This is a genomic window from Pseudoalteromonas sp. 5Ae-yellow (genome assembly GCF_014077565.1).
In the GTDB taxonomy this organism is placed as follows: Bacteria; Pseudomonadota; Gammaproteobacteria; order Enterobacterales; family Alteromonadaceae; genus Pseudoalteromonas.
Genome location: NZ_JACGWD010000024.1, coordinates 1 through 49,182, shown reverse-complemented (window position 1 = coordinate 49,182; position 49,182 = coordinate 1). Strand labels below are relative to the sequence as shown.

Sequence of the window (49,182 nt, the reverse complement as noted above, 5' to 3'; positions counted from 1 at the left end):
ACACTCAAAACACTCAAAACACTCAAAACACTCAAAACACTCAAAACACTCAAAACACTCAAAACACTCAAAACACTCAAAACACTCAAAACACTCAAAACACTCAAAACACTCAAAACACTCAAAAAATCAACTTTCTCCACGCTCACTGATTTTGATATTGATTTGTATTACCATTTGCTTTAATTTGTTTTAATACTATAAAAATTATGGCTTTCTATGTCTGCACCACAGGCCTATCAACGTAACAAATCTGATTTTGATATTTTAGTTGTTGAAGACGATACATTACTTAATGATCAAATTACTGAATTACTAGCCAACCAAGGATACTCTGTTACACAGTGTTTTGATGGTAATCAAGCGCTTGATTTAGCGGTTGCTCAACGTTTTAGTCTTATTTTATTAGATGTTATGTTGCCGGGCAAAGATGGCTTAGCAGTGCTTAATATTTTACGTAGTTGTAATAACACCCCTGTAATAATTGTATCGGCAAAACATGCTGAAGAAGAGCGCATTTTAGGTTTATCAGCTGGTGCAGATGATTACTTAGCAAAACCGTTTAATAGCCAAGAATTATTACTACGAGTAGATTCAGTACTAAGGCGCGTTTTTAAACAAGACACAAATACCCCTTACATTGCTAATATTGATGGACTTGAAATAGATAGCCTACACCAGCAGGTTTTTCTGCATTGTGAGCTATTAGCTTTTACGCCTATTGAGTTTGCCTTGCTGCAAATTTTAATGAAAAACCAAGAACAAATACTGTTAAAACCTTTTTTATATCAAGTGGCGCTTAACAAGCGTTTCAGTCAGTACGATCGTAGTTTAGATATGCATATGAGTCGTATACGAAAAAAATTAAATAACGCCGGCTGGGATGGCAGCCGTTTACACACTGTGCATGGGCAAGGGTACTGTATTAAATGACACGACGTTTATTTTGGAAGCTGTGCTTAATTATTGGTACTGGTGTTGTTGCGATGTTTTATTTAATTAATGTCGCGGTTAATCATTTTGAAAATGATATGAGCATGCTAAGTGACTCAAGTCGAGAAGAGTTAATTAATTGGCAAAAAAAGGCTGAGGTTATATTTGATCAAGGCGATATGAGCGAACTTGAGCGTTGGGTTGATGATTTACAACAACAAGAGAGTATTTGGGCTGTAATTGCTAAAGCCAATGTGGTTGAGTTAGCTGGTAATCGCTCTCATCGTTATGAGTATACAGGGTATAACTTGGGGCGAAGTATTGATTGGAAAATCCATCTGTATTTTGAGCATGCACCCGTTATGCAATTACCCTTTAAAGATGGTGCAACTAGCCTTGTTGTGCAGTTGCCGAAAAGAATGCGCCCAGGATCACTTTGGAATTTAACACGTTTGTCGTTACAAGTTTTATTGCCAATGCTGATATTGGTGTGTTTATCGATTGTGTTATATCGCCATATTATGCATCCTATTAAAGAACTCGACTTAGCAAGTAGAGCATTTAGCCAAGGAGACTTTAGTGTCAGAGTTCGAGAGCAGCTGGGCTCACGCAATGATGAACTATCCCAGTTAGCTGAAACATTTGATTTAATGGCAGAGCGGATCAGTGATCAGATTATGCATCAACGTGTATTACTAACTGATCTGTCTCACGAGTTGAGAACACCTTTAACACGCTTAGATATAGCAACTGACAATTTACTCTCTCACAGAGAAAAGGGTGTAGAAGACACGCAAATCAAATTAGAGCGTATTCACAAAGAGTCACAGCACATCCGTAAGTTAGTGGATGACACGCTTACTTTATCCTGGTTAGATAACGAGTCACCTCAGTTGCGCATCGAATCTTTGGATTTAGTCGATTTACTCGAAATTCTCATTGAAGATGGGCGTTTTGAGTACCCAGATAAACTTATTTTTGCTGACTTACCTAATCAAGCCCATATTGAAAACAGTAATCACAGAGCATTAGGTCAAGCACTGGAGAATATACTTAGAAATGCACTACGTTACACACCCATTAATAAAAAAGTATGGATTAGCCTCATTGATTATAAACATGAATATCAAATTATTATTGCAGATCAAGGTCCAGGAGTACCTAAAGAGCATTTAAATACTATTTTTAGACCTTTTTTCCGGATTGATTCAGCTCGCTCATGCAACAGTGATAGCTTTGGTTTAGGGCTTGCTTTAGCACAAAGGCAATTACATGCGATTGCTGCGACAGTATTTGCTAAAAATGATACTGCAGGTGGTTTAGTAATGACTGTAACGGTTCCTAAAGGTGTATAAATTACATTTCATATTGTGCTTGTAAAAACTGAGCAACGCTTTCTCGTTACATATTTTTAGGCAACTAAAGTAGATTGCACCTAACGCGTCTTTGTATATGTCCTAAATGTAACAAATGTAAAGTTGCTATACTCTCAATCAAAAGAAAATGATAATTCTTCTTATTTGCAATTAAGAAGGAACGTCCCCCTTGAAAAAATTAGCCCTAATGAGTGCCATTTGTGCATCATTTAGTTCACCTATATACGCGCAAGAACTTGCTAAAAATACAGCGTCTGTTGAAAAAATATCTGTAGTTGGTTCTGCAACTAATTTGAGTATTACAGCTGAAGAAATAGAACAATATCAAGCAAGTGATCTGGCTGACATTTTTCGACATTCACCTTCTGTTAGTGTGGGTGGCTCGGTAGGCGTTGCACAAAAGATCTATATTCGTGGTGTTGAAGATTCTTTATTAAATATAACGGTTGATGGTGCACAGCAAACATCAACGTTATTTCATCATATTGGTCGTGTAACAATAGATCCTGACCTATTACAGCAAATAGATGTGCAAGCAGGTGCCGGAGAAGCAACAAGTGGTCCTGGTGCGATTGGCGGCTCTATCCGCTTTAAAACTAAAGACGCGCAAGACATACTTAATCAAGGTGAACAATTTGGTGGACGTGTTAAAGCAAGTTACTTTTCAAATGACGGTACGCGTTTAAGCACCAGTGTATACGGTAAATTAAGTGATACATGGGGCGTACTAGGGTATTTCAGTACTGTGGATCGCGAGAACATGGAAAATGGTGATGGCGATACTATTTATGGTACGGCCGCCGATCAAGATATGATGTTTATTAAAGCCAGTGGTGAGTTAGCAGATAATCATCATTTGTCGGTAAGTATTGAAAAACGCGACGAAGAAGGGGATTTTTCAGCACGCCCTAACTGGGCGGTACAAGAAGGTGATGCTTTGTATCCAAGTGAAGCAGAGCGAGAGACTTACGTTGCTAATTATATATTTTCTCACAATAACTTATTGTATTTAGAGGCGACAGCATACAAAACCGAATCATCTTTTAATGGCGGCCGATTTGCTTGGCTTGCTGACATTGACACATATGGCTTAGATATTCGTAATACAAGTATTATTGATGAACATAAATTTGTTTATGGCGTTGATTATAGAAATGATGAAGTATCGAGTGGGTCTGCAGCAGGTGCAAAAGAAAATTCAGAACAAGGCAGTGTACTGGGTGTTTATGCACAAGGTTATAGTGATATTACTCCACAACTTTTACTGAGTTATGGGGTGCGTTTTGATAGTTATAAGTTTAAACAAGACATCTTATTAGATGAATATTACGGCACTGCAATTACAGAAAGCGCATCGAGTTTAGATGGCAATGAACTGAGTTTTAATATCGGTTTAGCATACGACATTAATGATGCTTGGACAGTAGGGCTTGGGTATGCTGAAGCCGCGCGTGGTAAGCAAATAGGTGATGGCTTTACCATTGATGGATATTTATATGACGGTTCAGATATTCCAGTAGCGGATGAAAGTTTAGTACCTGAGACCGTAGCTAATATTGAAGCATCCATAACGTACACTAATGAAAATTTATCCGCTAAGGCAAGTATTTATAATTCGTCTTTAGATGATGTGATATTTGAAGGGTATGAAGGAAACTCGGTTTATAACAATATAGGCACGTTAGAGACTAAAGGATTTGAGTTTGACCTAGCATATCGTTTAAATTCATTTGATTTCTTCATTGGATTTTCAGCTACTGATACAGAGCTTGACCCACGTGATGGGTTGTACAGTGTAAGTTATGATGCAATTGATATTAATGGCTATGAGTTTGTCGGTTTAGGGAATAGCAGAGGCAATACATGGGTTGCTGGCGTTGATTACGACATTAACACTGATGCAAAGGTTGGTTTTAGTGTAACTAAAGTCGATTCACTCGATATTAATACTCTTCATCAAGCTGTTGACCTTGGTTGGAGCGATTCTTTATATACCCTAAATAAACCAAGCTATACCACTGTTGATTTATATGGGCAGTGGAATGTGACGAATGCATTATTATTTAATGTTGCTGTTACTAATTTATTTGATGAGTTATATATCGATCATTCAAGTGTGGGTGATTACAGTGAAGTATTTGGCACTGTTGTTGGTCCATACGAATCTGGGCGCGATATTCGCTTATCGATTTCTTATCAGTTTTAAGAATAAGTAACTTATTTTATGTTCTTAAAATTGTTTTAAAAGTGGGTCTTTTGGGCCCACTTAATTATAGGTCTAATCGCCGGTTTATTTATTTTTAGCATGTCGTTCACGGGTTTTCTATTAACCTATGAACGACAGATTGTTGAGCTAGATGAAATGCGATTTACTGTAAATAACACCTATGTTCAACAGCGACTATCGACTGATGATGTTGTGGATATTTTGCGAAAATCGCATCCGAGTCAATCACATATTTATATTCGTTGGGTTAATCGAGAAGGGGCTGCCATTCCTGCCTGGGCTGGAAAGCATAGCTACTTATTACACCCTTATACAGGAGACGTGCTTCGTGAAGGAGAGGGGTTAGCGGCTGACTTTTTTCACGTTGTAACTGATATACATCGTTATTTATTACTGCATGGCGCTTCGCAGGTGATTGGTAAAAATATAAATGGCTACGCTAATCTATTTTTTATCTTTTTATTACTATCGGGTGCTTATCTGTGGTTACCAAAGCGATTTAACCGCTCTGCATTAAAAGGATATTTATTACTAGCAAAGAGTTACAAATCATCACATCATCGAAATAGGCAGTGGCATTTAGTTTTTGGAATTTGGTGTTTACCGGTTTTACTCGTTTTGTCATTAACGGCTACTTTGTTTCATTTTGATTGGGCAAATAAGGCACTGTACGGCGCATTTGGACAAAGTGTACCGGAGCGTGAAAAGCATCTACCAGTATTAGATTTATCGGCTGATGAAGTACTGTACGATACTTTATTTCAACAAGCTAAAGTACATGCAATTAATAATGGTGCTGCTGATTGGTATTCAATGTGGTTAGAATTAGGTGACAAAAAACACGAAGCACGTTTTTATATTGATACCAGTATCGGGAATCGCCAAGAATATGCGTATTCATTATTTTTAGATACTCGCACTGGTGATGCAATTAAAACGTTAAAAAAATCGGATTGGACGCGAGGCGATCAAGCATGGGGAACATCTCGATTTTTACATACCGGTGAATACTTTGGTTTTTTAGGGCAAACATTAGCTGGTTTGGCATCATTGATCGCATGTTTTTTAGTGTATACAGGCATAGTTTTAGCATGGAAGCGATTGATAACTAAGCGCTAATTTACACTTATCGTCGAGTATTTGATTGATATGTGCGATTTGATATATAAAAATTTATTTTACACAAAAAAGCCAGCGCATTAGGCGCTGGCTTTTAGTATTCAAATGCTTACTTAGTTAATTAAGCGGCATTAGCTTCTTTTTTAACGCTATTACGCGCGGCTTTGCCTGCAAGTAAATCAGCCGGGTCAAAGTCATCAACGTTAATAACATCTAAACGAGATTGCTCAACAGCAGCTAGTTTATCAGCCTCTGCTTGGCTTAATATGCCTGCTTCAAGCCCCATTTGCGCTACTTTATCAAGCTGGAAGAATGGCAGTTTAAGACCTTTTTCTTTGCATACACGGTCAAATAATGGCTCAACAGCAAGTACGTCTTTAAGCGTTTGCTCTTGACGACCTACAAGGTTAAGCGGCTCATTTGTTAAGTATACATAGCTTGCTAAACGGTTACGCGTTTCGCTAGGTACTTGTAGTAGTTGCGCAAGTTTATGCTCAAGTTGGTCAGTTGGTTTACGAACCGGGCGACCAAACGGGAATAACAATACTTTTAACACGGCACGTAGTGGAGCCGAAGGCATGTTATTAATTAAATCAGCAAGTGCACGTTGGCAATGGTAAAGGTGATCTTGGCAACTCCATTTTACTAGAGCAAAATCTTCTTTTTTACGGCCTTCGTCGTTGTAACGCTTAAGCGTTGCAGACACTAAGTATAAGTAACTAAGTAAGTCACCTAAACGTGCTGAAATACGTTCTTTACGTTTTAGTGAGCCACCAAATACTGCCATGCTAATGTCTGACATAAGAGCAAGTGATGCACTAAAGCGTGACGCTATACGGTAAAATTCAGCAGTTTCATCGTTGTACGGCACACTTGTAAAACGTGCGCCGGTAAGTGCAAGCCACTTAGTACGTACAAGGTTCGACATAGTAAAACCAATATGACCCATTAGCGCTTTATCAAATACGTTAAGCGCTTCTTCGCGGTCTTCAATTTCGCACGCACCTAGTTCGGTAAGTACAAATGGATGACAGCGAATTGCACCTTGACCATAAATAATCATATTACGGGTCAAGATGTTTGCACCTTCAACGGTAATGGCAATAGGTGCACCTTGGTAGCCACGACCTAAATAGTTATTTGGCCCAAGCATGATGCCCTTACCGCCAAGTACATCCATTGCATGAATAGTTGCATCACGCATTTGCTCTGTCAGGTGGTATTTAATAATGGCAGAAACTACCGATGGCTTTTCGCCTAAATCAACCGCACCCGTAGACATACTAACCGCAGCATCAGAGCTGTAAGCGTAACCAGCAAGTTTTGCTAGTGACTCTTCAACACCTTCCATTTTACCAATAGGTAAACGGAACTGACGACGAATGCGGCTATACGCACCCGTTGCAACGGCAATCATTTTAATGCCACCGGCAGAATTTGACGGCAATGTAATTGCACGACCAACCGATAAACACTCAACCAGCATGCGCCAGCCTTGACCAGCCATATCTGGACCACCAATAATATAATCAAGTGGTACGAAAATATCTTTACCGCGAGTAGGACCATTTTGAAATGGTACGTTAAGCGGGAAATGTCGACGACCAATTTCAACTCCAGGAGTGTCCGTTGGAATAAGTGCACAGGTAATGCCTGGCTCTTTATTGTCGCCAATTAGCCCATCTGGATCTTGTAACTTAAACGCAAGACCAAGTACGGTAGCCACTGGGGCAAGTGTAATGTAACGCTTATTCCACGTTAAACTAACACCCACAACTTCCTCACCATTCCATTGCCCTTTACATACCACACCGTAGTCTGGAATTGAGCTTGCATCAGAACCCGCTTCTGGCGAAGTTAATGCAAAACATGGAATTTCTTGACCGCTCGCTAGGCGCGGTAAGTAATGATCTTTTTGCTCTTTTGTACCATAGTGTTGTAATAATTCACCTGGGCCTAAAGAGTTCGGTACACCAACAATTGACGAAAGTAATGTTGATTTACTTGTTAGTTTTTGAAGTACACAAGACTGTGCAAATGCAGAAAACTCTAAACCGCCGTATTCTTTTTTGATGATCATGGCAAAAAATTTATTATCTTTTAGATACTGCCACACATCTTGAGGAAGGTCGGTTAGTTCGTGCGTTGCTTCCCAATCGTCCAACATGCTACAAACTACTTCAACAGGGCCATCAACAAAAGCTTGCTCTTCAATAGTAAGTTTAGGAACGGGGTATTGGTGAAGTTTTTTCCAATCTGGGTTACCGCAAAATAAGTCAGCTTCCCACCACGTCGTACCGGCATCAATAGCTGATTTTTCAGTATCAGACATGCTTGGCGTTACTTTTTTAAACGTAGCAAAAATAGGCTTGATGATATATTGCTGACGAAGGCCAGTAACAGAAAGAGGAACCGCGATGATCAAAAAGATCAACCAGCTAATTAAACCAAAAGCACCCGCAAAGGTACCAATTAATAAAGTTATAGCCGAAACACCAAGTGCTGTGTTCCAACTTGCTCTGTGGTAAACCGCAGTGCAAAGCAACGCGATTAGAACCAGTGTAAATATGAGTGTCATTTTTATTCCTTAATAGAGGTCAGACCACCTCACTTAGAGTAGCGCTAGTAACAGTAATTTTCAAGTACATAACGATGTTAAATTGTAGTAGAAAGTAACTTAAATACGATATTTAATTATCCGGCAAAGGAACACTCAATAACTATCGTATAGTCAAAGCATTAGCCGTAAGTAGTGTTAACGTAAAAATAAATAAATCTAATAGCAAAATGACACTTTTTAAGTAAGTATAGCCGTTATAGCGGACTGCAATTTAGTGTACGCTTAATACACAAATATTCGCTATTTATTTTAATGTATGGTTTTTAAGGGTTATTTTATTAATGTGTGAATTACTTGGCATGTCAGCCAATGTGCCTACCGATATTTGTTTTAGTTTTTCAGGCCTTTTAGAGCGTGGTGGTAATACAGGTCCTCATAAAGATGGTTGGGGTATTACATTTTACGAAGGTAAAGGCTGTAGAACCTTTAAAGATCCTGAGCCGAGTTATCAATCTGAAATTGCAAAGCTCGTTAAAGCATACCCCATTAAAAGTGTCTCGGTTATTAGCCATATTCGCCAAGGTAATCGCGGGCGAGTATGCCTTGAAAATACTCATCCTTTTACGCGAGAGTTATGGGGGCGTGAAATCACTTACGCTCATAACGGGCAGCTATCTAATTATCATGATTTAAAACCGCAGTACTATCGGCCAGTGGGTAACACTGATAGCGAACTCGCTTTTTGTTGGTTGCTTGATAAAATTCGCGAAAAATACCCAAAGCGTCCAAGTAGTATGGCGTCGGTTTTTAGATACGCGGCTAAGCTTTCGCATACGCTGCGTGAAAAAGGGGTGTTTAATATGTTATTGACCGATGGGGTGTTTGTTTTAGCGTATTGCACTAATAACTTACATTACATAACGCGCCGTGCGCCATTTGGTAAAGCAACGTTGATTGATGCCGACATGGTGGTTGATTTTCAACAAGAGACCACACCAAACGATGTAGTAACAGTTATAGCTACAAGGCCTTTGACGAATGATGAGCGCTGGCAAAAAATGGAGCCTGGGGAATTTGCATTGTTTAAAATGGGTGAGCTAATTTAGCCCACCTATTTTAAATACTAACTTTGGTTTAATTAAATTTAGTTAGCTTCTTGAGGTTGTTGTGCTGTTACAGGCGCAACAGCTGTAGGCGCAGTAACAGTAAATGAATTCATTTGAACTTCAAACTGCTCCATACCTTTTTCGCCTTTCCACATACGTACCAGCATGTAATCCATTTCTGGCGCAAACCATGCAATTGCTTGGCGTTTATCGTTATCGTATAAACGCTTTACTTTAATGGCTTCTACATTACCTATAGGTAAGGAGATCATCTCTTTTTCAACAACTTCAAAGTTGTAGTCGCGGCGGTTACCTTTTTTATCTATAAGGGGGAATGAAAAGCTTGTTTCGCCTTTTTTCAATCCTTCGCGCACTTGCACTTGGTACGAAATAGCATCCTGAAATTCATCAGTCCATTCGCATTTAAGTGGGTATTCACTAGCGCTGCTAGTCACTACTTTGTTTGTTGAATCAAAATCAATTTTGTAATCTTTATCTGGGCCTGTCCCTGTACGAATCATGTTGTAATGATGCGGGGTAACCTTGCCATCTTTAAAGGTAAACTTTGATGTTTCTTCACGAGAGTCAGAGAAAATCATCCACTCAATATTGCTGTGGTATGTAAGTTCATAAGTATCGTCGCCCGTTTTTTTGAGCTCACGAACAGCCTCACCATGATTTTTACCTTTGCGTAAAATATCGTAATTAGCTTGATACTGGGTCAATTCGCCTGCAATTAGGCTAGTTGGAAGTAAAGCGCCCACACATAACAACAGGGCACTTATTTTTTTATTGTGGGTAGTGCGCGCCGTGTGCAGGAAGTTGTTTTTTGTCAAGAACTGCATAATCTGCTTCCATAGTAAGTCTGTGTTCACTGAACCACTTGACCACCAAAGGATAAATTATATGCTCTTGCTCATGCACGCGTTTTGCTAATGTTTCTGCTGTATCATCCTTGAGTACAGGTATTTGCGCCTGAAGAATAACGGGACCGCCGTCTAATTCTTCAGTAACAAAGTGAACACTTACGCCATGAACATCGTCTTTTGCATCAATTGCTCTTTGGTGGGTATTCAGCCCCTGATACTTAGGCAACAAAGATGGATGAATGTTCAACATTTTTCCAACATATTTTTGCACTAAGCCAGGAGTAAGAATACGCATAAACCCAGCTAATACAACTAGATTTGGCATAAAAGAGTCGATAACGTTCATTAATTGCGCATCGTACGCTTCGCGCGAGTCAAAATCTTTATGACTGAGCACTTTTGTAGCAATACCTGCTTGTTTTGCACGCTCTAGGCCATAAGCGTCTGCTTTATTACTAATAACAGCCGCTATATGCCCGTTTATCTCGCCACGTTCGCAGGCATCTATGATGGCTTGTAAATTAGAGCCACTACCTGAGATTAAAACTACCAGACGAGTCGGTGCCATTACTTAGCACCACCTACAATTTCAACTTGCTCTTCGCCAGCTGCTGCATCTTGAATTTCACCAAGGTGCCATGCATTTTCGCCCAAGTCTTTTAGCATTGTTAAGCTTTGCTCAAGTTTGTCTGCAGGGACTACTAAAACCATGCCTACACCACAGTTAAATGTACGGTACATTTCGTGTGTAGTAATATTACCGTTTTCTTGTAACCAATTAAAAATTGGTGGCCACTGCCAGCTATCACCTTTAACTACAGCTTTTGCTGAAGCGGGTAATACGCGTGGAATGTTTTCCCAAAAACCGCCGCCAGTAATATGCGAAAGCGCATGTACGTCAACGTTTTTGAATAACTCAAGTAAAGGTTTTACGTAAATACGCGTAGGCTCAAGTAGAGTTTCGCCTAATGTTTTACCTTCAAAGTCAGCGCTGGTATCAGCTTTTGACACTTCAAGTACTTTACGAATTAAAGAGAAGCCATTTGAATGAGGACCGCTTGAAGCAAGTGCAATAAGCTGATCGCCTGCTGCTACTTTAGTGCCATCAATAATTTTTGATTTTTCTACAACGCCTGTACAAAAGCCTGCCATGTCGTAGTCTTCACCATCATACATACCTGGCATTTCAGCTGTTTCGCCACCAATTAGGGCACAACCTGAAATTTCACAACCTTTGCCAATACCTGTAACTACGTCAGCTGCTGTGTCTACATCTAGTTTACCAGTTGCATAGTAATCTAGGAAAAACAGGGGTTCAGCACCTTGAACAATTAAGTCGTTTACACACATTGCAACTAAATCAATACCAACCGTATCGTGTTTTTTTAAGTCGATTGCTAAACGTAGTTTAGTACCAACGCCATCTGTGCCTGCAACTAATACTGGTTGCTTGTAGCCTTCAGGAATTTCGCAAAGTGCGCCAAAACCACCAATTCCGCCCATTACTTCAGGACGACGAGTTTTTTTAACTACGCCTTTAATACGCTCAACAAGTGCATTACCAGCGTCGATATCTACGCCCGCGTCTTTATAGCTTAGAGACTGTTTTTGTTCGCTCACAGGTTTTCCTCAAAATAGTTGTTTTGGGTTGCTTAGAAACGCGCGTATTTTACAACAATTGCAAGGTCGCGGCTAGCGTAAATGTAATTTTGAAATAATTAACAAGGACACTTGTCCGCTGTTTGTTGTTTAAATAAACAAAAAAACGCCCGTAGGCGTTTTTTTAGTATTAAAGGCGTTAAATTAACAGCTATGCTTTTGCGGTTAATATGGCTCGAAGTGGAGCGGGGTAGCCTTCAATTGTTTTACTTGTATCGTTTGGATCTAAAAAGTCGATTAACGATTCGTTTTCCATCCAGTCGGTTTTGCGTTGCTCTTCAAGCGTGGTAATAGCGCAATCTTTTATTTGCACATCTTTAAAGCCAACGCGTTCCATCCACAGCTTTAATGCCGCAGTACTTGGAATAAACCACACGTTGCGCATTTTAGCGTAGCGGTCGGTAGGTACGAGTACTGTGTTTTCATCGCCTTCAATTACTAGGGTTTCAAGTACGAGTTCGCCGCCTGGGCGAAGCTGCGCTTTTAACTGCGCTAAAAAGTCGATAGGTGAGCGACGATGATAAAGTACGCCCATCGAAAAAACCGTATCAAACGCTTTAAGCTCGGGTAATGCTTCAACGCCTAGTGGTAGTAAATGTACGTTTTCGTCTGGGTTGTAGTGTTTAATTGCCTGAAACTGACATAAAAATAAATCAGACGGATCAATACCCACTACAAACTCTGCGCCTTCACCGCGCATACGCCATAAATGATACCCTGAGCCACAACCAATATCTAAAACAGTGCGGCCTTTTAGTGGCTCAATATGAGGAAGCAGGCGGTCCCACTTCCAATCACTGCGCCACTCTGTATCTATTTCAATACCGTGCACACTAAATGGGCCTTTGCGCCATGGCATCATGCGTTTTAATAAATGCATGGCTTGCTTTTGCTCGCCATCACTCATCTCTCCTGGGGCGCCAATTTCTACCTTATTAGAGATATCAACATGTGTTGTAGCCACCTCTGGTAAGTTTTTAAGTACTTTTTGCCATTTAGGTAAATCACCATGGCTTGCCTCTAACTGCCAATGTTTTAATTGTGCAGGGAGGGTTTCTAGCCAGTGACTAAGTGGGCTTTGTGCGATAGATGCGTAAAATTGGTTAAACCATTGAGACATGGATGACTCTCTTTATTTAATTGCTACCATTGAGCAAAAATTAAAACATTGATACCACACTTGAGTTTGGCTAAAACCAATATCTTGTAAGCGAGTAAAGTGAGCGCTTAGTGTATCTGGGCGCATAACGTTTTCGATGGCGGTACGTTTTTGGCTTATTTCAAGCTCAGAGTAGCCATTGTGACGTTTAAAGTCGTGGTGCAAATCAATTAATAGGTTATCGCATTGCTCGTTTTCGGCTTTAATTTTTTCGCTTAGCAGCAATACACCACCAGGCTTTAAATTAGCGTATATTTTTTCAAGCACGGCTTGGCGCTGCGCATGTGGAATAAATTGCAGTGTAAAGTTCATTGCCACAACCGATGCGTTTTGAATCTCAAGCTCGTTAATATCGCCCAAAGTAACAGTAACCGGCACATCCGATTTAAAACCTTGTAAGTGCACCTTACAACGCTCAACCATAGCTTGAGAGTTATCTACCGCTATTATATGGCAGTTATCGGTGCGAATATTTCGTCGCATGCTAAGTGTTACTGCGCCCAGTGAGCAGCCTAAATCATAAAGATTTGAGTTACTTTGCGCGTATTCACCCGCAAGTTTACCCATTGTACTGACAATAGTTGCGTAGCCAGGCACAGAGCGATGGATCATATCTGGAAAAACTTCGACTACATTTTGGTCAAAGCTAAAATCTTTTACTTGTTGCTCAGAGGCATAAATACTGTCTTTTATGGTCACGAAGGCAGTCTCTTTGTAAATAATGGCGCTATTTTAACATTTTATACTGGATAGTCAGTGATAAATTCAGTAGCTTGACTAGAATTATGAATAATAAGTATAAAAGAGAAGATTAAATGAGCAAAAGTAAGGTCATCAGCACAGACGATATATTAGCAACCCTTTGTCATTCAGTGACAGGCGTACTCACATCAGCCAGCGGTAATGGTATTAGCTACTCAGCCATGGTGCAAAAAATAACGCGTACATGCATGCGACCGGATATTGGCTGCTTTGTTTTATTTGACGGCGGTTTTACCGGGCTTGTAATTACCAACTTTACTTCGCAAGCGGCGATGGAAATTTATGGCGATTACATGCGCAACATGGGGATGCCAGAAGATGAAATAGCGCATAGCCATTTATCAGACGACGTATCAAACGTATTAGGCGAGTTGATGAATCAAATTGTTGGCGACTTTACGTCTAAAGTACGCGAGCAATTACATACCTCGATTACGCAAAACCAGCCAAAAATGATGGCAATAAACAAGCAAGTGCAAATATCGGTAGATACCACGATGGATCGCCCGCAAGCCCGCCGCGTAACATTCACCACAAGTAAACAAAATATCTTTTACTTGGAATTAGCGATGGATAAAACAGAGTTTATTAAATTACACGACTTTGATATTGCAGAAGCACTCGACCCAGATGACATAATTGAAAACGAAGCGAAAAAGAAAGCTGAAAAAGAAAGCGCAAAGGCTAAAGAAGTTGTGCAAGACGACGCAGATGACGACTTTATGGCAGGCTTAGGGCTTTAAGATTAAACTTTTTAAGTTGAATGAAATGATGGAATAGAAAAGCGCGATTTTATATTACGCTTTTCTATATAATAAATTACATGGTCATCTTCGAGTTAAATCATTCATTAATGTGGATACGGGGATGTAATAAAGGATGGAAAATCCGTACCAAGCGAGTTGAGCCTAATATACGGTGTCACTAATAGCTTCTAAAAAGTTAAGTCCAATATAGAGAGTTAATGATAAAAACGAAAAAATGAAAATTTGCACTTGTTTGGTACTGAACTTATCTCTGTTTTTATTTTTATCTGGTACATCAAATGTTTTTGCTAGCAACTGTCCCCACAGTATTGATGTTGCTAAAGAAAAATCTGAAAGTTTAATAAAACCAATAAAATCGCCTTGTAGTACTTTGAGTAATAAAAGGACAAGAAATGGTAAAGCTATAAATAAAGCTTCCTTTTTTGCACTCTCATAATTTATTTTACTCATCACTTAAATCCAATTCAGTTTGTTTCACCTTTTCTTGCGGTATCACTCGTACAACTTTAATAATTTCACATTCTATAGAGGTTGTATGTCGGTGTTTATTGACTTTCTTAGTGGTTTTAATATCAGCTAAAAGACCATCGCCTGGCCACAGTTGTGCATCTTTGTCATGATTTTTCCAGCTTTCAAACCAAACCTCATCAGACATTTTAGCCGAAAATTTTCTAAATTTTCTGCTATTACTTTCTAAATCCCAATTTAGACCAAATACATAAGACGGACGTCGAATAATTACAACCTCTCGACATGGGAAAGTCATTTCTACGTTTTCGAACATCTGGGATGCCGGCCGAGGACAAGAGAACTCATCACTAATATCAACAAACTTCTTTTTCTTCCCAAATTGTGCTTTATCTTCTTCGGAGAGTAGGTTCAATGCGTTATTTATTTTGTGCAGGGCTTCAGCAATTTCGTATAAGTTGATATTTGATTCACAAGTAAATTCATCTAGATCAACTTTATCAGCGGTTATTTGAGAATAAATTTTCTCTGCGAATAATCTAACATCAGATTCAGAGTCAATCTTTTTAGTTATTGCAATTTCTTCTTCAAGGCCTCGATAAATTGCATCGCAGATAGATTTGAAGTTGACACCCCTAACTTTATCAATAACTTTATGTTTGATATCGGCAATTATAGACCCTTTCCTTGTTTCTGAAAGTGCAGAACTAAACTCTATTTTTGTACCAAAGCCAAGCAATATAGACGAGTGTAGTTTATCAAAACCTTCAACGAGTAAACCCATAGAGTTGAATACTCTTTCGGGATTACTTACGTTGCGAGCAAAATCTATTCTAAGAGAGTAACTAGGAGACATTAGGTAATTCCTTTTTTAATGTGTGACTTATACTACTCAATCGATAGATATTTGTCACAGCCAAAATCAGTTAATTATATGGATTCTCTCCCATTGCGACGACCACACAAAAAATTCTTAAATCTAATTCTAGCTGGTGGTAACTCGGCTCCATATGGCAGCAAAGTTGATAAAAGCCTTTGTTGTGATCTTTTTCTTTAAAGTGGGCGAGTTCGTGTACTACTAATGCTTTTAATAATGGCTCCGGAGCGCGCAGTAAGTCGCTGTTTATCGCTAAATCGTGCTTACGGGTTTTACCTTGCATGCGGTAAGTATGTGTACCGAGTGCGTTGGTGACCATATCGCCTTGCTTTTTAAATGCTGCGCGCCCAAACGGCGGTGCGTTTTTTAAATACTGTTTTTTAAGCTCGGTTGCGTAGCTATAAAGTAGTTTATCGCTAGTAATGGTATGTGCTTGCGGATACTTTTTAAGTAAGTAGTCACATACCTTGTTGTTATCTATAAGGCTTAATACTTGCTCAACAATGTTAGCTGGGTAGCCGGTAAAGTAACGTGCGTATTCACTCATTATTGTTTCTCTGTCGTTTTACTTTTAAAAAAGTGCTTGCTGGTGGGCTTCTTTTTCGCCAGTAAATGGGTTTAATGCTTTGTGATTATAACCAAGGTCTTTACAAAAGTGCCTTGCTAATAATGGCGCTTCTCGGTTATCTGCCGTATGAAAAAACACATACGGTGTTTTACCCTCATCAAGCCATTGTTTTACTTTACCAAGCCACGGTTTATAAAAGGATTTATAGTCGTTTTGTAAATCGGCTATGACAAAGCGCGCCATAGGCTCTGAGCCAGTAGCTATTGCATGTACCGGTAAGTGGGGCTTTTTTTGCTGTGCATCTATTAGCGCTTCGGTTGTTGGTTTTACCGCAAATAGGGCGCGAGTATCCATCGATATGCGATTTATGTTGTTTGCTATTAATAATTGGTTAAGCGCTATTTCGGCTTCACCCTTTTGAAAAAATGCAGTATGACGTACTTCTACGCCGTAATTAACCTCTTTTGGTAATAGGCTAATAAATTGGGCGAGTTTGGGTAAGTCACCAGGACCAAATGCTTTAGGTAATTGCAGCATGATCTGCCCAGTTTTTTCTAAAATAGGGGAGAACAAGTTAAGCCAATCAGTAAGCTCGGTTTGAACATTAGTTAGGTGCAGCTCGTGGCTAAAGCGACGATTAAACTTAAAAGTAAATTTAAAATCGTCGGGAACGCTATTTGCCCAGCGCAACACGGTGCTTGGCGATGGATCGGCGTAAAAGCTGGTATTGCCTTCGACTGAATTAAAATGCTGAGCGTATTGGCTAAGCATATCGGCGTTTTTACATTGGCTTGAAAATAAATTGCCTTTCCATGCATTGCTCGACCACTGCGGGCATCCAATATATAACATACAAACTAGCGCCTTATTATAAAGTGGCGATAGTGTAGCAAATAACAAAACGAGCTGCTGTAAATTCAGGGGCAAAAGCGGCACACGCCCTAGCATCTTGATACTACTTGGGTATAATGCAGGGCTTAATTTGATTATTTTTAGATTGCTAGCGGCTTTATTTGTATTGTGGTGACCTGTTTTTTAAATCACACGCCTTAAAACAAATAACTTTAACCGTTTAAGCCTTTTATCTGACAGGAAAACTATGCGCTCTATATATTGCGGACAGCTAAATAAAACTCACGTAGATCAAGAAGTAGAACTATGTGGCTGGATCAACAAACGACGTGACCTTGGTGGACTTATCTTTGTCGATTTACGCGATAGAGAAGGTTTAGTACAAGTTGTATTCGATTCTGACATTGAAGAGTTAATGAGTTCAGCTAACACACTTCGCCAAGAATTTTGTGTTCAGTTAAAAGGTGTTGTTCGTGCACGCCCAGACAGCCAAGTAAATAAAGACATGGCAACAGGGGAGATCGAAATTTTAGGTAAAGAGCTTAATATTATTAACCGCTCAGAGCCATTACCACTTGATTTTAACCAAGTAAACTCAGAAGAGCGTCGTTTAAAATACCGTTACCTAGACTTACGTCGTCTAGAAATGAGTGACCGTATTAAATTACGTGCTAAAGCAAGCAGCTTTGTTCGTCGCTTTTTAGATGAAAACGGCTTTTTAGACATCGAAACACCTGTACTTACTAAAGCAACACCTGAAGGCGCGCGCGATTACTTAGTACCGAGTCGTGTTCATAAAGGTAGTTTTTACGCTTTACCACAGTCTCCACAGTTGTTTAAGCAATTGTTAATGATGTCGGGTTTTGACCGTTACTACCAAATTGTTAAATGTTTCCGTGATGAAGATTTACGCGCCGATCGCCAACCAGAATTTACCCAAATAGATATAGAAACCTCGTTCATGAGCTCTGATCAAGTACGTGGTATGACTGAAAAAATGATCCGCGAAATGTGGCAAACATTGCTAAACGTTGATTTAGGCGATTTTCCAATCATGCCTTACAGCGAGGCAATGAGCCTTTACGGTTCTGATAAGCCAGATTTACGTAACCCGATGAAATTAGTTGATGTTGCAGATTTAGTTAAAGACGTAGAGTTTAATGTTTTCTCAGGTCCGGCTAACGACGAAAAAGGTCGCGTTGCTGTGTTAACTGTACCGGGTGGCGCTAAGCTTTCTCGTAAACAACTTGACGATTACACTAAGTTTATTGGTATTTACGGCGCTAAAGGCATGGCGTGGATGAAAGTAAACGACCACACTGCAGGCGCTGAAGGTGTTCAATCGCCAGTGGCTAAGTTTTTAAGCGAAGACGTAATCACAAAATTACTTGAGCGTACTAATGCACAGTCTGGCGATATTATTTTATTCGGTGCCGATAAGCGCAACACAGTAAATGAAGCAATGGGCGCGCTACGCGTTAAGATTGGTGTTGATTTAGAAATCACTAACCTTAATAGCTGGGCACCACTTTGGGTTGTAGATTTCCCAATGTTTGAAGAAGATGACGAAGGCACATTACATGCTGTACATCATCCATTCACTGCACCAAAAGATATTACTGCAAGTGAGCTTGAAGCAAACCCAGCCTCTGCTATTTCAGACGCCTACGATATGGTATTAAACGGCTACGAAGTAGGTGGTGGTTCGGTACGTATTCATAATGCAGATATGCAAGAAACCGCATTTAGAATTTTAGGTATTAACGAGCAAGAGCAACAAGACAAGTTTGGTTTTTTACTTGATGCACTTAAATACGGCACACCACCACATGCTGGTTTAGCATTTGGCCTTGACCGTTTAGCAATGCTTTTATGTGGTACCGATAACATTCGTGACGTTATTGCTTTCCCTAAAACAACACAAGCGTCGTGTTTATTAACCAACGCGCCAAGTAAACCTAACCTTGATTCGTTAGCTGAGCTTGCAATTAGTGTTGTAGAAAAAGAAGTATCAAGCGAAGAGTAATTATTACTTAGCTTTTGAGCTGAATTTAAAAACCCTTAAGTTATATGCTTAAGGGTTTTTTTATGGTTAAATTTATAGCAGAGTGTGTTTTAAACGAATAAACGAATAAACGAATAGACGAAAAAGGAATTATTATGTCGATCAATGCAACCTTATTTGGTGAGTTTTTAGTTTTTATTATTGTGCTGTGTATTCCTATTTTTGCTGTAATTAGCTACAAAATAGGTAAGCGTAAAAGTACTATGCCGGGTGTTTTAGCTTTTGTGGGTGGCTGTTTAGCGCTATTTCCACTACTTGCTTTGATTTTTATTGCAGTGCTTGCGCTTAAAAAAGATTTACCTAAAAGTAATGGCTACACGGGTTAAATTTAATAGGTGAATTGTGTTGTTAAGTAATAATAACCAGTATTTTGATGAACAATTTAATGCTTTACAGTACGCAGAGCAATTAACTGAAAACTCTGAGTTTGAAGAGTGTATATTTATCGATTGCGACTTTTCAGACGGGCAGTTTAAAAATTGCCGATTTATAGAATGTAGTTTTAAAAACTGTAATTTATCGTCACTAAAATGGAACTACAGTTCGCTTGAAAATGTAAGTTTTAGCCACTGTAAATTAAATAGTTTGCAATGGGCTGATGTAGATTGGCCAGCGCTAAGTATTAACGCATCGGTGAGTTTTAATTATTGCGAGCTCAGTAATAGTTCTTTTTTTGAATTAACTCTCAAAGCCCTCAAACTAACACACTGCTTTGCCAAAAATGTTGATTTTAGACACGCTGATTTAAGCGGTAGTGAATTTACAGGAACAGATTTTCGCGATAGTGAGTTTTTTCAAACTAACTTAACAAAATGTGATTTTGTAGGTGCTAAAGCGTTTAATATAGATTTGAATAATAATATTTTAGCGAATGCTAAGTTTGATCGCTTCGAAGCACTTAATTTGCTTACCAGCCTTAATATAGAGCTGTGTGGTTAATTTAGTTTAATATGGTTACATACCTAGAAGCGACAGCTTAGTTGGGCTTCTAGATACTGCGTGACTGCGTAATTAACGGCTTGGGCCATTTTTATTACGTGCACTGGCAAGTTGTCTTGCGATTTCTAATAACGCTGGTGAAATATCTTCAGCGCCATCTTTAATTAGTTTTGTAACATCACCTGACGAAAACAAACCGTCACGTGGTGATTTAATACCTAACTCACGAACAAAATCCTTCGTTTTACCTGTGCTGCCTGTTTCAATAAACTTAAAAATAATACGTTCATTGTTGTTTTTAGCAGGGGTTTTTAGTGTTTCGATTTCGTCATGTATTGCCGTTAGTTTGTCTTCTAAAATTTCTATACGTTCTTGAATGCTATTGTATGATTTCATTTATTGGATCTTTTACTAAATATATTTAAACAATGGCGGCTATTATCGCATAGTTTGACAATAGAGAATGCAAACCTATAAAGTAAAAGTTATTTTTAATTAAAAACAATAATTTATATAAGTTTGAACATGCAAAAAACACTTAAAAAGCTTTTTATGTTAGGCGCACTAGCTCTAAGTACATCAGTTATAACCACATCAGTAATAGGCGCGACAAGCTATGCAAACGATGGCGTTATAACTGATGAAAGCCGTAATCGCACTATTCCTATCAATATCACACTACCAAGTAACAATGCTAAGTGCACTGAACAAGTAAAATGCCCTGTAGCGTTTATTAACGCAGGTTACAGGATTAGCCATAACGGGTATACGTTTGCCAGTAATGCGTTTAATCAGCGTGGATATTTAACAATAGCCGTTGCACATGAGCTAAAAAGTGACCCTTACTTAAACCGTGAGCAGCCTTACTTAACCACTCGCATGGAAAACTGGCATCGTGGCGTAGTAACGCTTAAGTTTTTAGTTAATGAGCTATCGAGTAAATACCCAGCATACGAATTTACAAAACTCACCTTATTTGGGCACTCAAACGGCGGGGATATTTCCGCATTATATGGCTCTATTTATCCAAACGAAGTTAGCACTATTATTACGCTCGATCATCGCCGCATGTTGATCCCGCGCAATAAAAACATTCGCGTACTTACTCTACGCGGTAGTGATTACCCAGCTGATGCGAATGTGCTGTTAAACGATTCAGAGCTGGATAAGTTTCCTGTTACACAAACACTAATAGAAAAATCGCGTCATAACGATATGTACGATGGCGGGCCAAAATGGCTGGTGGATAGAATGAGTAAAGAAGTAGAGGGATTTTTAGATAGTAAAAATTAGGTTTATAAAAGTTAAATCACAGCGCAGTGTTACCTGCGCTATATTAATTTCACGGCAGTTATTCTACCAGTTCACTTACAATAACTGGGTTATTGTGTAGTGTTTTATGCACTGGGCATTTGTCGGCTATTTCGAGTAAACGCTGGCGTTGTGGCTCTGTTAAGTCGCCACGTAAGGTGATTTTACGGGTAATGGCTTCAAGGTTACCGGTTTTCTCACAATCGTCGCAATCTTTGTTGTAATCGCGAGTGTGATCAAGTTCTACTTTAACATGCTCCAGTGGTAAGTTTTTACGTGTAGCGTACATACGCAGTGTCATGGCCGTACAGGCACCAAGCCCCGCTAATAAGTGATGATACGGATCGGGGCCTAAGTTTTTACCGCCTACTTTTATTGGTTCATCTGCAAGCCAAGTATGATCTTTTGTACTTACGTGCTGAGTAAATACATGGTCTTTTTCTTCAACAAGTACATTTCCACCCGTTAAACTTGCCGTGTATTTAGTTTTGTCGTACTTAACATAACGGTTTGCCCACGTTGCAATTATTTGTGCAGCGTAGTCGGCATCGTTTTTATTTGTTAAAAGGTGATCGGCGTTATCTAGGCTAATAAAGCTTTTAGGATGCTTAGCTGATGCATAAATTTTTTCAGCTTCACTAATATTTACCGTCGCATCAATAGGGGAGTGCATTACTAATAATGCGCGCTTAAGTTTACTTATGTGGCTTTTATCGTACTTGGCTATATCGTCAATAAATTGCTTTTTAATGGTAAATTCACGGCCGGCTAAGTTTACTTTAGCTTCACCTGCTGCGTTAATTTCATCAAGGTGTGCTTCAAAGTTATGCGCTACGTGCTGCGCATCTGACGGTGCACCAATGGTTGTAATAGCCGATACTTCAGGAATATGCTCCGCAGCAGCAAGAACGGCAGCCCCGCCTAAACTGTGGCCAATGAGTAGTTGCGGCGCCGCAAAATGCTCACGTAAATGATTTGCCGCAGATACTAAATCTTGAATGTTTGATGAAAAGTTACTGTTAGCAAAGTCGCCATCGCTATTACCTAAACCGGTAAAGTCGAAACGTAGTACGGCAATGCCTTGTTGTGTTAAAGCTCGGCTAATACGGGTGGCTGCTGCAATGTCTTTACCGCAGGTAAAGCAGTGTGCAAATAGCGCGTAAAACTTAACGTCACCAGAGGGAAGTTCAAGTTGGCCGGCAAGTTCTAAATCGCCGCTTTTAAAAGATACTTTTTGTCGCATGGGGAGCCTTATTTACACAAATAAAATATATTATATTAGTAGACCATATATAAGCACTAAACCTTGCAAATTCAACGTTTTTTTGTAAGTTGATCTTGATCAAGCTAAGTGGCGGTGGCTATGCTTTGCGGACATATGTCCTTATGTTTTTAAGGTCATTTGTCTATCCTCGCATAGCGCTATAATGAAGGCTTTGCTACTTTATCTTAGCTATTTGCTACTATTGAAGCAGTTCACTTCTCACAACCTATTCACTGGAACGTACAATGCAATTACCTACTGTTGATTATAAAGCTCCCGATGCGGCTGCACAATTTGTTGAATCATTAAGAAATACTGGATTTGGCGTTTTAAAAAACCACCCAATCCCACAGTCTTTAGTTGAGTCTATTTACAAAAATTGGCAAGACTTTTTTAACTCAGAGCAAAAGCAGGACTTTTTATTCTCTAAAGAAACTCAAGACGGTTACTTTCCGCCTTCAGTATCTGAAGTAGCGAAAGGCTTTACAATAAAAGACATTAAAGAGTACTTCCATGTGTACCCTAAAGGTCGCGTTCCTGCAGAGCTTGAAGCTGATGTACGTGAATACTACCGTTTAGCAAGTGAATTTGCTGGTACTTTACTAAGCTGGGTGCAGGCTGAATCTCCAGCTGATGTACGTGCTAAGTTTTCGATTGATTTAAAAGACATGATTGCCGGTTCTGAGCAAACATTGTTACGTATTTTACATTATCCGCCAATGACAGGTGATGAAGAGCCAGGTGCTATTCGCGCAGCAGCCCACGGCGATATTAATTTATTGACTGTATTGCCAGCTTCTAATGAGCCTGGTTTACAAGTTCAAAAAACAGATGGCGGTTGGTTAGACGTGCCATGTGATTTTGGCAGCTTAATTATTAATATTGGCGACATGCTACAAGAAGCGTCGGGCGGGTATTTCCCATCGACAATTCACCGTGTAATTAACCCAACGGGCAAAGCATCTACTAAATCGCGTATATCACTGCCGTTATTTTTACACCCGCATCCAGATGTTGTGCTTTCAGAGCGCTACACGGCAGATAGCTACTTGCAAGAACGCCTGCGCGAGTTAGGTGTTAAGTAACTCTTATACTTAGAGTAATTAAGTATAAATATAAAACGGCTTATGGCCGTTTTTTGCATTTTTAAGCAACTTGATCACAGGTTTAATTTTATTAAGCTATGCTCAATTGCTCGCAACGTAAATAATGGCATGCATTCTTAGCTACTACAGGTATAATGCGCGCAACTGGCTAATGTAGCCTAATTTAAAAGAGAGTTTATATGAGTTTTGAAGGTTTAGGTTTATCACAGTCTTTGGTTAATGCGGTTTTAGAAAAGGGCTATGAAACGCCAACGCCGATTCAGGCTCAAGCAATTCCTGCAATTATTGAACGCCGTGATGTTATGGCGGCAGCGCAAACGGGTACTGGTAAAACAGCAGGTTTTACATTACCACTTATTGAACGTTTGTCTTCTGGCCCTAAAGCTAAAAGTAACCACGTACGTGCACTTATTTTAACGCCTACACGTGAGCTTGCTTTGCAAGTAAGCGAAAACGTTGAAGAGTACGCTAAGCATTCGGATGTGAGCTCGTTTGTAGTTTACGGTGGCGTTAAAATTAACCCACAAATGCAGCGTCTTCGTAAAGGTGTTGATATTTTAGTAGCAACGCCGGGTCGTTTAATTGATTTACATAATCAAAATGCCGTTAAGTTTGATAGCGTTGAAGTGCTTGTACTCGATGAAGCTGACCGCATGTTAGACATGGGCTTTATTCACGATATTAAACGCTTAATTGCTAAAATGCCTGCTAAACGTCAAAACTTGATGTTTTCGGCTACATTTTCAGATGAAATTCGTGCATTAGCAAAAGGGTTAATTAATGACCCAGTTGAAATTTCAGTTGCAGCAAAAAATACCACTGCAAAAAGTGTTACTCAGTGCGTTTACGCGGTAGATAAAACACGTAAAACAGCATTGCTAAGCCACTTAATTCGCACTAACGATTGGCAACAAGTATTAGTGTTTAGCCGTACAAAGCACGGTGCTAACCGCTTAGTTAAACAACTTGAACGCGATGACATTGTAGGCGCGGCCATCCATGGTAATAAATCACAAGGCGCACGTGTTAAAGCACTTGATGGTTTTAAAAGTGGTGAAGTACGCGTATTAGTAGCAACAGACATTGTTGCACGTGGCTTAGACATTGTTGAATTACCGCATGTTGTTAACTACGATTTGCCAAATGTATATGAAGATTACGTTCACCGTATTGGCCGTACAGGCCGTGCTGGTGCGTCGGGTCATGCGATTTCGTTTGTAACGGTTGATGATGCTGTTGATTTATACGGTATTGAACGCTTTATTGGTGAGCTTATTCCACGTGCTGAAGAAGACGGTTTTGAGCCTATTAACCCAGTAGCAGAGCGCGCATTAGATGCTCGCCCACTGCCGGCTAAAAAGCCTAAGAAAAAGCAGCCTTTTAATAAGCCTAAATCTGATAGCAGCAAGCCTAACAGCAAAAAGCCGAACAATGGTGGTAATGGTACCGGCCCACGCCGTGGTGGTTCTAAAAAGCCAGCAGCTAAAACAGATGACAGCGCGCAAAACCCATGGGCAAAGCGTGAATCTGTTGGCGGTAATGGCCAACGCCGTCGTCGCACCAATAGCGATTAATCATTATTAGTGATTGCACTAGCGTTTAATTAATTTAGAATTTAGTTAAAGGCAGATACAAAAAACGCGCTCCCTTCTTTAATTAAATAGAAGAAGCGCGTTTTTTATTGTCTGTAATTTGTACTTACTGTATTGCCTGCCTGATTAAATAGTTAATACCCAAGCCGACAAATAAAGTAACACTTACGCTAAGTAATGTGCCGAGCATAACGTACTCGGTAAGTTTTTTATCTTTACTTGCACTTAAATCGCCAAACCTAAATACTGACTTTGCCGCAAGTAAAAAGCCAAGCCCTGCAAATTGATCAAGCAATATAAAGCTCAGCATTAGTACGCGCTCAAGCATACCAATGCTTTGCCCTGCAAGTGGTAAGCTACCAGTACTTGAAAAGTTACTTGTTAAACGCTCTAACATCATTCTTATAAATACGGCGCTGGGACTTAAAATAATTAAATAACCGCATACCACCCACAGTATTTTGGGATCAGTGAGCATATTTTTAATTGCAGCCATAAAGCTACTGTTATCAGTTAACCAAATACTGAGCGCAATAATAACGAGTATGTGCGCTATTTGATCTAGTAAAAAAGGCACCACGCCTTTATCAGAATACGATTTAGCTATATCAATAAAGTAATGGCTCAGCATAATGCTCGCCGTGGCAATTAAAACACTGCTTAGTTGCTGCCACCCGAATGTGTATTCCCACAGGGTAATAATGAGTGCACTTGTTACACCATGCACTAGTACATGAAAATAAAGCTTACTGGCTTTAAAGTGACGGGTATTTCTGTCGTTTACCCAACTCATAGGTTGCCAGTAAAAATCAGCGAGTAAGTGGCCAATAATAAGCGCGACCAGTAAAAGTGAAAATTCCATTATTCACCTCCTTTAATTATATTTTTTATAACGTGTTGTGTGTGCTTAATAAAGCGTTCTATAAGTTGGTAGTGCGCTAAATTTAGTAGTTTGGTTACGTTTTCGCGACTTGTTTTAAGCTCTTTAGCCAGTGCCGCGTGGCTGTTGTCTGGTGATGTTAAATAGACATACAGGGCATTTGCTTGTTTTTGTGTGATTTTAGTGAGCAATACGTCGGCAAAGGCTAAATTAAGATTTAAGCTTTCATCGAGCTGCTGCTCGTTAATATTAAAAACAAAGCGTTGATTGCCTATTTTATCAAGGCCTTGCCCCGAAAGAGTAAAAGCAGAACCGGTTGCTGTTTTTATATCGCTGCGTGGGTTATCTATTTGCCCAAGTGCCAAGCTTTGTCGTAGTTCATAACCTGACGATTTAAGGTGTAAATATACAAGTAAGGCATTTTTAAAAAGGAGCTCAGGATTGTTAACTTGTAACTGAAAGGCATCGCCTCGGTATATATTCCAAAGGGTTTGCTCACCCGAAATGTTTCGCAAACTTTGCTCTAGTTGATAAAGCATGGCATCGTATTGCTGCTTAGGGATTGTTTGCGATTTAATAATATCGCCGCTGATCACACCAATCATAAAAATCTCAAAATGGTTACTTTTTAATATGTAACCAATATTAGTTACATAAGGGTATGTAACTAATTTAGGTTACTTAAATATAAATTGCAAGGTACACTTATTTTATAACGTTACTTTTATTGCTATTAATCCTCACTAGGACACTAAATGACTTTACAAAACGAGCAGCAAAGCACGAAACCACGGGTCGGTATTTTTGTTGATGTGCAAAATATTTATTACACGTGCCGTGAGAGTTACGGGAAAAATTTTGACTACAATGCGTTTTGGCGAATGATGGAGGCGCAATACAATATTGAGTGTGCTTTTGCGTATGCTATTTATCGAGGGGATGAAAAGCAAAATCAGTTTCAGAATATTTTGCGTGCGATTGGTTTTGACGTAAAGCTAAAGCCATTTATTCAACGTCGTGATGGAAGTGCTAAAGGCGATTGGGATGTAGGCATAACAATAGACATGTTAGAGCAGGGTAAAAATCTTGATAAGGTTATTTTGCTCTCTGGCGATGGTGACTTTGCCTTGTTACTTGGGCATTTAAAAAATCAATATAATGTACCGTGCGATGTTTACGGTGCTGACCGGTTAACCGCTGAGGTATTAAAACAAAGCGCTGAGCAATTTCATTTAATTGATAATACTTTGCTACTTTAATAGCAAAAAATAGTTAAAAAAATGCAAGCTAAGTGCCTGCAACATGAGAGATTTTAATACAAAGCCGTAATAGATGAATTAAGCCCTATATAGGCTTTTTTTATTACTGTAATCAATTGGGTTTGCTAAATGATTATGGTAATTTTAAAGCATAACGAGTTACCAAGGACTTACATGCTTCATTACAGCAACATGCCACTAGATAGAGGCTCAAATTTTCGTAAAGACCCATCGTGGCTTAAAGCGCAAATGTCGGCGCAAAGTAAATGGGTTTTAGTTAAAAACAATCAAACCCTATTTATTAAAGATACCCCTAAAGTAAGCTATTTAACGTATCAACAAGTGGCGCATTTAGATTTAACGAGTGCTATTTTTGTTGGTTTAAATAATGCTAAACATGGTGTGTTTGCATTGGATGTATCTGATCTGGATGAAAGAGTACTTACGCCTTTAATAGAGGGCGCTCAATTTTTTGATATTCGCCAATATGGGCCTCAAGTAACCATTAAATATGCCTCAATAGCCGCCCTTGCGAGAGGTTTATGTTATTGGCATGCCACGCACCGTTTTTGTGGGCGCTGCGGTAGTAAAAACCGTTCAGTGGAAGCAGGGCATTCTCGTGTATGTGAAAACGAAAACTGTAAGCATCCTACATTCCCTCGTACCGATCCTGCGGTAATTATGGTTGTTACTAAAGTCTTTGCTGACGGAGTAGAACGCTGTTTATTAGGTCGCCAAGCTGCGTGGCCTATCGGTATGTATTCGTCGCTTGCTGGATTTGTAGACCCAGGGGAGACACTGGAACAAGCTGTTGCACGTGAAGTTAAAGAAGAGGCAGGTATAGAGGTTGATAACGTACGTTATGTTGCATCTCAGCCTTGGCCGTTCCCATCGTCCATTATGCTTGGTTTTTTTGCACAGGCGACATCTGAACAAATTAACGTAGATAAAGAAGAGCTAGACGATGCAAAATGGTTTAGCCGTGAAGACTTAGAGCAATTTGGTAATTGGCACGAAGACGGCGAGCATTTAAAGCTGCCTAGAACCGATTCTATCTCTCGTTATTTAATTGAGCATTGGCGCACAAACCCTTAAGGATTAACAATGTCGAGTAAAAGTAATAAAAACACTCAGCTGGTATCATCAGGGCGAAAAAAAGCCTATACACATGGCGTAGTCAATCCCGTTGTACAGCGTGCATCTACCATTGTATTTGATACTGTAGCCGATTTAAAAGAAGCAGCTAAAACCCGTGGCGATAAAACGTTATTTTATGGGCGCCGAGGAACAACAACACACTTTGCGCTACAAGAAGCGATTACAGAACTTGAAGGCGGCGAAGGGTGTGCATTGTACCCTTGTGGCGCTGCGGCGATCAGCCAAGTATTTTTATCGTTTTTAAAAACCGGTGATCATATTTTAATGGTTGATAACGTATACGAACCAACTCGCGATTTTTGCGATAAAATTTTAGTGGGGCTGGGTATTACAACAACCTATTACCCGCCAACCATTGGCGCAGGTATTAAAGATTACATTCAGCCAAATACTAAAGTGTTGTTTTTAGAATCTCCAGGCTCTATTACGATGGAAGTGCAAGATGTGCCCGCTATGGTAAAAGTAGCCAATGAGCACAACGTAATGACCATGCTTGATAATACCTACGGTAACGGTCTGCATTATCGCCCGTTAGAGCACGGTGTTGATATTAGTATTCAAGCTGCAACAAAGTATATTGTTGGCCATTCAGACGTGATGATGGGGGTGGCTGTTGCTAATAAAAAGTATTGGCCAACCTTGCGCGAAAACTCATACTTACTAGGGCAATGTACCAGTGCCGATGATGCGTATTTAGCACTTAGAGGCCTGCGTACAATGGGTGTGCGTTTAAATCAACATGAAAAAGCAGCAATAGAAGTAGCTAAATGGCTCGAGCAACATGAGCTTGTTGATCATATTCGACACCCTGCATTTGAAAGCTGCCCAGGGCATGAGTTTTTTAAACGTGACTTTGATGGCAGTAATGGGTTGTTTTCATTTGTTATGAAAACCGGCAATCAAAAAGCGATTGATGCCTTTTTAGATAGCCTTGAGCATATCAAAATGGGCTTTTCATGGGGCGGTTTTGAAAGTTTGGTAACGGCTAATTTAACTATGAAAGGGCTACGTTCAAATACAGGTTGGGATTTAGGCCCGGTTATTCGCCTGCATATTGGCCTTGAAGATGTTGAAGATTTAATTAGCGATTTAAGCCAAGCACTTGAGGTTTATAAGCAGCATTTATAATATATATCGCAATTTATGCTGTTACATTTAAATGTATTGTTACAAAGCTCACCATAGGTGGGCTTTTTTTTGCTGGTAATTCAAGGTGTTTACACTTAGTGTGGATAAATACACAGAAAATAAAAAGTCATTAAGGATAGTCAATGGCAACACTATTACCGATAAACGTAGGGCGATTAACGCAAATAGCGGGATTTGAGCTTGTACGTATGTTTTTAACTAAACGTGGACTTATTGCATTAGCTGCCTTTGCATTGGTTTGGCTAATCATACTGCGCTACCCAATAGGACAAGCAGTAGGCATTGTAAGTGCGCCCGATTTTGAGCAAATAGCCCGTGATATATCAGGATCTATTGGTTTAAGTAAGTTATTAGATTGGCCTGAGGCCGAATTTGCTATGTACTGGTTAATAGCCCTGTATAGCTTTCCCGTTTTTGGTTTATTTATTTGTAGCGATCAAACAGTAGGCGACAGAGAGCGTGGCACACTGAGGTTTTTATCACTGCGCTCCACTCGCTTTGAAATACTGTTTGGCCGTTTTTTAGGGCAGCTAGCGGTATTAGCCTGCTTAGTGGGCATTACTCTTGTGGCTACGCTCGCTGTACTAGGGTTTAGAGATCCAAGTTTACTGGCTGGTGGTTTTGCCCGTGCACTTTCTATATTTTTAATATTAGTGATTACTCTGTGCCCATTTGTAGCACTTATGACGTTAATAAATACTTTTGCTCGCTCATCGCGCTTATCTATTGTATTGGCTATTTTATATTTTGCAGCAGGCGGTATTGTAGTTGGTATATTGCAATGGCAAATACCCGCATTAGGCTTGCTTGATTATTTATTTCCGGGTGTGCAAATAGAGTTATTAGCGGGGCAAAATTTACCATTATTAAGCGCTGTTGCTATTCCCCTTGTGCAAACTGCGGTGCTACTAAGCGTTGCTCAACGTATTTTTGCAAGGAGCTCACTATGAGACCATTAATTACAGCTAGCGGTTTGAGTAAATCGTATGGTGCAAAACTTGCGCTTAATAATGTGGACTTTGAAATTAACAAAGGCGCGCCAGTGGCGCTTGTTGGGCCAAATGGTGCGGGTAAAACTACCTTATTTAGTTTGTTGTGCGGCTATATAGCGCCAAGTAAAGGCAGCCTTGAAATATTAGGGCATAAACCAGGTAGTGCTGCTTTATTTAATAAAGTAAGTGCATTACCGCAAGATGCACAACTTGACCCTCGTTTTAATATAGACAAGCAACTCGCCTTTTATGCAAAACTACAAGGTATGGGGGCAAAGCAAAGCCAAACTGAGGCGCTACGTGTACTTGATTTAGTTGGCTTAAAAGAAATTGCAAAGCAGCGTGCCGGTGACTTATCGCACGGTATGCGCAAGCGCGTTACGATAGCGCAAGCACTTATTGGTTCACCACAAATTGTAATGCTTGATGAAGCAACCGCAGGGCTTGATCCGATTCATGCCAGAGAAGTACGTGAGCTAGTATCTGAATTAAGTGAGCAGGCTACATTTATTTTAAGCTCTCACGATTTAACTGAGCTTGAGCGACTATGCTCACAGGTACTTCATTTAGATAAAGGCGTACTAAGCGAGCACCAAACAAAAACTAATAATACCGATAAACACTTTTATACATTAATGCTAAGCGAGGCTTATCAAAATGTTGAGCAACAGCTTCAAGCAATTGCAGGGGTGAGCCGGGTGTATATGAGCCAACATAAAGAATATGTAGTTGAGTATCAGCCAACAGGTGAGCCGCTTGATATTGCACTGCTGAGTTTTTGTCATCAGCACAATTGGAAGTACAGGCAGTTAGTTAATGGTCACACATTAGAGAATCAAATATTTAAACAGGAGAAAGTATAATGGGTTTACTTAGCGGACTTATGGGTAATGCAAGCGAAGTTGACGATTCTGATTTAGAGAAAATCCTCGCCAATACATTAATTGACGGTGAACAAGTAGAAAAGGCATATAAAGTAGTACGTGATATGTTTATTTTTACTAATAAGCGCTTAATCTTAATTGATAAGCAAGGTATGACCGGTTCTAAAATGGAAATGGTGAGTGTTGCTTACTCTAAAATAACCAAATTTAGTAAAGAGAGCGCAGGGCATTTTGACTTAGATGCCGAGCTAAAAATATGGGTTGGCTCAGATCCAACACCAATTAGTAAAGAGTTTAAGTCTGGCGATAATATTAACGATGTTTACCGTATTATTAGCCAACACGCGCTTTAATACGGTACATGTTTTAAGTAGTTGTTGACTAGATGTTGCAACTACTTTAATTTTACAGTTTACAACACATCCTTACAATTAACTTAATAAATACAACTGGTTAGTTAAGTTTTCATTCAGTTTCCTAACGTTAGCATGTGCCTCGACTTTAGCAATACAGCTAGAGCATAAAAAGCAATGTACATAGGGAAGTCTTACAATGAAAAAATTAGCAGTTATTATTTCGAGCATTTTATTATCTAGCACTGCGGCTGCTGCAGACAGCTATAATTCAATTAGTAACCTAAGCTACAAAAATAGCGATAACAACGATACTGTTGCTGTAGATTCTATTTACTATTTATCTCCTAAAAAAACTTTAGGCCCGTACGATCAGTTTGAATACATCAATAAACAAACTAACGTATATGGTGGCTACGCTGATGACGACTCTGATGATGTTACAAAAGTTGGCGGCGAATACTTTATTAATGAGTTTGTTGTTGGTGCATCTTACGAGAATACAGACCTAGATTCAGGCTCTAACCGTGAGCTTTATAAACTGACGGGTGGTTACTTTTTCAACCCTGATTTACTTGCAAAAGTAACACTAGTTGAAAACAAAGACGGCGATGATTACGCATTATTTGATTTAGCTTACAACTACATGCTTAACAGCACAGATTACGTAGGTGTTACACTTACATCAGACGACGACTTTGATTACCGCGCAGTTGCGGCTAAATACTTTATTGATTTACAGCAAGGTAACTACCTAACATTTGAAGGTAAATACGAAAGTATTGATGATGCAGAAAACCAATGGGTAGCAGAAACTAACTACTACTTCTCAAAAGCAACATCTGTATTTGCTAACTACAATAAGCAAGATACTTATAGCTTTGGTGCTCAACACTTCATCAATAAAAATATTGGTGTAAAGGTGGGTTACGAAAACAACGCTGATGATTCTGATAACGATGCGTACTTTGCTAACATGCGTTTTCAGTTTTAATTAAGTCCCGTACTTAGTTAATACAAAAGTAATATTAAAAAGCCCGCTAAATTTAGCGGGCTTTGTCGTTTTTGTACAAGTGCATTACTTTATTACCAGCCGCAGTTGCGACCTTCGTTTTGTTTATCTAAATATGTTTGTAATGGTGCAAAGTAATCGAGCATTGCTGTTGCATCCATTTGCGGCTTACCTGTTACAGTTTCAAGCGCTTCTTGCCAAGGGCGAGATGAACCCATTTCAAGCATAGCGTTTAGCCTATCCCCTGCTTCTTTTGAATTATAAATAGAGCAGCGATGAATGGCTTTATCGTTACCGGCAATTTCACATAAGCTGCGATGAAACTCAAATTGTAAAATATGCGCTAAAAAGTAACGTGTATAAGGCGTGTTACCCGGAACGTGGTACTTAGCACCCGGATCAAAGTCGTTTTCGCTACGTGCGATAGGAGCTTGCACTCCTTGGTATTTTTCACGTAGTTCCCACCAAGCTTTATTGTAGTTCTCTGGGGCTACTTCACCTGAAAATACCTGCCAGCGCCACTGATCAACCATTAAGCTAAACGGTACAAAGGCGACTTTATCAAGTGCCATTTTCATCAACAAACCGATATCTTTAGATTCATCAGGTACTTGTTCAAGTAAGCCGATTTGTTTTAAGTAACCCGGTGTAACCGATAAGGCAATGGTGTCTCCAATGGCTTCATGAAAACCATCGTTTGCACTTTCTTGATAAAATAAAGGTTGTTTATTATAAGCGCGTTGATAAAAGTTATGACCTAATTCATGGTGAATAACTGAAAACTCTTCGCCTGTGCGCTGAATACACATTTTAATGCGTAAATCGTCTTTACTATCGATATTCCATGCTGATGCATGACACTGCACATCTCTGTCTTTTGGTTTTACAAACAATGAACGCTCGTAAAATGTCTCTGGTAGTGCGTCAAAACCCATTGATGTAAAAAAGTTTTCTGCCCCTTTGACCATTTTAAGTTCGTCGTAATTATTTTGAGCTAATAACTCGGTTACGTCGTAACCCGGATCGGCGTTTTCTGGTGCAACTACATCGTAAATATTACCCCATGCTTGCGCCCACATATTACCAAGTAAGTGCGCTGGTATAGGCTGATCTTGAGGTACTTTGTCGGTGCCATACTTTTCACCTAACTTTGCGCGAACATGGCAGTGTAGCGAGTTATACAGTGGTTTAACTTGGCCCCAAATACGGTCAAGCTCGGTGGTGAAGTCATCAGCAGGCATATCGTATTTACTGCGCCACATAGCGCCCGTATCGGCATAACCAAGCTCTTTTGCACCTTCGTTGGTAAGTGCTACTTGTTGCTCGTAAAGTGAGCGCATAGGTTTTGATATTTGACGCCAGCCTTGCCATAAATCAAGCAGTTCGTTGTAATCTCGGCTGGTGGCCATTTTTGAAGTCATGTCGCCAAGGCTTAAACAGCTGCCGTCTTCTTTACAGTATTTACCTTTACCGTATAGCCCGCCAAGCTCTGCGACAATTTGTGAAAGTTGCGCTGTTTTATCAGCGTCTTGTGGGGCAGGAAGTGTAAGTGCGAGTTTTAGTTTATCAAGTTTACGGCGAGCATCGTAATCAAGCTCTAGTTCATCATATTTTGCAGCTTCATTGGCTAAACGCACGACTGTTTCGGTCATTTTACGGTTAACTTCAGCCGATAGAGCCGACGTATCATGAGTAATAAAGTTTGCGTAAATCCATTCTGCACGGCTCGATTCTAAATAAAGTGCACTTAGTTCTTTTTCTGTGTTTGTTATAAATGTTTTTGCAACTTTAGCTGTTACAGCTTTTTTAGTGTGTGCTGAATCGGTAGTGTCTATCGTTACTTCTGCATCGCAGGCCGTTAAAGCAAGAGTACTTGCTACCATTAAGGCGCTCATACTTAGTTTAAATCGAAAGGGGGTCATGCTATTCCTTTAATTTATTGTTATTAAAACGTTGATAATAGCAGTGATGTTTAAAACAATAAAATGGATGTGTTAAGGCTCACGACTCGTCGTGCAATGATTGTATTTAAATTAAGATGGGTCATAATTAAGTTACTATTTTCATTCAATGTGTAAGGAATGTGCGCATGTTAATATTTATAATATTGCTGGTCGTGGTGGTGGTTATTTTTGCGGTTAAAGATATTCGCCTAAACTTGATTAGTCGTCCTACGTTTAAAATGTTCAAAAAGGTGCTTCCGCCATTATCGCAAACAGAGCGAGAGGCGATGGAAGCAGGTGATGTTTGGTGGGATGGTGAGTTATTTAGTGGTAACCCAGATTGGCAAAAACTGCACCGCTTTCCTAAACCAGAGCTTAGCGATAAAGAAAACGAATTTATGACTAACCAAGTAGAAACCTTATTGGGGATGCTTGATGATTATCAAATTGTACAAAAAGACAAAGACTTACCAAAAGAAGTGTGGGATTACCTAAAAACAGAAGGTTTTTTTGCGCTGATCATTCCTGAAAAATTTGGCGGTCGTGAGTTCTCGGCAATTGCTAATTCAACGATAGTGTCAAAAATTTCGACTAAAAGCTTAACAGCCGCAGTCACTGTTATGGTGCCTAATAGCTTAGGTCCAGGTGAGTTACTTCTTCACTATGGTACTAAAGAGCAGCAAGATCGTTGGCTGCCAAGTTTAGCTGATGGTACAGATGTTCCTTGTTTTGCACTAACGGGTCCAGAGGCGGGCTCTGATGCTGGCAGCATTCCTGATTCAGGCGTTGTGTGTATGGGTGAGCACAATGGCGAGCAAGTAATGGGCCTGCGTTTAAATTGGTCAAAACGTTACATTACGCTTGCACCAGTGGCTACTGTACTCGGCTTAGCATTTAAAATGTATGATCCAGACGCTTTATTAGGTGATAAAAAAGAGCTAGGTATAACGTGTGCGCTTATACCAACCGATCATCCGGGTGTTGAAACGGGTGAGCGTCATTATCCGCTTAACATGGCCTTTATGAATGGTACCACTTACGGTAAAGGTGTATTTATACCACTGGATTGGATCATTGGTGGACAAGAGTGTGCAGGGCGTGGCTGGAGAATGCTTGTTGAGTGTTTAAGTGCAGGGCGTGGAATATCACTACCAGCATTAAGTGCAGCAACTGGGCATTTAGCTTCAAAAATGACATCGGCATATGCCATGGTACGCCAGCAGTTTGGTGTATCTATAGGGCAATTTGAAGGCGTGCAAGAGGCACTTGCGCGTATTGGTGGTTTAACTTACACACTTGAGTCGTGTAGATTAATGACCGCAGGTGCGATTGATTTAAAATTAAGCCCGTCGGTTGTAACAGCGATTGCTAAATACCATATGACTGAAATGGGTCGTACGGTAATGAATGATGCAATGGATATTCATTCAGGTAAAGGAATTCAAGTAGGGCCTAATAACTATTTGGCGCATGGCTATATGGGGATTCCAGTATCAATTACAGTAGAAGGCGCGAATATTTTAACGCGTAATTTAATGATATTTGGTCAAGGTGCAACGCGCTGCCACCCATTTGTTTTAAAAGAAATGGAAGCCGCTGCAATGGAAGATGACGACGCAGCACTTGAACAATTTGATGGTTTATTAATGAACCATATATTATTTGCAGCAAGTAATGCAGGCATGGCATTTGTGCATGGCTTAACACGTAGCTACTTTGCTAAAGCGCCTGTAGGTGGTGAGACGGCTATTTATTATAAACAACTGAGTAGAATGAGCCGAGGCTTAGCTATTTGTACAGACGTTGCAATGTTAATGCTTGGCGGTGAGCTCAAACGTAAAGAAATGATATCAGCGCGTTTGGGTGATGTATTAAGTCATTTGTACTTAGCATCAACTGTTTTAAAACGTTATGAAGATGAAGGGCGCCAACAAGCGGATTTACCATTTGTAAAATATGCAATTGAGAACTCATTATTTGAAATTGGCCAAGCGTTTAATGGCTTCTTTAAAAACTTTTCAAACCCGGTTGTTAATTTTATCCTTAAACGTATCGTGTTCCCGCTTGGAAACCATTACCACAGACCAAGTGATGAAATAGCACAAAGTATTTGCGAGCGTATGACTCAACCTGGTGTATTTAGAAACCGCTTAACGCATTTATGTTATGTAGATGAAAATGCAGGTACAGGGGTCATGGAAAGCGCATTTTTAGCTATGCATGATATGCAAGCGCAGTTTAAAGACTTAAAACAATGGCAGCGTAAGGGCAGTGTGCCTGCAACGCTTGATATTGAAGGTGCTATAAATTATGCGCTTGAAAATAAGTTGTTAGAGCAAACGGATGCTGATGCAATGCATCATGCTAATAAGCTACGTAAGAAAGCCATTGCAGTTGATAACTTTCAACCTGGTGAGCTGTAGCGCACTACTTTAAATACTAACTCAAGCATGATCAAAAAGGCCTTACAAATGTAAGGCCTTTTTATGTGTAATTCATTTCTTTTAACGAGCGTAAGGGTCGGCAACAATTTTATCAATGTACCATTTCCCCTTTTTACGAAGCATTTTTACGCTGCGCATTTCGTCAATTTTATCACCATTTAAATAGCCGGTAAAAATAAGGTTTATTTTGGCATTATCACCGTATTGCTCACGGACGCTCATATTGGTCATATCAACTTCAATGGTTACTTCATCGTATTGCATATTTACTAAGTTACGGGAAAACTGTTTAGCAGTACCGTAGGATTTCATTATGCGTGTAAGGTTGGGTGTTGCCATGGTGCTGGCTTTTTGAAGGTCTTGCTGGTTATAAAGCGCATCAAAATAAGCGGTTGCTGTATCGCCAGGAGTGTCGCCAAGTGTTTTGGTATCGTCACCGCAGGCTGATAAAAATAAACAGAGAACCAAACTTAATAAACTCGTGATTTTTTTCATATTAATTATTATTAATTAGTTTTTTTAAAGTGTGTGGTTTATCTATGAAGATGTAAAGGTATGGGGGGCAATAAATAGAAAATTGGATAATAAATAATAAAAAAGGATGCCTAAAGCATCCTTTTAAAATTTTAGAATTGCTTATTGCACTAGCTCTTGTTCACTAAACTCTTCATCAAACATTGGGCTTGATAAGTAACGCTCAGTTGCACTAGGTAGGATAACAACAATATTTTTATCTGCGTTTTCAGGTTTTTCAGCAATTCGCTTAGCTGCAACAACCGCTGCACCTGACGAAATACCGACTAAAATACCTTCTTTTTTCATTAACTGATGCGCCATTGCAATTGCATCTTCGTTAGATACAAGCTCAGCTGCATCAATCAAATCCATATCCAGATTACCAGGAATGAAGCCTGCACCAATACCTTGGATTTTATGAGGACCTGGTTTAATTTCTTCACCGGCAAGCGTTTGGCTAATAACTGGAGAGTTAGTTGGCTCTACTGCAATAGACTTAACGTTTAAACCTTTTTCTGTTTTAAGGTAACGACTAACACCTGTAATAGTACCACCAGTGCCAACACCGGCTACAAAAAAGTCTACTTTACCGTCAAGCGCATCGTAAATTTCTGGGCCTGTTGTTTCAAAGTGAATTTTAGGGTTTGCAGGATTTTCAAATTGTTGTAATAAAATATACTTATCAGGTGCGGTTGCTTGAATTTCTTTTGCTTTTTCGATTGCGCCATTCATACCTTTAGCACCGTCGGTAAGTACTAGGTTTGCACCTAGTGCTTTTAATAGCTTGCGACGTTCTAGGCTCATAGTGTTTGGCATAGTAAGTGTTAACTTGTAACCACGAGCAGCTGCAACAAATGCAAGTGCAATACCAGTGTTACCTGATGTTGGCTCAATAAGTTCTTTACCTTCAACAAGCTGACCTGACTTTTCAGCTTCCCAAATCATTGATGCACCAATACGGCATTTGATACTAAAGCTTGGATTACGAGATTCAACTTTAGCGTATACATTCCCACCCGTAACACGATTAAGTTTTACTAGCGGCGTATTACCAATAGTTAGTGAGTTATCTTCAAAAATAGTAGACATAATGTTCCTTTGGATACAATCTGATCAACGTGCTAATAGCCTTTGCTACTAACTATACATACACACTTTACTGTGAGTTTAAAAAAACTAAAGTAAAGTTTGGCTATAACATATATTTATTGGGCTTATAACCAGTCGAAATAAAAATCAATTATTAACGGTGCTTTAGTTATTGTAGGTGCGGGCTTAATTTGAGATTTAAAGAGTAAAAACTCGTTTAGTAAAAAAATGTTCAAAAGAGCTCTAGATTAAGCTGTATTTGTTCGTTATTTGTGCATATAAATGTAACTTGAATAGTTTTATCACACAATGCGTCTAAAACATGATAAAAACACGTATCTAAATTCAATTAAGCAATCACAATGAAGTTAATCTTAAAATTAATTGCCGGTATTGTGGCCGGTATTTTGGTCGGACTCTACGTACCTATCACTGGTGTTGAACTTTTATTCACAGTAAAAGAGCTAATTGGTCAAATTATCTCCTTTACCATCCCTCTTATCATTTTGTTTTTTATTGCATCGGGTATTGCTGGCCTACCAAAAGGGTCTGGTCACTTACTTGGTAAAACAGTCGGGTTTGCTTACAGCTCTACCATTATTGCAGGTACGCTTGCATTTTTATTAGTAAGTGCTGTAATACCTTTTTTAAGTGGTGGCATTACTTTTGAAGCTGAAGTTGCAACTGAAATTGGCAGTTTTATTGATTTAGAAATTCCACCTCTGATGGGTGTAATGACCGCATTAGTGACTGCTTTTGTATTTGGTATAGGCATGAGCCAATTAGAACTTGATACACTTAAAAAGGTGTCTGATCAGGGGCGAGATGTAATTGACGGGTTATTATCAAAAGTAATTATACCTGCTTTACCATTTTACATTGCTGGCGTATTTGCCGAAATGACGGTAGCGGGCACTGTGGTTGATACATTGCAAACATTTGGTGTAGTACTAGTTGCTGCGCTTGTTATGCATTGGTTATGGTTAAGCGTTTTATATATAGCGACAGGTATATTGTTAAAACGTAATCCAATCGAATTAGTTAAAAATATGCTCCCAGCTTACTTTACTGCGTTAGGTACTATGTCGAGTGCAGCAACTATTCCAGTATCGCTACAATCAAGTAAGGCAAATAATGTTAAAGAAGATGTAGCTAATTTTACTGTGCCGCTTTGCGCGACTATTCACTTATCTGGCTCAACTATAACAATAGTAACCTGTGCAATGGCTGTTATGTTTTTATCGCCAAGCATGGAAGTTCCTTCATTAATGGGTATGCTGCCATTTATTATGATGTTAGGTGTAGTAATGATTGCAGCTCCAGGTGCTCCAGGTGGTGCAGTCATGTCGGCGCTTGGTTTATTAACAAGCATGCTTGGGTTTAATGAAGGTGCTGTAGCATTAATGATTGCACTTTATTTAGCACAAGATAGCTTTGGTACTGCGTGTAATGTAACGGGTGATGGTATCATTGCGTTATGGGTTGACAGATTTAGCGAAAAATCGTCAGCTTAAACTATTAGAGCGAGGCAATAATATTAATTATTGTTTCGCTTTATGTATGTTACTGTGGCAAATTAATTTAATTAAATTGCATATTGTTAGGTAAGTGAGGATGTTCCATTGATTAATGTACTTTTAGTTGATGACCATGAACTTGTACGAACAGGAATCAAGCGTATTCTTGATGACGTACGAGGGTTTAAAGTAATTGGCGAAGCTAAAACTGGCGAAGAGGCTGTACAGTTTTGTCGTCAGCATGCGCCAAACATAGTATTAATGGATATGAATATGCCAGGCATGGGCGGATTAGAAGCGACTAAAAAGATTTGTCGTTACTGTCCTGATGTAAAAATTATTGTGCTTACTGTTAATTGTGAGGATCCGTTTCCGAGCAAGGTAATGCAAATTGGCGCGCATGGCTTTTTAACTAAAGGTGCAGGCTCTGACGAAATGGTTCGTGCAATTCGTTGCGTTCATGCTGGTCAGCGTTATATTGCCCCTGAAATTGCACAGCAGATAGCACTTGCGCAAGTGACAGGCCGTACCGATGAAAACCCTTTTCAGAGTTTATCTGAGCGAGAGCTGCAAATTATGCTTATGATCACCAAAGGTGAAAAAGCACAAGATATAGCAGAGCGTTTAAATCTAAGCTCTAAAACAGTAAATAGCTATCGCTACCGTATGTTTGAAAAGTTAAATGTAGGTGGCGATGTTGAGCTTACCCATTTAGCTATTCGTCATAAAATGATTGATATAGACGTTTCGTACTAACTATAATTTATGTCTGAATTTGATCACGTACATTTTCTCAAAACGCTATCAAGCGAGCCGGGTGTATACCGAATGCTTGATAGTGACAGCCAAGTTATTTATGTTGGTAAAGCCAAGCACTTAAAAAAACGTGTAAGTAGTTACTTTAGAAGTAATATTACCGATAGCAAAACACGCGTTTTAGTGAGTAATATTAGTGACATTGAAGTCACTCTCACCAATACTGAAACCGAAGCGCTGCTGCTTGAAAATAACCTAATAAAAAAATATCAGCCTCGCTACAACATATTATTGCGCGACGATAAGTCGTACCCCTATATTTTACTAACTAGCCATAAACACCCACGTTTAGCGTTTCATCGTGGCAGTCGTAAAATTAAAGGCGAGTACTTTGGGCCTTTCCCAAGCGCAGGAGCGGTATCTGAAAGCTTGCGCTTAATGCAAAAAATATTTCCTGTTCGTCAATGTGAAGATGCTTATTACCGCGCAAGAAGTCGCCCGTGTCTGCAATATCAACTTAAACGTTGCTCAGCTCCCTGTGTAAATAAAGTAACGGATGATGATTACAGCGAGCAGGTTGATTATGTTCGTAAATTTTTAACAGGTAAATCTCACGAAGTTATTGCTGATTTAATAAAAAAAATGGAAGCAGCCAGCCTGCAGCTAAACTTTGAATTAGCGGCAAAAGTTCGCGACCAAATAATGCTACTTCGTAAAATGCAGGAGCAACAGTCTATTTCTGGTAACTTTGCAGAAATGGATGTTGTCGGTTTTGCGCATTTAAACGGGTTAAACGGTATTCATTTATTAATGATCCGCGATCATAAAGTGCTGGGTAGTAAAACCTATTTTCCAAAAGTACCTAAAGATTCGAGTGAACAAGAAATATTGACCTCATTTTTAGGACAATACTATTTAGCGCCAGGTGCAACAGGGCGTATTGCAAAAGAAATCATATTACCGTTTGAAATAGAAGAAAGCGCGGCGCTCGGCGAAGCACTCTCACAAATAAGTGAACGTAAAGTAACTCTTAAAGTTGTCACTCGGGGTGAGCGTGCGCAATACCTACAACTGGCCAATAAAAATGCATTAAACAGTATTGCGGTTAAACAAAGTACCCAAGACTCTATTAATAAACGTTATGCACAATTAAAAGCAACACTGCGACTTGACGATATTACCCGAATGGAGTGTTTTGATATAAGCCACACCATGGGGGAGAACACCGTTGCAAGTTGTGTTGTATTTGACTCACAAGGCCCAAATACAAAAGAGTATAGGCGCTACAACGTAACAGGTATAACTGGTGGCGATGATTATGCTGCAATGGAATTTGCACTTAACAAACGCTATAACAAGTTAGTAGACGAAGACAAAATTCCAGACGTTATCTTTATTGATGGTGGTAAGGGGCAGTTAGGGCGCGCTGAGCAGTATTTTTCTAATTGGCCGCACACAAAAATGCCTTTATTAGTAGGTGTTGCAAAAGGAACGAGTCGCAAACCCGGGCTTGAAACACTATTGATTGACGGTGGACGCAAAACCATTCCGATGGATTCAGATGCACCTGCGCTTCATTTGATTCAGCATATACGTGATGAGTCTCACCGTTTTGCAATTGCTGGGCATCGTAATAAACGACAAAAACAACGAACACAATCACTATTAGAAGAAATAAATGGAGTAGGTTCTAAGCGTCGCCAAACATTATTAAAATATTTAGGGGGCATGCAAGGTGTAAAAGCTGCTAATATAGAACAGTTAAAGAAAGTTCCTGGGATCAGCCCTGACATGGCTGAGAAGATATTTAACCATTTGCATGACAAGGGCTAGCCCTTCATGCGAATATAGCCAAAAAGACATATCCAAGTAGTTATGTGGAATATTCCAAACACACTTACAACATTTAGACTTTTTCTTATCCCCGTTTTTTTGGTGATATTTTATTTGCCTTATAGCTGGGCATTTTTTGCTGCCGCCTTTATTTTTTGGCTTGCATCAATCACCGATATACTAGACGGTTATTTAGCAAGAAAGCTTGAGCAATCAACCCCTTTTGGTGCTTTTCTAGATCCTGTTGCTGATAAAGTAATGGTATGTGCGGCACTTGTAGCGTTATCTGATCAGTACCAGTCAATGTACATGACTATACCTGCTCTTATTATAATAAGCCGTGAAATTATAATATCTGCACTTCGTGAATGGATGGCAGAGCAGGGTAAGCGTGGTAATGTCGCTGTATCAAACATGGGTAAAATTAAGACGGCTGCACAAATGTTAGCCATTATCGGTTTGATTTGGCAATATGATACATGGATGAACTATTTAAGTTTTGGACTACTGTACATTGCAACCTTTTTAACCTTGAGTTCTATGATGCAATATTTACGTGCAGCATGGGGTGAATTGACTAAAAATTAACTCTAAATGTATAATAACGCACCGTTTTAGATAAAAAACAAGCAAACAGTTCAAAACTAGCATTTTTTGTATTGACGCGTTTAATAATCTCTGTAGAATGCGTCCGTGTTGAGAGGGCATAGCCCCCGAGATAAACAAAATGGTAATTAATCAGTTACCTGAATGTTCACATAAATCATCATGTGCTAATTCAAATAACTGATAAATAAAATGCGGTACTAGCTCAGTTGGTAGAGCGCGACCTTGCCAAGGTCGAGGTCACGAGTTCGAGCCTCGTGTACCGCTCCAAGTTTATCTTAAGGTTAATACCCCGTACTGGGGCGGAATGGCAGAGTGGCCATGCACCGGATTGCAAATCCGTCTACCTCGGTTCGACTCCGGGTTCCGCCTCCATTTCAACACTCCACACGCTTTAATTAGCAAACTCGATGCCCGAGTGGTGGAATTGGTAGACACAAGGGATTTAAAATCCCTCGACTAACAAGTCGTGCCGGTTCAAGTCCGGCCTCGGGCACCACTATGTGGTTTAATTGCATTACCAAGTGTAATTTATAAAATGATTAATTTAGAATTAATATGATGCGGTACTAGCTCAGTTGGTAGAGCGCGACCTTGCCAAGGTCGAGGTCACGAGTTCGAGCCTCGTGTACCGCTCCATATTAGTTTTATCCACTTGCTTTTAATAGCAAACTCGATGCCCGAGTGGTGGAATTGGTAGACACAAGGGATTTAAAATCCCTCGACTAACAAGTCGTGCCGGTTCAAGTCCGGCCTCGGGCACCACTTTAAATTATTTTACCAAGATAATTTAAAGTTAATAAAACAGTATTTTGCGGTACTAGCTCAGTTGGTAGAGCGCGACCTTGCCAAGGTCGAGGTCACGAGTTCGAGCCTCGTGTACCGCTCCAAATTATTTGGATACATTTAGGCGGAATGGCAGAGTGGCCATGCACCGGATTGCAAATCCGTTTACCTCGGTTCGACTCCGGGTTCCGCCTCCATATAATTTACTCCACACGCTTTAATTAGCAAACTCGATGCCCGAGTGGTGGAATTGGTAGACACAAGGGATTTAAAATCCCTCGACTAACAAGTCGTGCCGGTTCAAGTCCGGCCTCGGGCACCATTTTTACTAAAATCCTCAGATAAAATTCATTTAAATTCTAAATCACTTCTATTTTTAAAATATTCAAAAATTATCCTTATTTAGATTCCCAATCTTATTTTTAATACCTACTTACCTTTAATATCTATTTTTTTAATATCTTAAAGTTTCATCATCATACATTTATAAAGCTGCCAGTTTGTATTTAACCGTTAATGCTTTTATCCAATCTGGTTAAATTAACTGAATTGGTATAATTAGTTGTGAATAAGAGCACCTGTTAATAACAAAGAAAAAATCAGAACGCTGGCAATTCAATTTTCTTGGCAATTACTCCTGCACCTATGTTTTAGTAAATCAAATGCTTTTAATTCTGCTAACGTAAGGTTTGCTCTCTAAAAATAGCTAAGTTTTAACGAGGGGTGGCATTAATGAATGTAATAGAAGTGCGGTGTCTAAAATAAATTTAAGATAGGAGTATAAGAAATGCGTTTAGTACTTAGTTATACGAATTGCTAATGTTTTATAAGCGACCCTTGAGGATCGCTTATAAAGGATAAATTGTTATTGCAGTTTACTCTGAGCTTTGTAAATTGGATACTCGCTCAACAAGCCTTGAATAAGCGCAATACACATTAAAATAAGTACTATTGAAAACGGCAAAGCTGTAGTAACTACGCCCGACTGAAGCGCTTGCAATGCTTGCGAGCCACCAACCCAAAGCAATACTGCTGCAATCACACCTTCGACTGTAGCCCAAAATATACGTTGTGGCACTGGTGCATCTATTTTACCGCCCGCAGTTATACCATCTATTACAAGCGATCCTGAATCAGACGACGTTATAAAAAATACCAAAACGAGTGCTATAGAAATAATAGAAATAAAACTTGAAAGTGGTAACTGCTCGTATACCTGAAATAAAGTCACTGAGATATCAGTTAAACCATTTTGTCCAAGTGGGCCAACTTTATCTATAACTTGTGTAATTGCCATATTTCCGAATACCCCCATCCAAACCAAACTAAGAAGCGTTGGTAGGCCAATGACGACGAGTAAAAACTCGCGTACAGTGCGCCCCTTTGAAACTCGAGCAATAAACATCCCAACAAACGGCGACCATGATATCCACCATGCCCAATAAAACACAGTCCAAGAGTGCATCCAATCTTCATCGGGTCTATTAAAAGGATTGCTTAAAGTTACAAAGTGTTCTGCGTACGCCCCAAGGGTAAACCAAACAGCAGTAATTGCATCAGAGAAAGTAAGGGCAATAACAACTAATAATAAAATAAATGCACAAATTAAATTAACATTGCTCAGTACTTTAACACCGCCCTCAATACCTCTAATAACAGAGAAAATTGCAATACACGTTACTAAACCAATAACAGATATTTGAAAAGCAGTCCCATAATCAGTGCCTAACAGATAATTTATCCCGCTGGTAGCTTGTTGAGCGCCAAGGCCTAGCGATGTAGCTAAACCAAATAAAGTAGACAGTACAGCGAGTATATCGATGATATGACCAAGCCACCCCCAGGCACGATCACCAAATAATGGATAAAAAACAGAACGTATAGATAAAGGAAGGCCTTTATTAAATGCAAAAAAAGCCAAGCTTAATCCAACAACAGCGTAAATCGCCCACCCATGTAAACCCCAGTGGTACATGGTTGCACCCAAAGCTAATGAGTGTGCTTGCGGTGAGTTTGGCTCAACGCCCATAGGGATATGATACCAACCAGTATAATATGCAGTTGGCTCAGCAACTCCCCAAAACAGTAAGCCAATACCCATTCCTGCTGCAAACAGCATTGAAAGCCACGACATATAGCCATGTTCTGGACGAGCTTTTACGCCGCCTAAACGAATTTTACCCAAAGGAGAGAATGCTAAAATAACGCAAAATATTACAAAAGCATTGGCTAGTAACATAAAGTAACTATCAAATTGATTAATTATGGCGTCTTTAGTCGAGGTTAGTGCATCACGGGTAACGGTAGGGTCAAAAACTAGGGTAAGTATTACAAATAAAACAACTAAGAAAGCGCTTATGCCAAATACTGGGTTATGGATATCAAATCCCCACTTTTGTACATTATCTTGCCCAACTTGGTAATCAGTAGTGTCTATACTGTATTTTTTTGTTATGTCATCCATCGGGTCTCCTTTTTATAGATAACTTAATTCAAATATCCTACGTAATTAAATATAAAATAGTTTTAAAATTAATATAACTTTTTATTTATAAGAAATGAGATGGTTAAGCGTAATATTTGTTATTTTTAGAACTAAAAAAGCGAGCCGTAGCTCGCTGTTTATTGTTTATTTCCAGGCCTCGGGATCGACCTCTTTAGCAAGTTTAGGATGTTTACTCTTATCAAAGGTAGGTATTAGGCCTTTCTTGCGTTGCTCGTTATAATCTTTAGAAAGCCATACAACAACACCTGAAAGCATAAATAACGCTATAACGTTTACAATAGCCATCAAACCCATTGATATATCTGCCAGCGTCCAAATTAAACCAAGCTCACCAACAGCGCCAAACATCACCATACCTAAAACAACAAGTCTAAAGATAAACATACCTTTATTAGAGTTGTGCTCTAAAAACATTAAATTTGTTTCAGCGTAAGAGTAATTAGCCACAATAGAAGTAAAAGCAAAAAACAATATAGCAATGGCAATAAAGTAAGTACCCCAGTCGCCGACATGTTCTTGTAATGCTGCTTGTGTAAGTTCAATCCCCATAACACCAGATTCAGGTATTAATTGCTGCGATAGTAAAATAAGAGAAGCAGTCGCTGTACAAATAACAATAGTATCAATAAATACACCTAGCATTTGCACATAACCTTGTGATGCTGGATGAGGCGGGTAAGGTGTAGCAGTAGCTGCGGCATTAGCTGCACTACCCATACCTGCTTCGTTTGAGAATAAGCCACGCTTTATACCTTGGATCATAGCTTGTGTAACACCATAACCAATTGCACCTGCACCAGCTTGTTCAATACCAAAAGCACTCTTTATAATAAGGGCGAGTACATCCGGGAGTGCAGTAAAGTTAATAGCACATACATAAAGAGCCACTAACAAGTAAGCTAATGCCATAAATGGCACAACCATTTCGGCAAAACGAGAAATCGTTTTCAAACCACCAAAAATAATAATACCAGAGCCAATAACCAAGCAAATGCCTACTATATACTTAGGTACATCAAACGCTACTTCAAATGCTGCAGCAATAGAGTTTGACTGTACGGCGTTAAATACCAAACCAAAGGCTAAAATTAAGCATAGCGAGAATAAAGTTCCCATCCAGCGTTTACCTAAACCGTTTTGCATATAATAAGCAGGGCCACCTCTAAAATTGCCTTCAACATCCTTTGTTTTATAAGCCTGAGCTAAAGTACTTTCAGCAAAGCTTGTAGCCATACCTATTAATGCAATAAGCCACATCCAAAAAATAGCACCCGGACCACCTAGGTATAAGGCAACAGCAACACCAGCCATATTGCCTGTACCAACGCGGGCAGCTAACGAAGTACAAAAAGCCTGAAAGGATGAAATTTCGTTATCGGCACATTTACGAGAGCCAAACATAACTTTGAACATATGTGGAAATTGCACAAACTGAATAAAGCCTAGTCGAAAAGTAAAGAAGAGGCCTGCTGCTATTAATAAGTAGACGAGAACTTGGCCCCATAGAAGGGCACTTATACTGTTTATTATGTCTGTCATGGATACTGCCTAAATACATGAGTTAAAAAAGTGACCGCAACTTATCACATCAGGTTAAAAGTGTTTAGTTTTAAAGTTCAAAAGCAGAGTTATCAACAGGGTTTTGTGGGTAACTTGTGCTTATCATGTGTGCTTGCTTGGGGCTTAATTTTAATTACTATTTTGTGTAAATAACGCTTGCGTAAAATTCGCCGCTCCCTATAATGCGACCCCACTGAGACGGGAAACGCCGAAGCATAGCAAGGCAGCAACTACTCAGAGAGTTAAATAAAACTTCGGTTTTAAATCTTCCAAAAGAAAGTTTAAAACAAAGTGTTGACTCGAAAAATAAAGGGTGTATTATTCGCATCCCTTGAGACGCTAAAGCGACTCAAAACGTTC

Annotated in this window: 43 protein-coding genes, 8 tRNA genes and 1 pseudogene; 33 read left to right on the top strand and 19 right to left on the bottom strand. The window is 39.5% G+C overall.

Features of this window, described 5'->3' with window-relative positions; translation table 11 throughout:
* From H4J63_RS20100 to H4J63_RS08725, 5 genes and pseudogenes are all read left to right on the top strand, one after another.
* A partial coding sequence (locus H4J63_RS20100; RefSeq protein ID WP_220467183.1) for a hypothetical protein occupies positions 1–186 on the top strand: 186 nt, incomplete at its 5' end.
* Positions 187–219: 33 nt separating this feature from the next.
* Positions 220–933, top strand: coding sequence for a response regulator transcription factor (locus H4J63_RS08740; RefSeq protein WP_024604903.1), 714 nt, complete (start codon positions 220–222; stop codon positions 931–933).
* Entirely contained in the window at positions 930–2,288 is a 1,359-nt protein-coding gene (locus H4J63_RS08735) for a histidine kinase sensor domain-containing protein (RefSeq protein ID WP_024604904.1), read from the top strand. Before H4J63_RS08740 ends, H4J63_RS08735 begins: the two co-directional genes overlap by 4 nt.
* A gap of 190 nt (positions 2,289–2,478) precedes the next feature.
* On the top strand, positions 2,479–4,515 hold the full coding sequence (locus tag H4J63_RS08730; RefSeq protein WP_182196010.1) for a TonB-dependent receptor domain-containing protein: 2,037 nt from the start codon (positions 2,479–2,481) through the stop codon (positions 4,513–4,515).
* Positions 4,516–4,533: 18 nt separating this feature from the next.
* A pseudogene (locus tag H4J63_RS08725) lies at positions 4,534–5,655 on the top strand (PepSY-associated TM helix domain-containing protein).
* Positions 5,656–5,776: 121 nt separating this feature from the next.
* Here H4J63_RS08725 and fadE read toward each other — a convergent pair.
* On the bottom strand, positions 5,777–8,233 hold the full coding sequence (gene fadE / locus H4J63_RS08720; protein ID WP_182196008.1) for an acyl-CoA dehydrogenase FadE: 2,457 nt from the start codon (positions 8,231–8,233) through the stop codon (positions 5,777–5,779).
* 323 nt (positions 8,234–8,556) lie between these two features.
* Between fadE and H4J63_RS08715 the strand changes: the two genes are divergently transcribed.
* Positions 8,557–9,321 carry a class II glutamine amidotransferase gene (locus H4J63_RS08715; RefSeq protein WP_024605543.1) on the top strand — a complete coding sequence of 255 codons (765 nt, stop codon included), beginning with the start codon at positions 8,557–8,559 and terminating at the stop codon, positions 9,319–9,321.
* 38 nt (positions 9,322–9,359) lie between these two features.
* On the opposite strand, the gene H4J63_RS08710 is transcribed toward H4J63_RS08715, so the two are convergent.
* From H4J63_RS08710 to cmoA, 5 genes are all read right to left on the bottom strand, one after another.
* On the bottom strand, positions 9,360–10,094 hold the full coding sequence (locus tag H4J63_RS08710; protein ID WP_182196014.1) for a DUF3108 domain-containing protein: 735 nt from the start codon (positions 10,092–10,094) through the stop codon (positions 9,360–9,362).
* 16 nt (positions 10,095–10,110) lie between these two features.
* Complete coding sequence (purN, locus tag H4J63_RS08705; RefSeq protein WP_002959994.1) at positions 10,111–10,758, bottom strand: phosphoribosylglycinamide formyltransferase; 648 nt, start codon at positions 10,756–10,758, stop codon at positions 10,111–10,113.
* A complete protein-coding gene (gene purM, locus H4J63_RS08700) occupies positions 10,758–11,810 on the bottom strand; it encodes a phosphoribosylformylglycinamidine cyclo-ligase (RefSeq protein ID WP_002959993.1) in 1,053 nt (350 codons plus the stop codon). Before purM ends, purN begins: the two co-directional genes overlap by 1 nt.
* A 190-nt stretch (positions 11,811–12,000) precedes the next feature.
* On the bottom strand, positions 12,001–12,969 hold the full coding sequence (gene cmoB, locus H4J63_RS08695) for a tRNA 5-methoxyuridine(34)/uridine 5-oxyacetic acid(34) synthase CmoB (protein WP_182196005.1): 969 nt from the start codon (positions 12,967–12,969) through the stop codon (positions 12,001–12,003).
* Positions 12,970–12,981: 12 nt separating this feature from the next.
* On the bottom strand, positions 12,982–13,707 hold the full coding sequence (gene cmoA / locus H4J63_RS08690; RefSeq protein ID WP_182196003.1) for a carboxy-S-adenosyl-L-methionine synthase CmoA: 726 nt from the start codon (positions 13,705–13,707) through the stop codon (positions 12,982–12,984).
* Positions 13,708–13,823: 116 nt separating this feature from the next.
* Here cmoA and H4J63_RS08685 point away from each other — a divergent pair, with 116 nt between their 5' ends.
* Complete coding sequence (locus tag H4J63_RS08685) at positions 13,824–14,513, top strand: DUF3334 family protein (protein WP_182196000.1); 690 nt, start codon at positions 13,824–13,826, stop codon at positions 14,511–14,513.
* Positions 14,514–14,678: 165 nt separating this feature from the next.
* Here the strand turns inward: H4J63_RS08685 and H4J63_RS08680 are convergent, their stop codons facing one another.
* From H4J63_RS08680 to H4J63_RS08665, 4 genes are all read right to left on the bottom strand, one after another.
* Entirely contained in the window at positions 14,679–14,987 is a 309-nt protein-coding gene (locus H4J63_RS08680; RefSeq protein WP_182195997.1) for a hypothetical protein, read from the bottom strand.
* Positions 14,980–15,861, bottom strand: a complete 882-nt coding sequence (locus tag H4J63_RS08675) for a hypothetical protein (RefSeq protein ID WP_182195994.1) — start codon at positions 15,859–15,861, stop codon at positions 14,980–14,982. The genes H4J63_RS08680 and H4J63_RS08675 overlap by 8 nt, the downstream gene beginning before the upstream one ends.
* A 70-nt stretch (positions 15,862–15,931) precedes the next feature.
* Positions 15,932–16,429: a M48 family metallopeptidase gene (locus tag H4J63_RS08670; RefSeq protein WP_182195991.1), complete on the bottom strand. Its 498-nt coding sequence runs from the start codon at positions 16,427–16,429 to the stop codon at positions 15,932–15,934.
* A 24-nt stretch (positions 16,430–16,453) separates the two neighbouring features.
* Complete coding sequence (locus tag H4J63_RS08665; protein ID WP_182195988.1) at positions 16,454–17,302, bottom strand: DUF72 domain-containing protein; 849 nt, start codon at positions 17,300–17,302, stop codon at positions 16,454–16,456.
* Positions 17,303–17,549: 247 nt separating this feature from the next.
* Here H4J63_RS08665 and aspS point away from each other — a divergent pair, with 247 nt between their 5' ends.
* The 3 genes from aspS to H4J63_RS08650 all read left to right on the top strand — a co-directional run bounded on the left by aspS (position 17,550) and on the right by H4J63_RS08650 (position 20,306).
* Complete coding sequence (gene aspS / locus H4J63_RS08660; protein ID WP_182195986.1) at positions 17,550–19,328, top strand: aspartate--tRNA ligase; 1,779 nt, start codon at positions 17,550–17,552, stop codon at positions 19,326–19,328.
* Positions 19,329–19,462: 134 nt separating this feature from the next.
* The gene (locus H4J63_RS08655; RefSeq protein ID WP_076924392.1) at positions 19,463–19,693 is read left to right on the top strand and encodes a hypothetical protein; all 231 of its coding nucleotides are present in this window, start codon (positions 19,463–19,465) and stop codon (positions 19,691–19,693) included.
* A 16-nt stretch (positions 19,694–19,709) separates the two neighbouring features.
* The gene (locus H4J63_RS08650) at positions 19,710–20,306 is read left to right on the top strand and encodes a pentapeptide repeat-containing protein (RefSeq protein WP_182195983.1); all 597 of its coding nucleotides are present in this window, start codon (positions 19,710–19,712) and stop codon (positions 20,304–20,306) included.
* Between the two features lie 72 nt (positions 20,307–20,378).
* On the opposite strand, the gene H4J63_RS08645 is transcribed toward H4J63_RS08650, so the two are convergent.
* Positions 20,379–20,702, bottom strand: coding sequence for a hypothetical protein (locus tag H4J63_RS08645; RefSeq protein ID WP_002959968.1), 324 nt, complete (start codon positions 20,700–20,702; stop codon positions 20,379–20,381).
* A 129-nt stretch (positions 20,703–20,831) separates the two neighbouring features.
* Here H4J63_RS08645 and H4J63_RS08640 point away from each other — a divergent pair, with 129 nt between their 5' ends.
* Positions 20,832–21,599: an alpha/beta hydrolase gene (locus tag H4J63_RS08640; RefSeq protein ID WP_182195980.1), complete on the top strand. Its 768-nt coding sequence runs from the start codon at positions 20,832–20,834 to the stop codon at positions 21,597–21,599.
* Between the two features lie 58 nt (positions 21,600–21,657).
* Here H4J63_RS08640 and H4J63_RS08635 read toward each other — a convergent pair whose 3' ends face one another.
* Positions 21,658–22,860 (bottom strand): bifunctional alpha/beta hydrolase/OsmC family protein, encoded by a 1,203-nt coding sequence (locus H4J63_RS08635; RefSeq protein WP_182195977.1) that lies wholly within the window; start codon positions 22,858–22,860, stop codon positions 21,658–21,660.
* A gap of 266 nt (positions 22,861–23,126) precedes the next feature.
* On the opposite strand from H4J63_RS08635, the gene H4J63_RS08630 reads away from it, so the two are divergent.
* Both H4J63_RS08630 and H4J63_RS08625 read left to right on the top strand, forming a co-directional pair.
* The gene (locus H4J63_RS08630; protein ID WP_024599825.1) at positions 23,127–23,966 is read left to right on the top strand and encodes an isopenicillin N synthase family oxygenase; all 840 of its coding nucleotides are present in this window, start codon (positions 23,127–23,129) and stop codon (positions 23,964–23,966) included.
* A gap of 200 nt (positions 23,967–24,166) precedes the next feature.
* On the top strand, positions 24,167–25,561 hold the full coding sequence (locus tag H4J63_RS08625; RefSeq protein ID WP_024605555.1) for a DEAD/DEAH box helicase: 1,395 nt from the start codon (positions 24,167–24,169) through the stop codon (positions 25,559–25,561).
* A gap of 124 nt (positions 25,562–25,685) precedes the next feature.
* On the opposite strand, the gene H4J63_RS08620 is transcribed toward H4J63_RS08625, so the two are convergent.
* Both H4J63_RS08620 and H4J63_RS08615 read right to left on the bottom strand, forming a co-directional pair.
* Positions 25,686–26,441: a DUF3307 domain-containing protein gene (locus tag H4J63_RS08620; RefSeq protein ID WP_024605556.1), complete on the bottom strand. Its 756-nt coding sequence runs from the start codon at positions 26,439–26,441 to the stop codon at positions 25,686–25,688.
* Entirely contained in the window at positions 26,441–27,064 is a 624-nt protein-coding gene (locus tag H4J63_RS08615; RefSeq protein ID WP_024605557.1) for a hypothetical protein, read from the bottom strand. Before H4J63_RS08615 ends, H4J63_RS08620 begins: the two co-directional genes overlap by 1 nt.
* 150 nt (positions 27,065–27,214) lie before the next feature.
* Between H4J63_RS08615 and H4J63_RS08610 the strand changes: the two genes are divergently transcribed.
* The 7 genes from H4J63_RS08610 (at position 27,215) to H4J63_RS08580 (ending at position 33,248) form a co-directional block, all read left to right on the top strand.
* Positions 27,215–27,718: an NYN domain-containing protein gene (locus tag H4J63_RS08610; protein WP_138585228.1), complete on the top strand. Its 504-nt coding sequence runs from the start codon at positions 27,215–27,217 to the stop codon at positions 27,716–27,718.
* Between the two features lie 174 nt (positions 27,719–27,892).
* Positions 27,893–28,813 carry an NAD(+) diphosphatase gene (nudC, locus tag H4J63_RS08605; protein ID WP_182196012.1) on the top strand — a complete coding sequence of 307 codons (921 nt, stop codon included), beginning with the start codon at positions 27,893–27,895 and terminating at the stop codon, positions 28,811–28,813.
* A 9-nt stretch (positions 28,814–28,822) separates the two neighbouring features.
* Positions 28,823–30,004 carry a cystathionine beta-lyase gene (locus H4J63_RS08600; protein ID WP_024605559.1) on the top strand — a complete coding sequence of 394 codons (1,182 nt, stop codon included), beginning with the start codon at positions 28,823–28,825 and terminating at the stop codon, positions 30,002–30,004.
* Positions 30,005–30,147: 143 nt separating this feature from the next.
* Positions 30,148–30,975 carry an ABC transporter permease gene (locus H4J63_RS08595; protein ID WP_182195974.1) on the top strand — a complete coding sequence of 276 codons (828 nt, stop codon included), beginning with the start codon at positions 30,148–30,150 and terminating at the stop codon, positions 30,973–30,975.
* Positions 30,972–31,880, top strand: a complete 909-nt coding sequence (locus tag H4J63_RS08590) for an ABC transporter ATP-binding protein (RefSeq protein ID WP_170072922.1) — start codon at positions 30,972–30,974, stop codon at positions 31,878–31,880. The genes H4J63_RS08595 and H4J63_RS08590 overlap by 4 nt, the downstream gene beginning before the upstream one ends.
* A complete protein-coding gene (locus H4J63_RS08585) occupies positions 31,880–32,254 on the top strand; it encodes a PH domain-containing protein (RefSeq protein WP_024599818.1) in 375 nt (124 codons plus the stop codon). Before H4J63_RS08590 ends, H4J63_RS08585 begins: the two co-directional genes overlap by 1 nt.
* Before the next feature lie 199 nt (positions 32,255–32,453).
* Positions 32,454–33,248 carry a putative porin gene (locus H4J63_RS08580; RefSeq protein ID WP_182195972.1) on the top strand — a complete coding sequence of 265 codons (795 nt, stop codon included), beginning with the start codon at positions 32,454–32,456 and terminating at the stop codon, positions 33,246–33,248.
* A gap of 92 nt (positions 33,249–33,340) precedes the next feature.
* Here H4J63_RS08580 and H4J63_RS08575 read toward each other — a convergent pair whose 3' ends face one another.
* Complete coding sequence (locus H4J63_RS08575; RefSeq protein WP_182195969.1) at positions 33,341–35,188, bottom strand: M2 family metallopeptidase; 1,848 nt, start codon at positions 35,186–35,188, stop codon at positions 33,341–33,343.
* A gap of 167 nt (positions 35,189–35,355) precedes the next feature.
* Between H4J63_RS08575 and H4J63_RS08570 the strand changes: the two genes are divergently transcribed.
* Positions 35,356–37,632: an acyl-CoA dehydrogenase gene (locus H4J63_RS08570; RefSeq protein WP_182195966.1), complete on the top strand. Its 2,277-nt coding sequence runs from the start codon at positions 35,356–35,358 to the stop codon at positions 37,630–37,632.
* An 81-nt stretch (positions 37,633–37,713) separates the two neighbouring features.
* Here the strand turns inward: H4J63_RS08570 and H4J63_RS08565 are convergent, their stop codons facing one another.
* Positions 37,714–38,148: a hypothetical protein gene (locus tag H4J63_RS08565; protein ID WP_024599814.1), complete on the bottom strand. Its 435-nt coding sequence runs from the start codon at positions 38,146–38,148 to the stop codon at positions 37,714–37,716.
* Positions 38,149–38,289: 141 nt separating this feature from the next.
* On the bottom strand, positions 38,290–39,258 hold the full coding sequence (cysK, locus tag H4J63_RS08560) for a cysteine synthase A (protein ID WP_024599813.1): 969 nt from the start codon (positions 39,256–39,258) through the stop codon (positions 38,290–38,292).
* Between the two features lie 362 nt (positions 39,259–39,620).
* On the opposite strand from cysK, the gene H4J63_RS08555 reads away from it, so the two are divergent.
* The 12 genes from H4J63_RS08555 (at position 39,621) to H4J63_RS08500 (ending at position 45,078) form a co-directional block, all read left to right on the top strand.
* Positions 39,621–40,772, top strand: a complete 1,152-nt coding sequence (locus H4J63_RS08555; RefSeq protein WP_024599812.1) for a dicarboxylate/amino acid:cation symporter — start codon at positions 39,621–39,623, stop codon at positions 40,770–40,772.
* 108 nt (positions 40,773–40,880) lie between these two features.
* Positions 40,881–41,531, top strand: a complete 651-nt coding sequence (uvrY, locus tag H4J63_RS08550; RefSeq protein WP_007377972.1) for a UvrY/SirA/GacA family response regulator transcription factor — start codon at positions 40,881–40,883, stop codon at positions 41,529–41,531.
* A gap of 9 nt (positions 41,532–41,540) precedes the next feature.
* Positions 41,541–43,364 (top strand): excinuclease ABC subunit UvrC, encoded by a 1,824-nt coding sequence (uvrC, locus tag H4J63_RS08545; RefSeq protein ID WP_024599811.1) that lies wholly within the window; start codon positions 41,541–41,543, stop codon positions 43,362–43,364.
* Positions 43,365–43,406: 42 nt separating this feature from the next.
* Entirely contained in the window at positions 43,407–43,952 is a 546-nt protein-coding gene (gene pgsA, locus H4J63_RS08540; protein ID WP_032827134.1) for a CDP-diacylglycerol--glycerol-3-phosphate 3-phosphatidyltransferase, read from the top strand.
* 212 nt (positions 43,953–44,164) lie between these two features.
* Positions 44,165–44,240, top strand: a tRNA-Gly gene (locus tag H4J63_RS08535).
* A gap of 31 nt (positions 44,241–44,271) precedes the next feature.
* Positions 44,272–44,345 (top strand) — tRNA-Cys (locus tag H4J63_RS08530).
* A gap of 37 nt (positions 44,346–44,382) precedes the next feature.
* Positions 44,383–44,469 (top strand) — tRNA-Leu (locus H4J63_RS08525).
* 64 nt (positions 44,470–44,533) lie between these two features.
* Positions 44,534–44,609 (top strand) — tRNA-Gly (locus H4J63_RS08520).
* Positions 44,610–44,648: 39 nt separating this feature from the next.
* A tRNA-Leu gene (locus H4J63_RS08515) sits at positions 44,649–44,735 on the top strand.
* 49 nt (positions 44,736–44,784) lie between these two features.
* Positions 44,785–44,860: transfer RNA gene (locus H4J63_RS08510), tRNA-Gly, on the top strand.
* A gap of 19 nt (positions 44,861–44,879) precedes the next feature.
* Positions 44,880–44,953, top strand: a tRNA-Cys gene (locus tag H4J63_RS08505).
* 38 nt (positions 44,954–44,991) lie between these two features.
* Positions 44,992–45,078: transfer RNA gene (locus tag H4J63_RS08500), tRNA-Leu, on the top strand.
* Positions 45,079–45,621: 543 nt separating this feature from the next.
* On the opposite strand, the gene H4J63_RS08495 is transcribed toward H4J63_RS08500, so the two are convergent.
* A complete protein-coding gene (locus tag H4J63_RS08495) occupies positions 45,622–47,220 on the bottom strand; it encodes a BCCT family transporter (RefSeq protein ID WP_182195964.1) in 1,599 nt (532 codons plus the stop codon).
* A gap of 165 nt (positions 47,221–47,385) precedes the next feature.
* Positions 47,386–48,801 carry a sodium:alanine symporter family protein gene (locus tag H4J63_RS08490; RefSeq protein ID WP_182195962.1) on the bottom strand — a complete coding sequence of 472 codons (1,416 nt, stop codon included), beginning with the start codon at positions 48,799–48,801 and terminating at the stop codon, positions 47,386–47,388.
* Positions 48,802–49,182: the final 381 nt, after the last annotated feature.

Bases quoted from the DNA above. Each gene is read 5' to 3' on its own strand.
- H4J63_RS08590 (WP_170072922.1), top strand. From the start codon at position 30,972: ATGAGACCATTAATTACAGCTAGCGGTTTGAGTAAATCGTATGGTGCA.
- H4J63_RS08610 (WP_138585228.1), top strand. From the start codon at position 27,215: ATGACTTTACAAAACGAGCAGCAAAGCACGAAACCACGGGTCGGTATT.
- H4J63_RS08595 (WP_182195974.1), top strand. From the start codon at position 30,148: ATGGCAACACTATTACCGATAAACGTAGGGCGATTAACGCAAATAGCG.
- H4J63_RS08620 (WP_024605556.1), bottom strand. From the start codon at position 26,441: ATGGAATTTTCACTTTTACTGGTCGCGCTTATTATTGGCCACTTACTC.
- H4J63_RS08640 (WP_182195980.1), top strand. From the start codon at position 20,832: ATGCAAAAAACACTTAAAAAGCTTTTTATGTTAGGCGCACTAGCTCTA.
- H4J63_RS08555 (WP_024599812.1), top strand. From the start codon at position 39,621: ATGAAGTTAATCTTAAAATTAATTGCCGGTATTGTGGCCGGTATTTTG.
- aspS (WP_182195986.1), top strand. From the start codon at position 17,550: ATGCGCTCTATATATTGCGGACAGCTAAATAAAACTCACGTAGATCAA.
- H4J63_RS08585 (WP_024599818.1), top strand. From the start codon at position 31,880: ATGGGTTTACTTAGCGGACTTATGGGTAATGCAAGCGAAGTTGACGAT.
- H4J63_RS08680 (WP_182195997.1), bottom strand. From the start codon at position 14,987: ATGAGTAAAATAAATTATGAGAGTGCAAAAAAGGAAGCTTTATTTATA.
- H4J63_RS08625 (WP_024605555.1), top strand. From the start codon at position 24,167: ATGAGTTTTGAAGGTTTAGGTTTATCACAGTCTTTGGTTAATGCGGTT.
- H4J63_RS08575 (WP_182195969.1), bottom strand. From the start codon at position 35,188: ATGACCCCCTTTCGATTTAAACTAAGTATGAGCGCCTTAATGGTAGCA.
- cysK (WP_024599813.1), bottom strand. From the start codon at position 39,258: ATGTCTACTATTTTTGAAGATAACTCACTAACTATTGGTAATACGCCG.
- nudC (WP_182196012.1), top strand. From the start codon at position 27,893: ATGCTTCATTACAGCAACATGCCACTAGATAGAGGCTCAAATTTTCGT.
- H4J63_RS08600 (WP_024605559.1), top strand. From the start codon at position 28,823: ATGTCGAGTAAAAGTAATAAAAACACTCAGCTGGTATCATCAGGGCGA.
- H4J63_RS08670 (WP_182195991.1), bottom strand. From the start codon at position 16,429: ATGAGTGAATACGCACGTTACTTTACCGGCTACCCAGCTAACATTGTT.
- pgsA (WP_032827134.1), top strand. From the start codon at position 43,407: ATGTGGAATATTCCAAACACACTTACAACATTTAGACTTTTTCTTATC.
- H4J63_RS08665 (WP_182195988.1), bottom strand. From the start codon at position 17,302: ATGTTATATATTGGATGCCCGCAGTGGTCGAGCAATGCATGGAAAGGC.
- H4J63_RS08635 (WP_182195977.1), bottom strand. From the start codon at position 22,860: ATGCGACAAAAAGTATCTTTTAAAAGCGGCGATTTAGAACTTGCCGGC.
- H4J63_RS08715 (WP_024605543.1), top strand. From the start codon at position 8,557: ATGTGTGAATTACTTGGCATGTCAGCCAATGTGCCTACCGATATTTGT.
- H4J63_RS08685 (WP_182196000.1), top strand. From the start codon at position 13,824: ATGAGCAAAAGTAAGGTCATCAGCACAGACGATATATTAGCAACCCTT.
- H4J63_RS08675 (WP_182195994.1), bottom strand. From the start codon at position 15,861: ATGTCTCCTAGTTACTCTCTTAGAATAGATTTTGCTCGCAACGTAAGT.
- H4J63_RS08630 (WP_024599825.1), top strand. From the start codon at position 23,127: ATGCAATTACCTACTGTTGATTATAAAGCTCCCGATGCGGCTGCACAA.
- H4J63_RS08615 (WP_024605557.1), bottom strand. From the start codon at position 27,064: ATGATTGGTGTGATCAGCGGCGATATTATTAAATCGCAAACAATCCCT.
- H4J63_RS08735 (WP_024604904.1), top strand. From the start codon at position 930: ATGACACGACGTTTATTTTGGAAGCTGTGCTTAATTATTGGTACTGGT.
- fadE (WP_182196008.1), bottom strand. From the start codon at position 8,233: ATGACACTCATATTTACACTGGTTCTAATCGCGTTGCTTTGCACTGCG.
- purN (WP_002959994.1), bottom strand. From the start codon at position 10,758: ATGGCACCGACTCGTCTGGTAGTTTTAATCTCAGGTAGTGGCTCTAAT.
- cmoB (WP_182196005.1), bottom strand. From the start codon at position 12,969: ATGTCTCAATGGTTTAACCAATTTTACGCATCTATCGCACAAAGCCCA.
- H4J63_RS08490 (WP_182195962.1), bottom strand. From the start codon at position 48,801: ATGACAGACATAATAAACAGTATAAGTGCCCTTCTATGGGGCCAAGTT.
- H4J63_RS08495 (WP_182195964.1), bottom strand. From the start codon at position 47,220: ATGGATGACATAACAAAAAAATACAGTATAGACACTACTGATTACCAA.
- H4J63_RS08570 (WP_182195966.1), top strand. From the start codon at position 35,356: ATGTTAATATTTATAATATTGCTGGTCGTGGTGGTGGTTATTTTTGCG.
- H4J63_RS08645 (WP_002959968.1), bottom strand. From the start codon at position 20,702: ATGAAATCATACAATAGCATTCAAGAACGTATAGAAATTTTAGAAGAC.
- H4J63_RS08565 (WP_024599814.1), bottom strand. From the start codon at position 38,148: ATGAAAAAAATCACGAGTTTATTAAGTTTGGTTCTCTGTTTATTTTTA.
- uvrC (WP_024599811.1), top strand. From the start codon at position 41,541: ATGTCTGAATTTGATCACGTACATTTTCTCAAAACGCTATCAAGCGAG.
- H4J63_RS08740 (WP_024604903.1), top strand. From the start codon at position 220: ATGTCTGCACCACAGGCCTATCAACGTAACAAATCTGATTTTGATATT.
- H4J63_RS08655 (WP_076924392.1), top strand. From the start codon at position 19,463: ATGTCGATCAATGCAACCTTATTTGGTGAGTTTTTAGTTTTTATTATT.
- H4J63_RS08580 (WP_182195972.1), top strand. From the start codon at position 32,454: ATGAAAAAATTAGCAGTTATTATTTCGAGCATTTTATTATCTAGCACT.